Annotated in this window: 48 protein-coding genes and 6 pseudogenes (2 of these 54 only partly in view); 20 read left to right on the forward strand and 34 right to left on the reverse strand. The window is 69.8% G+C overall.

What is annotated here, in order from left to right:
- The 5 genes in view from AQJ46_RS44270 to AQJ46_RS44290 are tightly spaced (at most 37 nt apart) and all read right to left on the reverse strand, a layout consistent with a single transcriptional unit that may run on beyond the window.
- Positions 1-903, reverse strand: the 5' portion of a protein-coding gene (locus AQJ46_RS44270; protein ID WP_225887579.1) for an alpha/beta hydrolase. Its footprint begins 111 nt before the window's first position; 903 of the gene's 1,014 nt are visible here — the first part of the coding sequence; its start codon is at positions 901-903; the stop codon falls past the left edge of the window.
- Positions 893-1,291 (reverse strand): metal-sulfur cluster assembly factor, encoded by a 399-nt coding sequence (locus AQJ46_RS44275; RefSeq protein WP_059211025.1) that lies wholly within the window; start codon positions 1,289-1,291, stop codon positions 893-895. Before AQJ46_RS44275 ends, AQJ46_RS44270 begins: the two co-directional genes overlap by 11 nt.
- A complete protein-coding gene (locus tag AQJ46_RS44280; RefSeq protein WP_059211026.1) occupies positions 1,288-2,364 on the reverse strand; it encodes an amidohydrolase family protein in 1,077 nt (358 codons plus the stop codon). Before AQJ46_RS44280 ends, AQJ46_RS44275 begins: the two co-directional genes overlap by 4 nt.
- Positions 2,365-2,401: 37 nt before the next feature.
- Positions 2,402-2,824 (reverse strand): GlcG/HbpS family heme-binding protein, encoded by a 423-nt coding sequence (locus tag AQJ46_RS44285; RefSeq protein ID WP_059211027.1) that lies wholly within the window; start codon positions 2,822-2,824, stop codon positions 2,402-2,404.
- Complete coding sequence (locus AQJ46_RS44290; RefSeq protein WP_059211028.1) at positions 2,821-4,482, reverse strand: GMC family oxidoreductase; 1,662 nt, start codon at positions 4,480-4,482, stop codon at positions 2,821-2,823. The genes AQJ46_RS44285 and AQJ46_RS44290 overlap by 4 nt, the downstream gene beginning before the upstream one ends.
- A gap of 466 nt (positions 4,483-4,948) precedes the next feature.
- On the opposite strand from AQJ46_RS44290, the gene AQJ46_RS44295 reads away from it, so the two are divergent.
- The 3 genes from AQJ46_RS44295 to AQJ46_RS44305 are packed head-to-tail and all read left to right on the forward strand — an operon-like array spanning position 4,949 to position 7,660.
- Positions 4,949-6,247 (forward strand): aromatic ring-hydroxylating dioxygenase subunit alpha, encoded by a 1,299-nt coding sequence (locus AQJ46_RS44295; RefSeq protein ID WP_059211029.1) that lies wholly within the window; start codon positions 4,949-4,951, stop codon positions 6,245-6,247.
- A 7-nt stretch (positions 6,248-6,254) separates the two neighbouring features.
- Positions 6,255-7,220, forward strand: a complete 966-nt coding sequence (locus AQJ46_RS44300) for a PDR/VanB family oxidoreductase (protein WP_059211030.1) — start codon at positions 6,255-6,257, stop codon at positions 7,218-7,220.
- Positions 7,217-7,660, forward strand: a complete 444-nt coding sequence (locus AQJ46_RS44305; RefSeq protein ID WP_059211031.1) for a nuclear transport factor 2 family protein — start codon at positions 7,217-7,219, stop codon at positions 7,658-7,660. Before AQJ46_RS44300 ends, AQJ46_RS44305 begins: the two co-directional genes overlap by 4 nt.
- Positions 7,661-7,700: 40 nt before the next feature.
- Here AQJ46_RS44305 and AQJ46_RS44310 read toward each other — a convergent pair whose 3' ends face one another.
- Complete coding sequence (locus AQJ46_RS44310) at positions 7,701-8,324, reverse strand: TetR/AcrR family transcriptional regulator (RefSeq protein ID WP_059211032.1); 624 nt, start codon at positions 8,322-8,324, stop codon at positions 7,701-7,703.
- A gap of 286 nt (positions 8,325-8,610) precedes the next feature.
- Here AQJ46_RS44310 and AQJ46_RS44315 point away from each other — a divergent pair, with 286 nt between their 5' ends.
- A complete protein-coding gene (locus AQJ46_RS44315; RefSeq protein WP_059211033.1) occupies positions 8,611-9,189 on the forward strand; it encodes an NADPH-dependent FMN reductase in 579 nt (192 codons plus the stop codon).
- A 339-nt stretch (positions 9,190-9,528) separates the two neighbouring features.
- Here the strand turns inward: AQJ46_RS44315 and AQJ46_RS44320 are convergent, their stop codons facing one another.
- The 3 genes from AQJ46_RS44320 to AQJ46_RS44330 form a co-directional block, all read right to left on the reverse strand.
- On the reverse strand, positions 9,529-10,398 hold the full coding sequence (locus AQJ46_RS44320; protein ID WP_063803929.1) for an aldolase/citrate lyase family protein: 870 nt from the start codon (positions 10,396-10,398) through the stop codon (positions 9,529-9,531).
- A complete protein-coding gene (locus AQJ46_RS44325) occupies positions 10,395-11,093 on the reverse strand; it encodes a fumarylacetoacetate hydrolase family protein (RefSeq protein WP_225887580.1) in 699 nt (232 codons plus the stop codon). The genes AQJ46_RS44320 and AQJ46_RS44325 overlap by 4 nt, the downstream gene beginning before the upstream one ends.
- Positions 11,094-11,264: 171 nt before the next feature.
- Complete coding sequence (locus tag AQJ46_RS44330) at positions 11,265-12,185, reverse strand: dioxygenase family protein (RefSeq protein WP_059211036.1); 921 nt, start codon at positions 12,183-12,185, stop codon at positions 11,265-11,267.
- Positions 12,186-12,416: 231 nt separating this feature from the next.
- Here AQJ46_RS44330 and AQJ46_RS44335 point away from each other — a divergent pair, with 231 nt between their 5' ends.
- Positions 12,417-16,094: a family 78 glycoside hydrolase catalytic domain gene (locus AQJ46_RS44335; RefSeq protein ID WP_225887581.1), complete on the forward strand. Its 3,678-nt coding sequence runs from the start codon at positions 12,417-12,419 to the stop codon at positions 16,092-16,094.
- A gap of 103 nt (positions 16,095-16,197) precedes the next feature.
- On the opposite strand, the gene AQJ46_RS44340 is transcribed toward AQJ46_RS44335, so the two are convergent.
- Entirely contained in the window at positions 16,198-17,406 is a 1,209-nt protein-coding gene (locus AQJ46_RS44340; RefSeq protein ID WP_059211037.1) for an MFS transporter, read from the reverse strand.
- 98 nt (positions 17,407-17,504) lie between these two features.
- Between AQJ46_RS44340 and AQJ46_RS44345 the strand changes: the two genes are divergently transcribed.
- The 3 genes from AQJ46_RS44345 to AQJ46_RS44355 all read left to right on the forward strand — a co-directional run bounded on the left by AQJ46_RS44345 (position 17,505) and on the right by AQJ46_RS44355 (position 20,071).
- On the forward strand, positions 17,505-18,086 hold the full coding sequence (locus AQJ46_RS44345; RefSeq protein WP_059211038.1) for a TetR family transcriptional regulator: 582 nt from the start codon (positions 17,505-17,507) through the stop codon (positions 18,084-18,086).
- A 192-nt stretch (positions 18,087-18,278) separates the two neighbouring features.
- On the forward strand, positions 18,279-18,935 hold the full coding sequence (locus AQJ46_RS44350) for a hypothetical protein (RefSeq protein ID WP_225887582.1): 657 nt from the start codon (positions 18,279-18,281) through the stop codon (positions 18,933-18,935).
- A 629-nt stretch (positions 18,936-19,564) separates the two neighbouring features.
- Entirely contained in the window at positions 19,565-20,071 is a 507-nt protein-coding gene (locus AQJ46_RS44355) for a GNAT family N-acetyltransferase (RefSeq protein ID WP_059211040.1), read from the forward strand.
- 71 nt (positions 20,072-20,142) lie between these two features.
- Here AQJ46_RS44355 and AQJ46_RS53275 read toward each other — a convergent pair.
- From AQJ46_RS53275 to AQJ46_RS44380, 5 genes and pseudogenes are all read right to left on the reverse strand, one after another.
- Positions 20,143-20,499, reverse strand: a pseudogene (locus AQJ46_RS53275) (GNAT family N-acetyltransferase); the annotation flags it as partial.
- Positions 20,500-20,648: 149 nt separating this feature from the next.
- Positions 20,649-21,224: a hypothetical protein gene (locus AQJ46_RS44365; RefSeq protein WP_059211042.1), complete on the reverse strand. Its 576-nt coding sequence runs from the start codon at positions 21,222-21,224 to the stop codon at positions 20,649-20,651.
- The gene (locus AQJ46_RS44370; RefSeq protein ID WP_059211043.1) at positions 21,221-22,234 is read right to left on the reverse strand and encodes a DUF4232 domain-containing protein; all 1,014 of its coding nucleotides are present in this window, start codon (positions 22,232-22,234) and stop codon (positions 21,221-21,223) included. The genes AQJ46_RS44365 and AQJ46_RS44370 overlap by 4 nt, the downstream gene beginning before the upstream one ends.
- Positions 22,235-22,302: 68 nt before the next feature.
- Positions 22,303-22,533 (reverse strand): hypothetical protein, encoded by a 231-nt coding sequence (locus AQJ46_RS44375; protein WP_159064170.1) that lies wholly within the window; start codon positions 22,531-22,533, stop codon positions 22,303-22,305.
- Positions 22,534-22,604: 71 nt separating this feature from the next.
- A complete protein-coding gene (locus AQJ46_RS44380) occupies positions 22,605-24,359 on the reverse strand; it encodes an NlpC/P60 family protein (protein ID WP_059211045.1) in 1,755 nt (584 codons plus the stop codon).
- Between the two features lie 172 nt (positions 24,360-24,531).
- Here AQJ46_RS44380 and AQJ46_RS44385 point away from each other — a divergent pair, with 172 nt between their 5' ends.
- The gene (locus AQJ46_RS44385; RefSeq protein WP_059211046.1) at positions 24,532-24,927 is read left to right on the forward strand and encodes a hypothetical protein; all 396 of its coding nucleotides are present in this window, start codon (positions 24,532-24,534) and stop codon (positions 24,925-24,927) included.
- A gap of 231 nt (positions 24,928-25,158) precedes the next feature.
- On the opposite strand, the pseudogene AQJ46_RS44390 reads toward AQJ46_RS44385, so the two are convergent.
- The 7 genes and pseudogenes from AQJ46_RS44390 to AQJ46_RS44420 form a co-directional block, all read right to left on the reverse strand.
- A pseudogene (locus AQJ46_RS44390) lies at positions 25,159-25,698 on the reverse strand (peroxiredoxin-like family protein); the annotation flags it as partial.
- Entirely contained in the window at positions 25,581-26,297 is a 717-nt protein-coding gene (locus AQJ46_RS44395) for a YrhB domain-containing protein (protein WP_318656740.1), read from the reverse strand. The pseudogene AQJ46_RS44390 and the gene AQJ46_RS44395, both read right to left, overlap by 118 nt.
- A 149-nt stretch (positions 26,298-26,446) precedes the next feature.
- Complete coding sequence (locus tag AQJ46_RS44400; RefSeq protein WP_059211047.1) at positions 26,447-27,541, reverse strand: ABC transporter permease; 1,095 nt, start codon at positions 27,539-27,541, stop codon at positions 26,447-26,449.
- Positions 27,538-29,064, reverse strand: coding sequence for a sugar ABC transporter ATP-binding protein (locus AQJ46_RS44405; RefSeq protein ID WP_059211120.1), 1,527 nt, complete (start codon positions 29,062-29,064; stop codon positions 27,538-27,540). The genes AQJ46_RS44400 and AQJ46_RS44405 overlap by 4 nt, the downstream gene beginning before the upstream one ends.
- 5 nt (positions 29,065-29,069) lie before the next feature.
- The gene (locus AQJ46_RS44410; protein ID WP_059211048.1) at positions 29,070-30,722 is read right to left on the reverse strand and encodes a GMC family oxidoreductase; all 1,653 of its coding nucleotides are present in this window, start codon (positions 30,720-30,722) and stop codon (positions 29,070-29,072) included.
- Positions 30,723-30,922: 200 nt separating this feature from the next.
- Positions 30,923-32,071: a substrate-binding domain-containing protein gene (locus AQJ46_RS44415; protein ID WP_059211049.1), complete on the reverse strand. Its 1,149-nt coding sequence runs from the start codon at positions 32,069-32,071 to the stop codon at positions 30,923-30,925.
- A gap of 171 nt (positions 32,072-32,242) precedes the next feature.
- Positions 32,243-33,283: an NAD(P)-dependent alcohol dehydrogenase gene (locus AQJ46_RS44420; RefSeq protein ID WP_059211050.1), complete on the reverse strand. Its 1,041-nt coding sequence runs from the start codon at positions 33,281-33,283 to the stop codon at positions 32,243-32,245.
- 111 nt (positions 33,284-33,394) lie between these two features.
- Here AQJ46_RS44420 and AQJ46_RS44425 point away from each other — a divergent pair, with 111 nt between their 5' ends.
- The 7 genes from AQJ46_RS44425 to AQJ46_RS44455 all read left to right on the forward strand — a co-directional run bounded on the left by AQJ46_RS44425 (position 33,395) and on the right by AQJ46_RS44455 (position 44,014).
- Positions 33,395-34,195 carry an SDR family NAD(P)-dependent oxidoreductase gene (locus AQJ46_RS44425; RefSeq protein WP_059211051.1) on the forward strand — a complete coding sequence of 267 codons (801 nt, stop codon included), beginning with the start codon at positions 33,395-33,397 and terminating at the stop codon, positions 34,193-34,195.
- A 227-nt stretch (positions 34,196-34,422) separates the two neighbouring features.
- Positions 34,423-35,292 carry a branched-chain amino acid ABC transporter permease gene (locus tag AQJ46_RS44430; protein ID WP_059211052.1) on the forward strand — a complete coding sequence of 290 codons (870 nt, stop codon included), beginning with the start codon at positions 34,423-34,425 and terminating at the stop codon, positions 35,290-35,292.
- An 11-nt stretch (positions 35,293-35,303) separates the two neighbouring features.
- A complete protein-coding gene (locus AQJ46_RS44435; protein ID WP_059211053.1) occupies positions 35,304-37,853 on the forward strand; it encodes an ATP-binding cassette domain-containing protein in 2,550 nt (849 codons plus the stop codon).
- A gap of 51 nt (positions 37,854-37,904) precedes the next feature.
- Positions 37,905-39,245 (forward strand): FAD-dependent oxidoreductase, encoded by a 1,341-nt coding sequence (locus AQJ46_RS44440; protein ID WP_107117450.1) that lies wholly within the window; start codon positions 37,905-37,907, stop codon positions 39,243-39,245.
- A 42-nt stretch (positions 39,246-39,287) separates the two neighbouring features.
- Entirely contained in the window at positions 39,288-40,856 is a 1,569-nt protein-coding gene (locus AQJ46_RS44445; RefSeq protein WP_059211054.1) for an aldehyde dehydrogenase, read from the forward strand.
- 59 nt (positions 40,857-40,915) lie between these two features.
- Positions 40,916-42,049: an acyl-CoA dehydrogenase family protein gene (locus AQJ46_RS44450; RefSeq protein WP_059211055.1), complete on the forward strand. Its 1,134-nt coding sequence runs from the start codon at positions 40,916-40,918 to the stop codon at positions 42,047-42,049.
- 18 nt (positions 42,050-42,067) lie between these two features.
- The gene (locus AQJ46_RS44455) at positions 42,068-44,014 is read left to right on the forward strand and encodes an oxidoreductase (protein WP_059211056.1); all 1,947 of its coding nucleotides are present in this window, start codon (positions 42,068-42,070) and stop codon (positions 44,012-44,014) included.
- Positions 44,015-44,083: 69 nt separating this feature from the next.
- On the opposite strand, the pseudogene AQJ46_RS59200 reads toward AQJ46_RS44455, so the two are convergent.
- Together AQJ46_RS59200 and AQJ46_RS54835 are read right to left on the reverse strand one after the other, a co-directional pair.
- A pseudogene (locus tag AQJ46_RS59200) lies at positions 44,084-44,423 on the reverse strand (3-hydroxyacyl-CoA dehydrogenase family protein); the annotation flags it as partial.
- A 137-nt stretch (positions 44,424-44,560) separates the two neighbouring features.
- Positions 44,561-44,704: pseudogene (locus tag AQJ46_RS54835) on the reverse strand (sugar ABC transporter permease); the annotation flags it as partial.
- Between the two features lie 17 nt (positions 44,705-44,721).
- On the opposite strand from AQJ46_RS54835, the gene AQJ46_RS44465 reads away from it, so the two are divergent.
- The gene (locus AQJ46_RS44465) at positions 44,722-45,048 is read left to right on the forward strand and encodes an MBL fold metallo-hydrolase (RefSeq protein ID WP_159064171.1); all 327 of its coding nucleotides are present in this window, start codon (positions 44,722-44,724) and stop codon (positions 45,046-45,048) included.
- A gap of 84 nt (positions 45,049-45,132) precedes the next feature.
- On the opposite strand, the gene AQJ46_RS44470 is transcribed toward AQJ46_RS44465, so the two are convergent.
- From AQJ46_RS44470 to AQJ46_RS44490, 5 genes and pseudogenes are all read right to left on the reverse strand, one after another.
- Complete coding sequence (locus AQJ46_RS44470) at positions 45,133-45,558, reverse strand: ester cyclase (RefSeq protein ID WP_059211058.1); 426 nt, start codon at positions 45,556-45,558, stop codon at positions 45,133-45,135.
- A 226-nt stretch (positions 45,559-45,784) separates the two neighbouring features.
- Positions 45,785-46,633 (reverse strand): alpha/beta fold hydrolase, encoded by an 849-nt coding sequence (locus AQJ46_RS44475; RefSeq protein ID WP_059211059.1) that lies wholly within the window; start codon positions 46,631-46,633, stop codon positions 45,785-45,787.
- Between the two features lie 265 nt (positions 46,634-46,898).
- Positions 46,899-47,512: pseudogene (locus AQJ46_RS44480) on the reverse strand (SDR family NAD(P)-dependent oxidoreductase); the annotation flags it as partial.
- A gap of 128 nt (positions 47,513-47,640) precedes the next feature.
- A complete protein-coding gene (locus AQJ46_RS44485) occupies positions 47,641-48,561 on the reverse strand; it encodes an alpha/beta hydrolase (protein WP_059211122.1) in 921 nt (306 codons plus the stop codon).
- 8 nt (positions 48,562-48,569) lie between these two features.
- A complete protein-coding gene (locus AQJ46_RS44490) occupies positions 48,570-49,547 on the reverse strand; it encodes an enoyl-CoA hydratase/isomerase family protein (protein WP_059211060.1) in 978 nt (325 codons plus the stop codon).
- A gap of 315 nt (positions 49,548-49,862) precedes the next feature.
- Here AQJ46_RS44490 and AQJ46_RS44495 point away from each other — a divergent pair, with 315 nt between their 5' ends.
- Positions 49,863-50,294 carry a winged helix-turn-helix transcriptional regulator gene (locus AQJ46_RS44495; protein WP_208617091.1) on the forward strand — a complete coding sequence of 144 codons (432 nt, stop codon included), beginning with the start codon at positions 49,863-49,865 and terminating at the stop codon, positions 50,292-50,294.
- Positions 50,295-50,886: 592 nt separating this feature from the next.
- Here the strand turns inward: AQJ46_RS44495 and AQJ46_RS44500 are convergent.
- The 5 genes and pseudogenes from AQJ46_RS44500 to AQJ46_RS44520 all read right to left on the reverse strand — a co-directional run bounded on the left by AQJ46_RS44500 (position 50,887) and on the right by AQJ46_RS44520 (position 56,258).
- On the reverse strand, positions 50,887-52,449 hold the full coding sequence (locus tag AQJ46_RS44500; RefSeq protein ID WP_059211062.1) for a long-chain-fatty-acid--CoA ligase: 1,563 nt from the start codon (positions 52,447-52,449) through the stop codon (positions 50,887-50,889).
- 58 nt (positions 52,450-52,507) lie between these two features.
- Positions 52,508-53,362: an SDR family NAD(P)-dependent oxidoreductase gene (locus AQJ46_RS44505; RefSeq protein ID WP_059211063.1), complete on the reverse strand. Its 855-nt coding sequence runs from the start codon at positions 53,360-53,362 to the stop codon at positions 52,508-52,510.
- Positions 53,355-54,185, reverse strand: coding sequence for an alpha/beta fold hydrolase (locus AQJ46_RS44510; protein ID WP_225887583.1), 831 nt, complete (start codon positions 54,183-54,185; stop codon positions 53,355-53,357). Before AQJ46_RS44510 ends, AQJ46_RS44505 begins: the two co-directional genes overlap by 8 nt.
- Positions 54,186-54,560: 375 nt before the next feature.
- Positions 54,561-54,985, reverse strand: a pseudogene (locus AQJ46_RS57860) (IS5/IS1182 family transposase); the annotation flags it as partial.
- Positions 54,986-55,118: 133 nt separating this feature from the next.
- Positions 55,119-56,258 (reverse strand): ABC transporter substrate-binding protein, encoded by a 1,140-nt coding sequence (locus AQJ46_RS44520; RefSeq protein WP_059211066.1) that lies wholly within the window; start codon positions 56,256-56,258, stop codon positions 55,119-55,121.
- Between the two features lie 91 nt (positions 56,259-56,349).
- Here AQJ46_RS44520 and AQJ46_RS44525 point away from each other — a divergent pair, with 91 nt between their 5' ends.
- Both AQJ46_RS44525 and AQJ46_RS53280 read left to right on the forward strand, forming a co-directional pair.
- Complete coding sequence (locus tag AQJ46_RS44525; RefSeq protein WP_059211067.1) at positions 56,350-56,808, forward strand: MarR family winged helix-turn-helix transcriptional regulator; 459 nt, start codon at positions 56,350-56,352, stop codon at positions 56,806-56,808.
- Positions 56,805-56,846, forward strand: the 5' end (the start) of a protein-coding gene (locus tag AQJ46_RS53280; RefSeq protein WP_318656742.1) for a LysR family transcriptional regulator. It continues 159 nt past the right edge of the window; 42 of the gene's 201 nt are visible here — the first part of the coding sequence; its start codon is at positions 56,805-56,807; its stop codon lies off the right edge, out of view. The genes AQJ46_RS44525 and AQJ46_RS53280 overlap by 4 nt, the downstream gene beginning before the upstream one ends.

A 56,846-nucleotide genomic window follows, 5' to 3' on the forward strand; every position in this document is an offset into this window, starting at 1 on the left:
GGCCGTCCTGGGGTTCAGTTCCCAGGCGCCGGTGTTGAGGAGGCCGTGGTCGGCGCCGTGCACCAGCAGCAGATGGGACTCGGCGCCCGCGGCGACCAGGGTGTCGTGGAGGCGGCGGCTCTGGGCGGGGCCGATGAGCAGGTCGGCGTCGCCGTGCAGGAGGAGCACGGGCGGTACCCGCGGGTGGGCCTGCCGGGCCGGGCTGGCCTCGACTGCGGCGGCGGCATGGTTCGACGGCGGGCCGCCCAGCAGACCCCACGCCGGATCGGAGCGATCCACGCCCAGCATTCCACCGGGCAGCGCGTCCTCATCGAGCCGGAGCAGGTCGGTCGGGGGATAGCCCGCCACCACCGCGCGTACGCCGGGTGCCGCGGGGGAGCCTTCGGCGTCGGTGGCGAAGGCCGTGAGCAGGGCGAGGTGTGCGCCGGACGAGCTGCCCCACAGGCCGATCGACGCCGGGTCCAGGCCGTGGGTGTCCGCGAGGTCGTGCAGGTGGTTCAACGCGGCCTGGACGTCGTGCAGTTGCGCGGGCCAGACGGCGACCTCGGAGGAGCGGTACTCGATGTCCGCCATGGCGTATCCGCGTTCGGCGAAGAGCCGGGGCAAGTGGGGTCCGTAGCCCCGGCGTTGATGCCGCCAGCCGCCACCCGGCAGCCATACGATCACGGGGGTGGGGGCCGTCGAGGACGTCGTGGGCAGGTACAGATCCATCCGCAGGTCCGCGCCCGGTGCCGCGCCGTACGCGACGTCGCGCACCACCCGGACGGGAGTCGGGTCGACCTTCTCGGGCGGTAGCGGTGCCTGGCTGAGCCCTTCCATGAAGCGGCCCATGACGGCGGCGTTGTTCCCCGCCACGTCCGTCAGGTCCACGGTGTGCGGCTGCTGTGGGGATTCACTGGTCACCTGCTGGTCCTGTCCTGGTCATGGCGAGAAGGGGGAGGGCACGACGCTTGTGTTCACGGTGTTCGTCGAGCCGTTGCCGGTAGTGCGGTGCGAGCCTGTCCGGAGTCCAGTCGAAGTCGTCCGCCAGCCGCACGTCCACCGCGGACACTCCGGTCAGAGCCGTGAGCCGGACCTGGGCCTCGGTCGCGAACGAGCCGATGAGCACGCAGCTTGGCTCGGTCACGCCGACGGTGACCGCGATGCGCTGACCGCCGGCGCCGTCGTCCTGTACACGAACGTCACCGACGAGTCCCATGTCGTCGAGTCCGGCGGGGACTCCCGCGGTGATGCTGCACGGATCGACGATCTCGTTGAGCGTCGCGCGGACCTGGGCTTCCGTGACCGTCATCGGGCACCCGCCAGTACCTCGTCGACCGGGGCGACCCGTCCGCCCCACGGCTCCTGGAGTTCGGTGGTGTCGAACTCGTCGCCGCGGATGCGTGCGCGGAGGTCCTTCTCGTCGATGCCGTGCATCCGCAGGAAGTTGCGGCCGAGGATGTCGGCCCTGATCTCCTTGGTGAGCTCGGGCATCCCGTACTCCTCGATCAGGTCACGGGGCATCTCGAAGTTCCAGAACGCCTCGATCGCCGGCCGGGGGTGGACGGCGTCGCAGCCGGTCGCCCAGATGATCCGCTCGGCGGCACCGGCCTGCAGGAAGGCACCCATCGCCTGGGCGAAGCGGCGGGGCGCGTAGACCGCCATGAACGACGTGGCCTCCAGGTTGACCCATATGTTGCGGAAGGACTCCAGCTGAAGGGCCGTCTCCTCGACGAAGGCCATGCCGCCGTGGACGACTTCGAAGGTGAGGTCGGGGAAGGCCAGCGCGGCGGCTTCCACGTCGCTCATCCCGAGGGCGGAGGTCGGACCGGGCCCGACCGGGAGGGCCTTGTGGATGGCCACGACCTTCAGACCGTGCTGCCGGGCCCGCTCCAGCAGCGGGAAGCAGACCTCCGGGTCACCCATGTCCAGCGCGGTCACCCGGCCCTCGACGACGTCGATCGGATAGAGCTTGAGGGCGTTGACGCGGTGCTTCTCCACCAGCTCGTCCACCCGGTCCAGGGCGCCGGGGCGCAGCGGGGACACCGCGCCGTAGATGAGCACGCGCTCCGGCCACTTCTCGCGCATCTCCAGGCCGACGCTCAGCGCCGAGCCCCCGTCCCGGAAGTGGCCGTAGATGGGCGTCTCGTGGTAGGCGATCACATCGGTCTGGCTCTCCGCGAGCAGGGCCCGGCCGATGATGTCCGCGCCCGCTCCCTGCATGTAGGTGGAGCGCTCGAGGGTGTACTCGGGGCCGCTGACCCGCTTGTGCAGGCCGTAGAGGTGCTCGGCGATGGCCGCCCCGATGTGCGGGTTGACGCAGTTCTCGGGCCGGAAGTTGTAGTTGTGGGCCACGCCCTCGACGACGAGGAAGTCCTCGATCACGGTCGTTCTCCTTTGATGTCACGGGTGGCAGGGGCGCTCACGCGATCAGGTCCTTCAGGCCTTCCAGGGCGCGGGAGGCGAGTCGTTCGTCGGTCTCGGCGTCGGCTCCGCCGACGCCGACGGCACCGATGACCTCGCCGTCGTCCACGGTGATGGGCACCCCGCCCGGTACGGCGAGGAGGTCTGCGTCGACGAGTTGCACGGGCGCGACCGCCATCGCGGGTGACGCGGCGAAAGCGGCGAACGTCGAGGTCGGCACGCCGGTGACGGCGGCGGTGTAGGCCTTGCGGCGCGCGGTCTCGATCCCGATGGGGCCGACTCCGTCGTCGCTGAGCAGCACCTTGGTGATGCCGCTGCGGTTGACGACCGCCACGCAGATCCGCGCCCCCTCGGCCCGGGCCGCGTCCAGCGCGGCCTCGGCCGCCTTGTGCGCGATGGCGTACGACAGCGGTTCCCTCATCCCGCGGTCCTCTCATGGAGCGGGGCGCCGGAGGCTGCCGGGATCCCGCGGATCAGGTCCGAGGCCTTCTCCGCCACGGCGATGACGGTGGCGTTGATGTTCGCGCCGGGCACGGTCGGCAGCACCGACGCGTCGACGACACGCAGCCCGTCGATGCCGCGCACCCGCAGCTCGGGGTCGACGACCGCGGCCTCGGAGGTGCCGATGGCGCAGGTGCCGCAGGCGTGGTTGGCGGAGTAACCGGTCTCGCGCAGATAGCGCTCGAAGTCGGCGTCGGTGCGCACGTCGGGGCCCGGTGCGAGCTCGGCCCGGATCATCGGGGAGACCTCGGGGCTGCGCAGGAGGGCCAGCGTGGTGCGTACGGTCTCCCGCAGCGCGGCGACGTCCTCCGGCTCGGTGAGCAGGTTGAACGTGATCCGCGGCGGGGCGGCAGGGTCGGCGGAGCCCAGCCTGACCTCGCCGCGGCTGCGGGGGGTCGCGACGGCGTTGAGGGCGACGCAGTGCCGGTTCTTCAGCGGCCGGATGCCGGGGAACCACGGCCGGGCGTCGAAACCGCCGCCCAGGATGCCGAGGAACCCGTCGGGGCGGTCCAGGTCGGGGCGGGTGCGAATGTACGCGGAGAGGAACTCGGGCATCCCGGCCAGCGGACCGTTCCCCGTGAGCAACCAGCGGAGCGCGCCCACCGCCGCGCGGTCGACGCGCAGGTGCTCGTGGAAGGTCACCGGATCCTTGACGTCGAACAGCACGGGAGCCGCCGGGTGGTCCTGGAGGTTGGCGCCGACGCCGGCCAGGTCCGCCACCGGTTCGATGCCGTGCCCGCGCAGGTGATCCGCCGGTCCGATGCCCGAACGCATCAGCAGCTGCGGCGAGTTGTAGACACCCGCGCAGACCACGACTTCGCGCGCCGCGCGGATCACCCGGCTCTGTCCGCCCTTCACGACGCGGACGCCCGTCACGTGTCCCCGGTCGAGCACGAGCGTGTCCACCAGCACCCCGGTGAGCAGCGCGAGGCCGGAGCGTCGCCGTAGCGCGGGGCGCAGGTACGCTGCGGCGGTGCTGTGCCGTCGTCCGCGGTGGATGGCGTTCTCGACCTGGCCTGCTCCGGTGGGGTCCCCGCTCTGGGTGTCGTCGGGGAACTCGATGCCCAGCGATCGGGCGGCGCGGTCCAGACGGCGGCCGAAGGGACCTCGCCGGACCGTGGTCGACACGGTGACGGGTCCGTACCCGCCGTGGTGCTCGGTGTCCCCGCGCCAGCTGCTCTCCGAGCGGCGGAAGTACGGCAGCAGGTCATCCCAACCCCAGCCTGCCGCACCGGACTTGACCCAGTCGTCGTAGTCGAGGCGGTGCGCGCGGACATGGGTCGAGCCGTTGATCGATCCGGTGCCGCCGACCAGCCGGCCACGCGGGACCGGGATACGCCTGCCGTTCAGGCCCGGCTCGGGCTCCGACTCGTAACCCCAGCCGATGTCCTCGCGTCCCGACAACAGTCCGACCCCGAGGGGGAGTTGAACGAGCAGGCCGCGGTCCGCGGGCGGGCCGGCCTCGATCAGCAGCACCCGTGTCCCGGTGTCCGCGGACAGGCGCGCGGCGAGGACGCAGCCGGCCGTACCCGCGCCGACGACGACGTAGTCGTACTCGGTGCCGTGCCCGGCGCTCATACGGAGGGTCCTGCGGTGGGTCCGGACATCTCGTCTCCTTCGGCTCTGGAGCGAACGCGCGCTGGAGGAGCTACGGAAATTCGCGGGGAGGCGGTCGCCGGCTCGGCACGTTCTCAGGTGTTGTCGCGAGGTGTGGCGGAGTCCGTGAGCGGGTCGTCACCTCGGTGCCGGGTCACCGTAACAAGGGCGTCCGGCGATCCGACAGGGGTCTGCAAGTAATTCATCAAACCAGGTCGGAGCCATTGACAGTTTTTCATCAGGGCCGTACAACGGCATGAACGCCGCAGGGGTGCACACCGCTCGCCGTGCCTGTCCGTCCCTGTCCGAGCGTGCCGGAGAGCCGCCGCACGCTCGTGCCATAACGCCTCGCGACAGCGCGAAGCAACCTCGACCGCGGGCCGTCCGACCCCTCGAACGGCCCTCGTCCAAGCGTCCCCACTGCCTCAACGCCGAGGAGATGGTCCACATGACCGACACGACCGTGCCCGACACGGGAACCGGCTACGGCCGTAAGCCCTCCTCCCACGACGCCCGCCTGACCGAGGTCGGCCCCGGCACCCCGATGGGCGAGGCGCTGCGCCGCCACTGGCAGCCGATCGCCAGCTCCACCGCCCTGACCAGCAACGTTCCGCACCGCGTGCGCCTGCTGGGCGAGAACCTGATCGTCTTCCGGGACGGCCGGGGCCGCCCCGGCGTCGTCTTCGAGCGGTGCGCGCACCGCGGCAGCAGCCTCTTCTACGGCCGCATCGAGGAGGATGGCATCCGCTGCTGCTACCACGGCTGGAAGTTCGACGTGCAGGGCCACTGCTTGGACCAGGCCTGCGAAATCGACGGCGGCAAGCGCCGCAATCTCGCACGTCAGCCGTGGTATCCGGTGGAGGAGGCCTACGGCCTGGTCTTCGTCTACATGGGCCCGCCCGAGCTCAGGCCCCTGCTGCCGCGCTACGACAGCCTCGAACCCCTGGGCGAGGGTGAGAGCTACCACACCAGCTGGATGGTGCCCGGCGCCGAGGTCATCGGCCTGGAGCAGGACTACAACTGGCTCCAGCTGTTCGAGAACGCCGTCGACCCCGTGCACGCGGCGTGGCTGCACTCCAACCACAGCGGGTTCCAGTTCCAGGGCACCGGCACGACCGGCTTCCCCGAGCACTACTACGACCACCGCACCGCAGCCGAGCGCACCACCTACCACCGCACCGACAACGGCGTGAAGTACATCTGGCGCTACCAGGACGCCAAGGGCGAGGGTGGCGCGCCCGTCGACCTGGAGTGGTCGGTGGAGTGCATGCTGCCCAACATCATCGCGCTGCCCGACTTCATCCGCTCGACCCCCGACGTCCGCAACGACATGCTGATCTGGGTCGTCCCCGCCGACGACACCCACCACCGGCTGGTCTTCTCCATCCGCTCCGCCGACCCCGAGCGGGCCACGTCCTTCATGTTCGGCATCAAGCAGAACGGCAAGGACGGCTGGCAGCTCAGCGAGGAGGAGAAGCAGCGCTTCCCCGGCGACTACGAGGCCCAGTGGTCACAGGGCCCCATCACCCAGCACTCCGAGGAGACCCTGGCGCCGTCCGACAAGGGCGTCGTCATGCTCCGGCGCATGCTGCGCACGATGCTGGACGATGTCGAGGCCGGACGCACCCCGCTCGGCGCCGCCACCCCCGGCGAGCCGGTCCGCCGCGTGGAAGCAGGCCTCTCCATCCGGCCGGAGGCGCCCACAGGAACGGACCGGGCGGCAGCGCCCACGGCGGCAGGGGCGTGACCGAAGCGTGAGCACCACCTGGACGGACGCGGTCGTCGTGGCCCGCTACGACGCCACGCCGAGAATCGCGGTCTTCGACCTCGCCCGGGCCGACGGCGACGAGCTCTGGGAGCACGAGCCCGGCGCCCACATCGACGTACAGGTCGGTACGGCGGGACTGATCCGGCAGTACTCCCTGTGCGGGCCACCGGGCATCCGCAAGCAGTACCGGCTCGCGGTCCTCGACGAGCCCGCCTCGCGCGGCGGTTCACGCGCCATGCACGCCCTCGCCGAGGGCGACACTCTGCGCATCGCCGCACCGCGCAACCGCTTCGGCCTGACGTCCGCGCGCCGGCACGTGCTTCTCGCGGGCGGCATCGGCATCACCCCCCTGCTGTCGATGGCCCAGAGCCTCGACGCCACCGGGGGCGACTACCACCTGCACTACTGCGCACGCAGCCGGAGCGAGGCAGCCTTCCTCGCCGACCTGGAGAACCACCCGCGGGTCACCCTCCACTTCGACGACGAGCCCCCGGAGCAACGCCTGGACCTGGGAAGTGACTTGGGGGACCCCGCTCCCGGGACCGCGGTCTACGTCTGCGGTCCCGGCGGGTTCATGGACTACGCGCTGGGGTGGGCGGCCGAGCTCGGATGGCCCGCGTCCGCCCTGCACAAGGAGCGCTTCAGCGCCTCGTCGACGGCCGCGGCCGAGCGCGGCGGGGGAGGGGAGGGCGGATTCACCGTGCGCGTGTCCTCCACGGGAGCGGAGTACCTCGTCCCCGGGGACCAGAGCGTCCTGGACGTCCTGCTGGCGAACGGTGTCGAGGCGCCCAACTCGTGCGGACAGGGCATCTGCGGCGAATGCATCGTGCGGGTGCGCGCCGGTGAGCCCGACCACCGGGACGACGTCCTGACCGACGAGGAGCGCGGGGAGGGTCTGTTCACCCCGTGCTCGTCCCGGTCGAAGTCCCCGATCCTGGAGCTGGAGCTTTGACCACCTCATCGACCGTGGCGAAAGACCTCGCCGTCTCCGCCCCCGTCCCCGCCTCCGCTCCCGCCACGGTCGAGGAGGCCGAGGCCGCCTGGCTCGCCGCACAGACCCTCCCGGACCCGGAACCGGCGCTCCGCGCTCTGATGCATCCCGACTGCGTGATCGTGCACTCTGCGGTGGGCCACATCCACGGCGTGGACGACTGGCTGCGGTACGCGGCACGCCTGGGCCGTACCAGTCAGGTGGACACCCTTGACGTGACCGTCCAGCGCTTCGGCACCACGGCCGTGGTCAGCTGTCTCCAGGAGATGCGGGTCGCCTTCGTGCCCGAGCTGGCCCCGTTCGTCATCCAGGCCGCCGTCACCCGGGTCTGGGTGCGCTCCCCGTCGGGCGGCTGGCAGCTGGCGCACCTCCAGATGGCCCGGCGGCTGCCGCCCGGCTGAGCGGCGTACGGATTCCCGGAACCTTGGGGTCCGGTGGTCGTCAGTCCTGGGGCTCGCCGTCCACCGGCGAGCCCTCGTCCTGTGCCTCCTGTGCCTCTTGCGTCGCCGTTGTCGCTTCGGCGAGCGCGGAGACGATCCGGCCCACCTGCTCCGCGTAGTGGTCGATGAACTCCGGTGATTCTGGGTCCTGTTGGCAGAGTTCACTGGCGATCCACGGGATGGCCACCGGAGCGATCGAGGCGGCGAAGAAGACGAGGGCCACGGCCCCCACGTCGAGGTCGCTCCGGAATTCACCGCGCGCCTGCCGCTCGCGCAGTTCCTCGACGTGCTTGAACAGCTCGGCGGCCCGCTCGTCTTCGGCGGGCGGGCGCGTGCCGGGCTCTTCGCGCGTGAGCGTGTGCACCCACCGCGGGTCCTCGTGCGCCCAGTGGACGTAGCGCCGCGCGGCATCCGCGAAGGTGCGGGCCTGGCTGACGCGCATGGACTCCTCGAGCCACTGATCGCTCAGCGCCTCGTACAGTCCTCGTTTGCCCCCGAAGTAGTAGGTGATCAGCTGATGGCTGACGCCGGCCGACTCCGCGATCCGTACGACCCGGGCCCCGTCGAAACCATGGGTGCCGAACTCCGTTGCGGCGGCGGACAGGATGGCCCGCCGGGTGCCCACCGGGTCACGTTGACGACCGCGATCATCGGGGTGCCTCCGGCGCTGCTGCCTGCCGGACGCCGCTCCCGACTTTCCTGATGTCGTCTCTTCCCCTGTCACAGGGACGACCTTACCGGCGGCCTTGTTGGACAGGCCAACTACTGGCGGCGTCCGTTGTGCCCACCGCCTCGGCAGCGGTCATGGGCCGGCGGGGCAGCACCTGTTTGCTTGCAGTCGAAGGGCACCCGGCTCCACATGCCGTCGATGACCCGGCCCCCGATGTCGGCGTGCCGGCGGGCTGCTGCCCATGACCAAGCTGAAGATCATCATCGCGAGCACCCGGCCGGGCCGGATCGGCCTGACCATCGGTGAGTGGTTCGAGAGCCACGCCAAGGAACACGGCGGATTCGACGACATCGAGCTGGTGGACCTGGCCGAGGTCGACCTGCCGTTCATGGGCGAGCCGCACCACCCGCGCCTGGGTACGTACACTCACCAGCACACCCGTGACTGGAGCGCCAAGGTCGCGGAGGCGGACGCCTTCGTGTTCGTGATGCCGGAGTACAACTTCGGCTACAACGCCGAGTTGAAGAACGCTATCGACTTCCTGCACCGAGAGTGGCAGTACAAGCCGGTCGGCCTGGTCAGCTACGGCGGTGTCTCGGCCGGCACCCGGGCCGCGCAGATGATCAAGCAGGTCGTTACCACCTTGAAAATGACACCGGCCGTCGAGTCGGTGTCGGTTCCCTTCGCGCACCAACTCATCGACGAGGAAAGGGGCTTGGTTGCGAACGATGTCATGAGCGGATCCGCGACAGCGATGCTTGACGAACTCGTGCGCGTCGACGAGGCCTTGCGCGCACCGCGCTCGACCACGACGGCGTGATCTGCGTCAGTCGCGCGGTCGGCCGGGACGTTCTCGCCAGGCTGGCAGCCGCCCCGGGGCACGCTCGCTGAGGCGAGCCCCTGCCGCTCGGCGTCCCGCTGAGCGGCAGGGGCCCCGCCTGCTGGGCCCGCCGGCGAAGTCACCGGGCTGCGAGTCATCCGCGTGACTTACGTCAGGCAGGGTCGCGGAGAGACGCCTGAGAAGGCCTACGGCGGCAGCGGAGCTGTGGCCAGGCCAGGCGCGATCCGCTGCGGGACGGTGTCGGCCACGGCGTGGCGAAGCCTACGTCTTTTCGTGGTGAACTCCGGACCCGTGATGGCAGGCCCTACGACTCCACCCTCATAGGGTCTCCGAGGACCCGCGCGCGGTGCCGGGCGGGGCTGCCGCCGCGGCGTGTTGCCAGAAAGCCTGGGCGAGGGCGTCGGCCCCGCGTGCCAGCAGGCCTACGTCCACGCCGACGGCGGTGAACGTGGTCCCGAGATCGATGCACCGTCGCGCGAACGTGGGGTTGGTCGTCAGGACGCCGGCCGGTTTGCCCGCCGCAAGCACGCGTCCGATTGCCTTCTCCACCGCCTCGATGACGCCGGGCGCGTTCGGGTCTCCGGGGTGACCGAGGCTGGCGGCCAGGTCGCTGGGGCCGATGAAGATCCCGTCCACGCCGTCGACGGACGCGATCTGCCCGATCTGCTCAAGGGCGTGCCGCGATTCGACCTGGATGAGCACGCACAGTTCGGTGTGCGCAAGTTCGGCATAGTCCTTGACCCGACCGAACCGGGTCGCTCTGGTCAGTGCCGCCACGCCGCGGACGCCCGTGGGGGCGTAACGGGTGGCGGCGACGGCGGCGCGCGCTTCTTCGGCCGACTCGACCTGCGGAATCAGCAGTGACTGCGCGCCGACATCCAGGAGCCGCTTGACCACGACGGGATCGTTGACCGGGGGACGCACCACCGGCGAGCAGGGGTAGGGGGCGACCGCCTGGAGCTGTGAGAGCACGGTCGCGACATCGGCGTGCGAGTGTTCGGTGTCGAGAAGCAGCCAGTCGAAGCCGGCGCCGGCGACGATCTCGGCGGGATACGGATCTGCCAACGAGCACCACATGCCGATCATCTGCTCGCCTCGGGCAAGCGCCGCTTTGAACGCGTTCGGCGGCAGGGGCCACTGGCCCGGTGAGGGCCGCGATGCGCCGGCCGGCGCGTGGTGCACGGTCACCGGAACGCCACCCCTATCGAGCCCAACGGGCCGAAGTCGGCGTGGATGACGGTGTTCGATTCGACCGAGACGGGTCGGGTGAACGAGCCCGACAGCAGCAGCTGGCCGGCTTCAAGATGCCGACCGACCGCGGCGAGCTTGTTCCCGAGCCAGGCGATGCCCGCCGCCGGGTGTCCCATGACGGCGGCCGAGACCCCGGACTCCTCGATCACCCCGTCCTTCGCCAATGTCGCGGCCACCCACCGGACGTCGAGGTCCATCGGGCGCACGACCCGCCCACCGACGACCATCGCCGCGGCGGCGGCGTTGTCCGCGATGGTGTCGGTGATCGCGCGCGGTACCTCGGTGCGGTAGTCGATGACCTCGAGCGCGGGGACGATGTACTCCGTCGCCCGCAGGACGTCGTGGACGCGCAGGTTCGGCCCGTACAGGTCCGCGCCGAGCACGAACGCGAGCTCGACCTCCAGTCTGGGCTTCGTGTAGCGGCTCACGTCGAGACAGGCGCCGTCGTTGACGACCATGTCGTCGGTGAGGAAACCGTAGTCGGGTTCCGTCATCTGCGAGGCCATCTGCATGGCACGAGACGTCAGACCGATCTTGTGCCCGACGAGCCGGGCTCCGGCCGCCACCCGCTCCGCAGCCCACAGTTGCTGGATGGCATAGGCATCGACGATCTCGAGATCGGGATAGGTCAAGCTGAGCTGGGTGATCGGTTGACGATCATGGTCGGCCTGCATGAGGGCAGCCGCGGCTGCGCGACGTTCTGCTTCGGTGATCACCGGTTTCCTCTCGGGAGGTGCGGGGTGGCGTCGCGCGGCGTTCGGGTGAAGCAGGGCAGGCCCCTGCCGGGCGATGGCATGGTCACGTCACATGCGGTCCGGCGTCGTGTCGCGCTTGGCCGACACGGGCGGCGTCGGCAGCCAGGCCTCGCCCGGCTCGACGACGAAGGTGAACTCCAGGCTGTACCAGGGTTCGGTTACGTCCGTGTCCGGCGCCGGCTCGTTCTCGTGGCGCACATATGTGCCGATGAGGCGCTGTACGACACCGAACTGCGCGTCGGACTCCAGAATGGGGTCGTCGTGGCTGTAGAGCTGGGACGCGATCGTCTTGTATCCCGGTGTGTAGATCAGCGCATGCAGATGCGCCGGCCGGAAGGGGTGGCGCTTGAGCGCGGTCAGGAGATCGCCCACCGGCCCGTCTGCCGGTATCGGGTAGCCGGAAGGCTTGATGCTGCGGAAGGCGAACACACCTTCCTCGTCGCTGAAGAAATTGCCGCGCAGATTCCACTCGGCCTGCTCGGGGTCCTGGTTTTCGTACAGGCCGGCCGGTGATGCGTGCCAGATGTCGACTGCCGCGCCTGCGACCGCGTTTCCCTTGGTGTCGACGATTCGGCCGGTGAAGAACAGTGGTGGTCCCCCGGTGGGCGAGCGGACGATCGATTCGCCGTTGTTCATGGTCGGACTGCCCTGGCGCCAGAACGGGCCGAGCAGGTTCGCCGAGGTGGGCTTGTCCTCGGTGCCGTTGTTCATCAGGGACACCAGCGTCGACAGGCCCAGCGAGCCCGCCATCAGCCTGACCTCGTTGTGGCTGGGCGTCGTGAGCCGGCCGAGCCGGGTCACGATGGTGATGGCGGTGTCGAACTCCTCCTCGGTCAGCCGTACTTCGCGGGCGAAATCGTGCAGATGGCGCACCAGCGCCTGGATGACTTCCTTGACACGCGGGTCGCCGGCCCGTTCCGTCTCGGCAAGCACGGCCGCGGTGAGTTGGGCTTCGTCCTGGATGATCACGTCGGTGTCCCCTCGCGACGGTCGGCTGCCGATCGCGGCAGGCGGTCACACGCGAGTATCCGAAGGCCGTCCTGCCCGCACAACGCCGCTGTCCGTCCAGTGAACATGGGGGCGCCGCGACCGGTGCCACCCTGAACGCAACCATTGTGCTTCGCCCGTGCCATTCGTAAGCTTTCCACTTGGAAGGTATTGAATCGTTTCAATTCCTTCTGCTCACGAAAGGAACGATCCGTGGACGAGGACAACAGAAGTGCTCTGAGCCGCCGGCACATGATCGGCATCATGACCGCGGCGGCCGGAGCTTCCCTCCCGCTCGCCGCCGCGCCGTATGCCCGGGCGGCGGGCGGACACGTTGCCGCACCGGCCGGGCTGCAGGTGAACTCCCGCACCGAGCCGCTGGGCACCGAGACCGAGCCGACCTTCAGCTGGGTGCCCCCGGTCGCCAGGCAGAGCGCGTACGAGATCCGGGTCGGCACCGCCCCTGGCACCGAGGACGTCTGGCGCAGCGGCAAGGTGGCGAGCTCCGACAGCACCGGAGTCGCCTACGGCGGCGGGGCTCTGACTGCGGAGCGGGCGTACTTCTGGAGAGTGCGGACCTGGGACGAGAAGGGCACCCCCGGACCGTGGAGTGAGCCCGCGAGCTGGGAGACCGGGCTGGCGAAGGGCGACAAGGGCTGGTCGGGTGCGCAGTGGATCGGGGGGCGTCAGCCCCAGGACCACGATTGGCGTGACCTCACCGGGACGGTCGTCTTCCGCGGCGGCGCGGACCCCACCGCCGGCCTGTCCCTGCTGTTGCGCGCCGAACCCATCGGCAAGACCTGGGGCGAGGGCCTGAACTGGACTGTCACGCAGAGCGGCGACGCCATGCGGCTAGTCATGGCGACCCGTCACTACGCCGGCAACACCTGGATCGACGACGGCACCTCCGAGCCCGACTGGGGCGTGAACCACTACGACCCCCAGAGCGAGACCAACCCCACCACCGCGGGCACCCGCACCGTCCCCGTGGCGACAGTCACGATCCCCGCCTCGACCGGCCTGACCAAGAACACCTGGGCCACCCGCGACCACACCGTCCAGGTCAAGGCCGTGGGCCTCACCGTCACCACCACGGTCAACGGCGTCGAGGTCGACAGCCGCACCCTCACCGGCGACCAGATCCGCCGCCACGGCAGCTTCGGCTTCGCCGGCGGCACCAGCGCCACCATCCGCAACGTCAAGGTGACCGGCACCGGCGCCCCCGACTTCGCCGTCGACCTCACCACCGGCGCCAATCCCTTCGAGGCCGGCATCGGCACGCTCTCGGGCCTGACCTTCGCGCCGAAGAACCCGTTCATCCCCGCCAAGAACGCGATTCTCCCCATCGCCAACCCGGCACCCCTGCTGCGCCGCGCCTTCACCCTGCCCCGCGGCCGCCGCGTCTCCAGGGCCCGCCTGCATCTGAGCGCCGCCGGGAACGTCACCTTCACCGTCAACGGCGACCTCATCACCGTCGACGGCAAGCGGGCGACCCGCGACCACACCAACGTGCCCCGCCTCCTGACCGACCAGAGCACCTACGACCGCACGGTCCTGTACGACACCTTTGACGTCACCGGGCTGCTCCGGGATGGCCGCGAGAACGTCGTCGCCGCCGAACTGGGCCGTGGCTGGTACGGGGTGACGACTCCTCAGGAGTGGTACTGGCAACTCGCCCCGTACAGCGGCGCGCCCCGCCTGCGCGCAAAGCTCGTCGTGACGTACACCGACGGCTCCGCCACCACCCTCGTCACCGACAAGGACTGGCTCACCACGGACGGGCCCACGACCTTCGACTCGGTCTACTCGGGCGAGAAGTACGATGCCCGCCGCGCCGACGAGTTGGGGGAGTGGCGCTCAACAGGCCACCGCACGGGCCGTGACTGGCGCCCGGCCACCGTGCTGATCCCGCCGGGCAGTTGCTCGGGACCGTCGCCCGAGTACCACGGCGCACTCCCCGCCACGACGATCCCCGACGGCTTCCGACCGGCGGCTGTTCGCGCCCACGAGGCGGAACCGGTGCTGGTCAACCAGACCCTGCGCCCGATATCACTCACCGAGACGGCACTCGGTTCGGGCGTCTGGGTCCTGGACTACGGCCAGATCATGACCGGCCTCGTACGGCTGTCCCTCACCGGTATCCACTCCGACAGGGAGGGCCTCACCCTCCGTATCCGGGGTGGCAACCGCATCAGCGGCGGCGACGGCACGGCCTCCTCCCCGTTCTCCGTGGAGGAGGAGAACTTCCAGCACGACGCCAATCTCCAAACGCACTACTACACGCTGGGCCGCCGGCCGACGCAGACCTGGGAACAGCAGTTCAGCCACTTCGGCTTCCGCTACCTGGAGGTCATGAACCTCGAGGCCGTTCTCGGCCGGACCCCCGACCTCACCCGGGACGCCGACGTCCTGACCGTCGGCGTCGCCCGCTCCGGCTTCGCCCGCACCGGCACCTTCACCACCGACAACGCCCTGCTCAACCGCCTCCACCGCAACCTGGAGTGGGCCGAACAGAACAACCTCGTACAGAAGCCCACCGACACGCCGTCCCGCGAGAAGAACGGCTGGACCGGCGACGCCATGGCCAGTTCCGAGTCCGAATCCCTCACCTGGGACGTCAACGCCGTCCTCACCAACTACCTGCGCCACTTCCCCGACACACAGATCTCCACCGGCCAGCTGCCCATGTTCGTACCGATCGCCAAGGGCGGATACGGCTACGACCACACCCCCGGCTGGAACGCCACATGGAAGGCGGTCCCGGCCTGGGACTCGGCGTACTTCGTCATCCCGAGGGAGCTGCACACGTACTACGGCAACAGCAGTCTCTTCGCCGAGCTGTACGACCACCAGGACACCCTCCTGAAGTACTACGAGACGCTGTTCACCGCCGAGAACGGCTACAAGTACGAGGCCTCGCTCGGGGCCTACTCCGGTGCCGAGGCCCCCGGCAGCAACGCCGTCATCAGCCTCGCGTGCTACATCCACTTCTGCGACTACATGGACGAGGTCGGCCGCAGGCTGGGCCGTACCGAACGGGCCGCCCACTACGCCCAGTTGGCACGCACCCTGCGCAGAGCGTTCATCGGCGACTACTGGGACGCCTCACAGGGGTACTTCACCCAGGGCAGCATCTCCAGCGAGAACGCCATGGCCATTGCCTTCGACCTGGTCCCCGGCTCCGACCTCGACCCCGGCGATCCCCGATACCTGCCAGGCACCAAGCCGCTCGCCGAGAACAAGAAGGCCCTCGCCAAGCTGCTCGCCGACCGCATCACGTCCGCCGGACAGCACCTCCAGAACGACATGTACGGCTCGCGCTACGAGTTCAACATCCTCAGCGAGTACGGCTACACGGACACCGCGCTGAAGGCCGTCACCCAGACCGGCGTGCCCGGCTACGTGTACCAGATCGCCAAGGGCGCCACCTCGCTGTGGGAGCAGTGGACCGACCGGCTCTCCGTCGACCACCACTACCGCTCCAACGTGGCCACCTGGTTCTACCAGAGCCTGGCCGGCATCAGGCCGACGTCAACCGCCTACGAGACGCTGCGCATCCGCCCGTACATCCCCGCGGCCGCCGTCAACAGCCGGGTCCCGGAGAACACCGAGGACACCGACCTGTCGCCTGCGCTCCTGAACCATGTCAGCGCCTCGATCGACACCGTGCGCGGCAAGGTGTCCTCGCAATGGCGGCGCCGCCAGGACGGCCGGATCGACCTCGCGGTGACCATCCCGTACAACACGGCGGCCGAGATCTGGGTCCCCACCCAGGACAAGCCCGTCACCGCGCCCCGGGGTGCCACCCACGTACGTGACGACACCTCGGGCGGCGCGCCGTACAAGGTCTACCGGGTCTTTGCAGGGTCCCACCGCTTCAACGGCGGCTGACCCCCGACCGCACCGACCGCCGCACCGTGCCGAGTCGGCGCTCTCGGCACGGTGCGGCCTCGCGCGACCAGGCGGTGTACCGCCTCGGTGCCTGGCGGGGACCTCACCGCGGCAGATCGGCCAACCGCGGCGGGGTCTCCTGGCTGCTGCGCTGCCCGCGGCGAACGGTCATGTACGCGGCGAGGGCGAGGACCGCGGCAAGGGCGATGAGGGTGCAGACGGCACCCCATCCCAGCTGGACGTAGGCGCGGGTGCCGAGCCATGACCCTGCGCTGCCGCCGAGGAACGCGCAGGTCATGTAGCCGGTGTTCAGACGGCTGCGGGCCTCGGGGCGCAGTGCGAAGATGCGGGCCTGGTTGGCGACTTGACCGCACTGCACCGCCACGTCCAGAAGGAGCAGTCCGAATGCGAGCGCCACCAGCCCCACGGCTCCACCCAGCGCGCCCGCGCTGAGCACCGCCGCCGCGGCGAGGGCGGCCAGGATGCACCACAGGTTCACCCGGTCGGCGCCGAGCCGGTCGACCCAGCGGCCGGCCGCCGGGGCGCAGAACATGCTGCCCGCCCCGATCAGGGCCAGCAGCCCCACGGCCTGGGTGCCCATGCCGTAGCGCGGTCCGGTGACGAGCAGGGCCAGCGCGGTCCAGGCCGCGCTGAACCCGCCGAAGAGGGTGACCTGGAAGAGCACGGAGCGCCTTAGCTCCCGCTCGTCGCGCAGCATCCGCAGGGTGTCGGCGAGCAGGGTTGGGTAGCGGTCGTGCACGGCCGGTGCGTTGCCCGGCAGGGCGAGGCCGAGGACGACGGCCAGCAGCCCGGTGAGCACGGCGGCGACAAGGTACGGGGCGCGCCAGCCCAGGTGCTCGCCCAGTACGCCGCCGAAGGTGCGGGCCAGCAGGATGCCGCCGATCAGGCCCGCCTGGAGGGTGCCGATCACACTGCCGCGCCGGTCGGACTCGACCAGACCCGCGGCCATGGGCAGCAGGAGCTGCGGAACCACGGTCGCCACGCCCACCACGGCACCTGCCGCCAGGAGGAGGCCGGTGGCCGGGGCGAGACCGGCGACGAGGAGGGCTGCCCCGGTCGTCGCGAGCAGGCCGGTGATCAGCGGGCGGCGGGGGAGGCGGTCGCCGAGGGGCACCAGCAGAAAGATTCCGACGGCGTAACCGAGTTGGGTCACCGTCGCCACGATCGCCGCCGTGGCCGGCGTGACGCCGAGACCGTCGGCGATGAGGGGGGTGAGGGCCTGGGGGAAGTAGACGTTCGCCACGCCGACGCCACAGGCCAGTGCCATCAGGAGAGGCAGCTTGCGGGACATCACTCAGCTCCAACCGAACGAACTGGATGGTTCGGTCATCGAGCGTGGCACGCACCATTGAAATTCGTCAAACGAACCAGTTCGTTACCATCGGTTGCATGGCATACGACTCCACGGCGACCAAAGAACGCATCCTCGCGGCGGCGACCACGGAGTTCGCCGCGCACGGCGTCGCCGGCGCCCGGGTGGACCGTATCGCCGCCGCGGCCAAGGCCAACAAGCGTGCGATCTACGACTACTTCGGCGACAAGAACAAGCTATTCGCCGTCGTCGTCGAACGCACCCTGGCCGACCTCGCCGAGGCCGTCCCACCCAGCGACGACCTGCCCGGCTACGCCGAGCGCCTCTTCGACTACCACCGCGCCCACCCCGAGGCCCTGCGGCTGGTGATGTGGGAGGCCCTGGAGATCGGCGAGGAGCCCGTCCCGGCGGAAGAAGCCCGCACCCGTCACTACCAGGACAAGATCGACGCCGCCGAATCCGACGGGCCGGACGGCGACGCGCGGACCCGCGTGTTCTTCACCCTCGCCCTGGCCGGCTGGAGCATCGCCATGCCCCAGCTGCGGCGCATGGTCCTCGGCCCCGACCACAGCCTCGACGACCTCCGCGACGAGGTCGCCCGGTCCGTACGAGCGCTGCCGGCAGGGGGAGGGGCGCCCGGGCGGAACCGGCAACGGTGACGCAGCCGCAGCGGGGAGCCGAGCACCACCAACGCACGCTCCGGCAAGTGGCTCCAAGAGCCGCCGCCGACCTCACCCGAGGGCGCGGCGACGTGTCGGACGACGAAGCCGGACCCCGCGCGGCGGCAGGACAGCGGCATGGAGGAGCATCTGCTCAGCCACTGTGCCACCGTCTGCCTGTGAGGGACCATCATGCGTTCTGCCCGCCGTACCGTGCCGCCCATCCTGCTCACCAGTCTGCTGCTGGCGGGCTGTTCACCCGTCTCCCTCGGCACGTCGACGTCGTCCGGGACGCAGAGTCCGGTGACGGGAGCGCCGACCGGCTCGGCGCGGGCGATCGCGGTGGGGGCGGGACCGCAGAAGCACTACACGGTGCAAAAGCAGCCGGCCGCGGGCTCCTGCCACTACCGGTACCTCAAGGGGGAACCGCTGGAGGATCCGGCCTGCACGCCGGGCGCGATATCCCCGGCGGTCACTCAGGCGAACCTGGCCTCGACGATCTGCCGCAAGGGCGGCTACACCTCCGGGGTGCGCCCCTCCACGTACGTGACGGGCAAAGAGAAGAAGCTCAACGCCGCCTCCTACGGCTTCACCGGACGCATGGGGGATGCCGAGTACGACCACCTGATCAGCCTGCAGTTGGGCGGGGACCCCAACGACTACCGCAACCTGTGGGTCGAGCCGGCCGACCCCGGCCACAAGAAGGGCTCCGGGGTCAACAACGCGAAGGACCCGGTGGAGACGAAGCTGCACACCGCGGTCTGCAAGGGCACAGTCACCCTCGCCGCCGCACAGCAGGCGATCGTCACCGACTGGACCACGGCCCTGAGCACGCTTCACCTCGCCTGAAAGGCGGCCAGGGAAGGGGCGAGATCGGGGTCGCGCGGACTGTCGGCGCACGAAAGCCCCGGCTGGACGGGGGAGACCAGCCGGGGCCGTGTGCGGTGGCGTGCGGAGGGCGGTCGCCTCTCGGCGAAAGGCTCCATGGGGCTTCAGCCGAACGATCGTCCCCATGGGCTATAGGTGAGGCCCGGGGACACTGTCCCCCCCCACCAGCCACATACGGATGAACGGCCAACCAGCTCCGGTTGTTCCCCGCCCCCGTCCCACAGCCGCTGTGAGCTGCGGCACGCCGCACGCCCAGCACGGCGGGCAGCCGAGGAACTCGTCGCTGAGGGCGGCGAATTCGTCTGGTCGCGGCTGAGTGCTGCCAGGCCTGCTCGTTCCAGCATGTGCGCGACAGGAGTACTGGCTTGTGCTGCAGCTGAGCTCGGGTGCGGGTGCGGGTGCGGTGCGGGGGCGGGAATCGAGAACCGCGGCTATGACGGTCCAAGCCTTGGCAGGGTCGGCGGGCGGGCTTGCCCCGGATCGCTTGCTCCCGCTCCGCCGCCCCGTAGACGGAGAACATCACCAGTGACGCGGAATCCCACGCCGTAGACCGTGGGGGCTCGGTGGCGGCGAGAATTATCCTCGGACCCATGATCGAGACTGAGCGGCTGCTCCTGCGGCCTCTGCGTGTGTCCGACGTAGACGTTTTCGTCGAGCTTCATGCCGACCCGCAGGTCAACCGCTTCGTCGGGTCCTTCTCGCGTCAGCAAGCACTCGAACGCCTCACTGCGATCGAGCGGCAGTGGGCTGAGCGAGGCCATGGTCTGTGCGCGATCGAGCTGAAGTCGAGCGGGGAGTTCATCGGTCGAAGCGGCCTGCAGTACTGGGAGCAGTTCGATGAGGTGGAACTGGGGTGGACGCTTCGAGCGGATCACTGGGGGCACGGGTTTGCGACCGAGGCCGCTCTAGCGTGTCTGGACTGGGGGTTCGCCGAGCTTGACGACGACTACTTCACGGCTCTCATCCGGGCGGGCAATGACGCCTCGGTGCGGGTGGCCGCGCGCCTGGGGTTCGCGCCGCGTCGAGAGGACCATCTGCAGGGCCGCCCCGTCACGGTGTATGCCCTGGACCGCCCGGCCGAACTGCGCGCTTGTTGAGTCGCTTGAGCATCTTGAAAGCCACGTGGCCTTTGACGAGGCCCCTTGCCGCCGGGCCGGGTGACCGTGCGTCACATAGAGAGCGAGAAGAGCCGTAATGGCACTGAGGGCCAGTGGGCACCGTCGCGCAGAGGCGTCACCATGGTCCGCAGCGGCATGGTCACCAGGCGGTTTTCGGGTTGTTCGACCAGTACGTCCGTATCGAGCGGGTGCCATCCGAGGCGACGGTAGAGCGGCACGAGGGGAGGCCGGCAGAACAGGAGTGCATGCTGAGGACCCATCGTGCGGGTGTGCTCCAGTGCAGCTGTGACGACGAGCCGAGCCAGGCTCCGACCTTGCATACCGGGGGCGACGGCCACCCCGCCGACTCCCACCACCTCTGTCTCGGCATCACCGATAGCGACAGGCAGTCGCCGCAGGCCGGTGTGTCCGCCTTCGTGTACTGGGGGAGCCGCACCACATACGGTGCCGCAGCTGATCGGTTGTCAGACATGCCCCCACCATGATCACCCTGCCGGGCGGTGGCCAAGTCCACTCATCCGGCGATACCTACGTCAATCGGCGGCCGTGGCGCAGCTCATGGGGTTCCTGTAGTGGACTGACTCACCCCGGAGCGGAACTGCCGCACGAGCGTTCTCGGGTCCCGTACCGCCTGCCACAGGCCCATCGACAGCAGCGCCAGGCTGATGGCGAAGCAGACCCAGAACACGAACTGGGTGCCGGTCGCGAGGTGGTGGGTGCTGCCGTCCTCGTAGCGGCAGTACGCCTGTGGGGGAAACGCCTTCGAGACACCGACGCCCCCGTAGTACATGGAGCACGGGTCCTCGCCGGGGTCCTTGAGCGTGTCGTCCGCCGTGACCACCAGCAGCCAGGCCAGCGCCGCCACCGGAACCGTGCCGAACACGATCATCTTCGCCCAGATCGGCAGGCGAGGGTGGCCGAGGAGCCCAAGCAGCGCGATCAGGACGACCACGAACACCGCGGCGACGGCCACTGCGGTGAACAGCCTCTTGTACACCTCCTCAAGAAGCCAGATGACTCCTGCCACCGGGGGCGCGGTGAGGAGGACGACCTTGATCCCGGATGCCGTACGCGGGTGCGCGAGAAGGTACACGACGAGCGCGCACGCGATCAGGGCGAGGAGCGCGATCACGGACGTGCGGTGGTGCCGGCCGGTTCCCGGTGCGTTTCGTCCTTGCGCCACGCACCGACGCCGAGCTCTCCGGTCGTCCCGAGGTCGAGTTCCGGTGTCACCGTCACGGGATCGGCCGCGGGCGTGGCCCATACACGGGCGTAGGGCGCGTTCACCGGTTCGCCGGCCTGGGTGGTGTTCCGCCAGGCCAGTTCGGCCAGCGCAGCCTCACCCGGACGCAGGACGACCGGCTGCGGTCTGCCGTCCCCACCAAGGCCGGTACTGATCTGATCGGTCCCCTGGAGGATTTGTACGCCATCCACGGTGTGGTGGTCCTCGTCCTGGATCGTGAGCTTCGGGTAGCCCTTGAGCCGTAGGGGCCCGGTACCGCAGTTGACCAGGTGCAGGCCGACGACGCGCAGCCCCATGGCCGCGTCCCCCTGGTCGGCGTAGAGGCGCATGCCCGACTTCGGGCACGTTCCCGAGGCGGACGGCACCTCGGCTTCTGGAACGCTACGTGTCTTGATCACCTCAATGCCCGTCACCTCGGGTGCGTTCCCGACCGGTTCCCCCATGACGACGGTGCCCTTGACGGTCCGCCCCGGCCCGACCGCCTCGACGGTGTGTTCCACGTTGTCGACCGCGCCTCCGGAGCCCGAGAGGAACCCGAAGGTCAGCGTGTACGTGGCGGTCTCCGCCTGCCGGTTGGTCAGTTCGAAGACCGCGCTGTAGGCGACTCCCGCGCAGCCGCCGTCCGGGCCCCAGGCGTACAGCGCGGTGATCTTGACGCCGTCCTCGGCCGTACCTCCGACGGAGGGCAGGGGGAGCGCGGTCGGCGTGCCGGAGGGACGAACGGACGGTTCTGAGGACGGCGGACTGCCGTACCGGGAGAGGCCCGACGGGCACAGTGCCTCGGTCCGGACCGGGCCGCCGCCGGCACCTCCGCCCGGCGAGACGCTCTGGGACCCGCAGGCGGCGAGCAGCAGGGCGGCGGCGAGGACGGCGGGAGCGGTGCGGGAGGCGGTGGACATCCGCCCACCACACCAGGGGGACGCCCTCGTGGGCTGTGGCGGAGCCCACACCTCCGGTCACAGCGCTGTCACAGATCACTCTGGAACAGCGCCTGCGCACGGGCTTCTTCCTCCAGGCCGGTCGCGTGATCGCCCAGCGCGGCCAGGGCAGTTGCGGCGACGGCGCGGGCCGAGACCTCGTAGAGCGGTTTCCCGCGTCGCCGAAGCCGCCGCCGCTGCGTACGCAACTGCCCGCGCCGCCCCTGGTCGTGCTGGGCCAGGGCGAACTCCACCTGGCCCAGCAGGACATGAGAGTGCACGGCCCCGCGGAGGCCAGGGAGGGAGCCCACACCCACCGGTTCGTGTGGGGCGTGGTGGCTCCCGGCCGGGCTCAGATACGGCGCACGGTGTGGAGTGTCTTGGCGTAGGTCCCTGAGTCGTCGAGCAGGGACGCACCGCCCAGGTCGGACATGGTGGGCCCGTTGGCCGTCTTGCGGCTGGAGAGGAAGCGGCGTCCGCCGGCGTCGTCGAGACCCACGTAGATGCCGACGTGGTCGAGGGTCGGGCTGACCCCGTCGTCACCGGAGTCGGCGTTGAACAGCACCAGGTCGCCGGGCTGGAGCAGGGCCGCGGCCTGCGGGGTGGCCCCGGTGGCACGGTCGACGACCACGCCCGGCGCGTAGTCGGCGATGTGCCGGGACTTGCGCGGGATCCGCGTGCCCGAGGTGTCCTCCTCCGCGGCCAGGGGCAAGCCCAGGTGGTAGCCGTAGACCATGCGCGTGTAGCCCGAGCAGTCGAGGTTGCCGACCTGCTTGCTGGACGGCCCCTTGTACGTGCCGTCCGGGAAGGTCCAGCCGACCTTCATGTACTCGTGGAAGTCGGCGCCCTCGAGCCGGTAGCCCTGCGGGTCGAGATAGCCGTACCCGGCCTCGCCCAGCACTTGCTTGCCCTGGGCCGGTCCGGCGCCGGCCGTGACCGTCGCAGCGCCGCCGAGGAACATCGCGGCGTACGCGAGGACGTCCGGGACGGTGGATCCGGCCCAGCCGCGGATCGTCTGCTCCAGCTCGGCCGTCCAGGTACCGTCGAACGGCTCCGGCAGCAGACGCACCCAGTCACCGTGGGCGACGGTCAGCAGGACCGCCCAGTTCGCGGCGTCCACCTCGAGGCGGCTCACGGACAGGCGGACCGGCAGGTTGGTGCAGCCCTCGTTGGCCAAGGCGCGCAGACCCACCCGGCCCTTGGTCAACGAGGGCGTGGAGTCGTTGAGGTCGAAGGCCCACGAAGATGGTTCGGCCGACGCGGACGGCCAGGCCTTCGCCTGGATCCGGGCACTCTCCCGCCGCACCCGGATCGTCCAGTCGGATCCTGCCTGCACACCCGTGGCCTGTGTGACCGCCGTTCCCAGCGCGGTCACGTCGTTGTCGACCTCCTTCTCCAACCGCATCTCGACCGCACCGGAGGTGAGGAAGGACAGCCGCGCCCGGTAGTGATTCTGGGTGCTGACGTAGCCGAAGGTCAGCGCGAACGAACAGGCCTGTCCGGTCGGGACCTTGTCGAACCTGGCCGTGCAGCGCACGTCGACGTCGGTGATGTGCTCGTCGAGCAGGCTGGCGTGCCGGCTGTACCCGGCGGTCGTGAGGTCGATGATCCCGGTGCCCGGCACGACCGAGAAGTCGGTCTTGAAGGTGTCGGACGTGATCCACCTGCCGCCGCCGGGAGAGGTGCCCCAGTACACCCGCTCCTCCTTGTCCAGCGCGAGATCCGGCAGTGTCCGCTGGAATTCCTCCGAGAAGGGCCGCTTGTTCTCCGCGAACGTCCGCTGCGGGCCGGGCAGTACGACGGTTCGCGCGCCGTGCGTCAGCAGCGCGACGCGCTTGCCGCCGGAGGTGACCTCGGTGCGGGCCGGGGTGCCGGCGAGCACGGTGGTGGTGAGCGGGGTCGTGAGGGCCACCGGGGTGAAGTACGTGGCGTCCAAGGGCGCCATGCGCACCCACGAACGGGCCGAGGACAGGCCATCCGGCCCCGGGAAGGCCGGCACGTCCGTGACCGCGGCGGCACGTGCCGGGGCTGCGGCCAGTCCCGTGAGCGGGGCGGCGGCAGAGGCCGCGAAGGCGGCGAGGAGTCTTCGTCGAGATGTGTCAGACATGTGCTTCATGATCCGTTGCCACCCACCGAGTCGTCACGGCGTGGGTATGAATCAGCCAGGGCCACTACCGACACACGGGGGCGGCACAGGCTCGACAGCATCAGAAGCAACCAGAGACTGAGGAAGATCACCCGGGCATGGTTCTGGGAAGGCATGTTCGACGCGGTGGCCGGTGGTGTACTACTGGTCGCGCCCGCTCTCAGGCTGTGCCGTCATCCAACTCGCCTGCCTGGCCTGCCGGGCGGTCACCCTGATCCCGGTCGCGTGGCCGGGACGGGCGGCGACGCCACAGGATGTCGCTGGTTTCTCCGATCTCCATCAGGGTCTGACGGTGGCTACCGTCTGCGGTTCGTGGACCTTCGGTGTGTTCCCGGGCGCGGGCCTGCTCGTCTTCTTCGATGTGGACGTGAACACCCCGCCGTGGGCCGCCGTGTTCTTCTCGGGGACAGCCCTTATGGCGGCCTGTGTCGCGAGCCTGGATGTCGAGCAGCGCCAGGTCGATGTCCGGTTCCGTACCGCTCGACGCGAGGCGGCGGCACCTCATGCGACCGGCTCGCCGCCCATGTGACCTGCTACCGCTGTCTCATCGAATGGGTTCGTTCGCTGCCGGAATGTGCCCCAGGAGTCCTGGGGGCCGAGCTCATCCGGCGAATCCCGGCACGTCTGCGTCCGGTCGGGTCTCCCGAACTCGTACGAAGCGAACCGGGTGCCGGTACCCCACGTTCGTGCCGCTGGGCGGTCCGGCGCCGGGGCAGGCGGAAGTCGGTGCTTCCGCCTGGGGCTGACCGCGCGCGTCGGCTCAGTTCAGTGCGGTGAGGGCGTCGAGGGGGTCGGCCGGTTCGGCGCGGGTTGTGTAGTCGGTGTTGACGAAGGCCCAGCGGAGCACGCCGTCGCGGTTGATGACGTAGGGCACGGGCAGCGGGAGGGTGCGCGGGTGGCCGCCGTTGACGCGCTGGAGGTCGAAGCCGAGCTTGTCGTAGACGGTGGCGAGGTCGTCGGGGAGGTCGAAGGCGAGGCCGTACTGCTTTGCGGTGTCGGAGCCGATGTCGCTGAGGATGTCGAAGGCGAGGTCGTGCTTCTCCGTGAGGGTGAGGGACTCGTCGGGGACCTGCGGGGAGACGGCCACCAGGCGGGCGCCGCGGGCGGTGATGGCCTCGTGGTGCTGCTGGAGGGAGCGCAGGGCGAGGTTGCAGTACGGGCACCAGGCGCCGCGGTAGAAGGTCAGGACGACAGGGCCGTCGGTGAGCAGGTCGTCCAGGGCCAGGCTCTGCCCGGTCGCGGAGGGGAGGGTGAAGCGTGGGGCCTGCGCGCCGACGGTCGGGGCGCGGTCCGGATCACCGCCCCGTTCGAAATGGTTGTCACCGCAAGTACCGGGTTGAGAGGCTCGACGAGTTCCTTGGTGGCGACGGCCACGAGGCGCGCGGGCGCACTACCGGCCAGCAGCGCGCTCACGTACTCGATGGCCTCCGCAGGCGAGAACATTGGCAGCCTCTGGCGCAGTGTCCGCACAGCGTGCATGCGTCCGCGCGCAGCCGCGACTCCACGGAGCGCATCGTGCAGGTCGTCTACTTCGGTGCGCACCGGCAGCCCACGTATCCGGGCCCGGTAGTCGGTCTCCCACTCCCCAGTTTTCGCGGAGACGACGCCGATCTGGTGCAGTCCCCCGTCGACGCGGTCGACCAGGTACGGCCCATTGCCGATCAGCATGTGCCCCCGGTTCCGAGTGCGTACGAACTCCTCGGACTGCCAGAAGAGGATCCACACCAGTTCGTGCTCCACTACACGGACCACAGCCATCCGCAACGCGTCCACACTCACTGCCCGCCACTGCTGATAGTCATGCTCCAGCTGTTCTTCGACAGCCCGAACGGCGGCGTCTCGCTCGATCACACGTGCAGCATCCCGTACCGGCCCTTCTGCCGACCAGCGAATTCGCACGGCCCAGCGCCACGTGCGAGGGGCTGATAGACCTTCCTGCTCAGGAATACGACAGCTGCGGAACAAGTGCGCTGCGCCCGTACCGCTCCGTCCCCGCTACGGAAAGCCGCCCCGCCACACCGGCCGCACCGCCTGATCGCGGCAATGACTCAGACGGCCTCCTTGCGAGGCGCGCGGCGCCGGGTCAGGCGGGTGCGGAGGCCGAGCCGTCCGCCGGTGACGACCAGGGCGACGATCAGGACGAGACCGGTGAACAGGCTGGGGGCCCACTGGGCGGAGGTCGCCAGGCCGAGGCCCACCGTCCCGGTGCCCAGCAGGAGGATTGCGATGACCGTCCCCCAGGAGTTGAAGCGGCCCGCGCGGAGCTGGGTGGCGCCGACGAAGGCGGCGGCGTACGACGACAGCAGATAGGGCGTGCCGGCCTCCGGAGAGCCGGAGCCGATCTGTGAGGCGAAGACGACGCCCGCGCATCCGGCGATCGCCGAGGACGCGACGAGGGTGAGGAAGCGAAGCCGGTCGGTGGGTACGCCCTGCAGGCGTGCGGCGTCCGAGTTGAAGCCCGTCGCGTACAGGCGGCGCCCGCTCGCGGTGTGCTCCAGGACGAACCACAGCGCGACCGCCACCACCAGGAGGTAGAGGACGGGGATGGTGAAGCCGCCCGCGCTCTTCTGCCCGATGCTCGCGAAGGGTTCGCGCAGGAGTTTGACGCCGGTGATCGACGTGCCGTCGGTGAACATCGTGATGAAGGCCTGGATGAGCGACCCGGTCGCCAGTGTCGCGATGAACGAGTCGACCCGCAGCGTCACCACGACGATTCCGTTGATCACGCCGATCACCAGGGCGGTGCCCAGGGCGAGGGCGATCGCGCCCCCGGCGCCGATGTCCGTGGAAATGATCACCTTGGCGGTGATGACTCCGGTCAGCGACATCGTGTAGGCGATCGACAGGTCGAAGACGCGCGCGGCCAGCGGCGGCACCACGCTCAACGCCACCAGGCCGGTCACCGCGTTGCTGTTGAGCACCTGCTGGAACGTCTGCCAGGTGGGAAACGTGTCCGGCGCCCAGAACGAGAACACCACGATGATCACGATCCACACGTAGACCGCGCCGATGTTCGTGAAGGACAGACCCGTCAGCGCACGGCGTCCCAGCGGGGGTCGAGTCGGCGGCGCGGCGGGTGGCGCCTCGGTCGGCTCGCCCACGGACGGGCCGGTGCCGGTGGGGTCGGCGGCGGTGGTGCTCATGCTTCGGTTCCTTCCATGGCATGGACGAGCGTCGGCTCGGTGATGGCGTCACCGGCGATCTCCCGGACGACCTGGCCGTCGCGCAGTACGAGGACCCGGGTGCACAGGGCGAGCAGGTCGCCCACGTCGGACGAGGAGACGATGACGCCGAGTCCTTGGGCCGCCTGCTCCTTGATCAGGTCGTAGAGCTGCAGCCGGGTGGCGATGTCGACACCGGCCGTCGGCTCGCACAGCACCAAAACCTCGGGTTCGAGGGCCAGGCAGCGGGCCATCACGACCTTCTGCTGGTTGCCGCCGCTGAGTGTGGTGATGGGTGCGTGGCGGCCGGCGGTACGGATCCCGACCCGTTCCACCCAGTCGTCGACGACTGCGGCCTCGTGCCGGCCGTCGAGGATGCGCCGCCCCGTACGGAGCCGGGACAGCAGGGGCAGCGTGAGGTTCTCGGCGACGCTGAAATCGGCGATCACACCGTGGGCCGCTCGGTCGCCGGGTACCAGGGGGATGCCGAGGCGTGCGGCGCGGGAGGCGTCGGACCATTCCGGCGACCGGGCGGGACAGCGCAACTGCCCTTGTACGTCACCGGGCCAGGCGCCGGTCACGACGTACGGCAGCACGTCGTGACCGGAACCGGCGAGCCCGGTGACACCGAGCAGTTCACCGCGGGCGAGGGAGAAGCCGAGCCCCCGGAGCGGACCGCCGGTCAACTCCCGCGCCTCCAAGGCGGATTCGCCGGACCGCAATGTCGCCGGGACCTTCGGGCGCTCGGCGGAACGCTCCGTCGCCTCGCCGGCCATGAGGGAGGCGAGGCTCTGCGGCGTCAGCCCCCGCACGGGCCGGGTGGCGATGCGCCGGCCGCCGCGGATGACGGTCACCCGGTCCGCCACCTGGAAGATCTCGTCGAGGCGGTGCGACACGTACAGCACGCTCGCCCCGCCCCGCCGTACCTCCCGCACGATGTCCAGGAGCTTGCCGACCTCGCCCGGCGGGAGTACGGCGGTCGGTTCGTCCAGGACCAGCAGGCCCTGGTCGGCCTCCCAGCCCTGGAGTGCGGCGGCGATGGCCACCACCGTGCGCTGCACGGGTGTGGCGTCCACCAGGGGGCGGCGCACGTCGATGTCCAGGCCGAACCGGTGGACGAGTTCCACCGTGCGCTGCTCCTGCTCGCGCCAGCGGATGTTGCCGAGGCGGCTGCGGGCGAAGCCCCGGCTGAGCGCCAGGTTGTCCATCGCGCTCAACTCGCCCACCAGGCCCAGCTCCTGATGGACGAAGCGCAGCCGGTCGTGGTCCGAGCCGAGGTCGAAGGGCTCACCGTCCAGCCGGGCGTCGGCTCCCGCGTCGGCCTGGTGGTAGCCGGCGAGGATCTTGATGAGGGTCGACTTGCCGGAGCCGTTGGGGCCGACCAGGGCGTGGATCTCGCCCTGCGCGATGTCCAGATCGACGTCCCGCAGCGCCTGGGTCCCGCCGAAGCGCTTGGACAGTCCGGTGATGCTCAGCACCGGGCTTGTCGTCACTGTGTCCGTCATCCCGATCACGACCTGCCTTGTACGGCCAGGCTTTCGACGCCGGTGGCCGGGTTCGTGCGACCTGTCATGAGGTCCGCGAGCCGTTCGGCGGCGGCGATGGTCGGCAGGTTGGTGTTGGCCCGCGGCACCTCGGGGAAGACCGAGGCGTCGGCGACCCACAGGCCTTCGACGCCGAGCACGCGGCCGGCCGGGTCGACCACCGTGCGCGGGTCGTCGGGCGCGCCCATGCGGCAGGTGCCGCAGATGTGGCCGGTGTCACCGATGGTGTGCAGCAGCCACCGGTCGATGGCGGTGTCGTCCGTGAGCGCGTCGGTGCCCGTGCCGGCGAGGTCGACGGCGATGTGCTCGAAGGCGGTGTCGAACGCACCGGACCGGATCAGCTCCAGGCAGCGGTGGACGCCGTTCCGCATCCGTGTCAGGTCGCCGGGGTCGTTCAGCAGGTTCTGTTCGATGACGGGGTGGACGTCCGGGTCGGGTGAGGCCAGGCGCAGGGTGCCGCGGGAGAACTCCTGGTTGGCCCACAGGCACAGCAGCCCGGGGCCGCCCGAGGCGTGGCCGCCGCCCGCACCGCCCCAGGTGCCGCGGGCTCCGTCGGCCACCAGGTGCGAGTCGTTCATGTCGGGAAGGGCGAGGGTCTGGTTGATCGACACGATCATCATGTCGTTCTCGCTCGCGCCCGCCAGATCGGACGAGTAGCGCACACAGCAGTTGGTCTGCCGTTCGTCCAGGCCGGGCCGTGCCTCGGGGCGCTGGTGGAGCCAGAACAGCGCCAGCGGGTGCTCCTGCATGCCCTCACCGACCGGCAGCGACGCCACCCGGCCGCCCGGTCCGATGCCGGAACGCAGCAGGATCGAGGGGGAGTTCACGGCCCCGGCGCAGAGCACGACCCGCGCGGCGCGGACCTGCGTCCAGGTGCCGTCGACGCGCACCCGCACACCCACCGCGCGACCGCCCTCGACGATCACCTGATCGACCGTGGCGTCCCCCACGATCCGCAGGTTCGGCCGCTGCCGGGCGGGCTCCAGGTAGCCGTCGTTGGCGGTGACCCGAGCGCCGTCGCGGGAGTTGATGCCGTAGGGCGAAACGCCGGTGCCCGTGGGCCCGTTGTGGTCGTCGCACCACGGGTGGCCGATGTTCAGGGCGGCTTCGGCGAGTGCATGGTCGGCGGGGCCCCACGCCTCCCGCCCGAGCCGCTGCACCGGGATCGGCCCGTCGGCGCCGTGGTGGGGCCGGTCGCCGAAGTCCGCGTCGCTCTCCATGCGCCGCAGGTACGGCAGCATCTCCTCGTACGACCAGCCGGGACAGCCGTAGGACGCCCAGCGGTCGTAGTCGTCCGGCAGCGCACGGATGGCGATCATCCCGTTCACCGACGACGAACCGCCCAGACCCCGCCCGCGCACATGCGGGCGGCGCTCTTGAGCGGTGCTGCGCCGCGATTCCAGACCGGGCCACTGGAACGGAGCGCACGCCGTCTCGTCCAGTGCCCGCCAGCCGTTCATGCTGCGCATCTCGGGCGGGGCGTCGGCGGACCGCCAGTCCGGGCCGGCCTCCAGGAGCACGACCTCCTGGGCGGGGTCCTCGCTCAGCCGGGCGGCCAGCACGCATCCCGCGCTGCCACCGCCGACGACCACCCAGTCGGCCTCGATCACGTTGCCCATCACGCGCCCACCTCCACTCGCGGGCTCTCGGGGACGGTCAGGTCCTTCTCCAGTGGGCGGGAACGTATGAGATGGAGCAGCTGTGTGGACATGCGGTGACTCCCATATGCGCCGTGTCGCGCGATCGGGTCGTGAGCCAAGCTGAAGTAGCTTCAGTGCTGCGAAGCGTCAGTGCGGTGGCGGGACGTCGGGAAGGGACGTCAGCTCTTGCCCCACAGCTTCTTGAACTGTGCCTGGTAGTCCTCGACGAGCGGGAACTGCGTCTTCGTCGAGATCAGGTTGTCCTTGTCGATGAGCATGAACGGCAGCTGGGCGTCCTGTGTCACCTTCATCGACTGGCCGGTGAAGTGCCGTGCCAGCCCGTCGGCCTGCGCCCACGCGTTCTCGATGTTGTTGAACGCGACGGCGGCCTGCGTCTGACCCGACTCGATGTACTGGTAGTTGGTGGACTCGCCGACGTTGACGATCGTGTGGACCTTGTTCTGCAGTCCGGCGGCCCGCAGCGCGGCCGGCACGCCCACGTTGAGCAGGGCGAGCGAGAAGACGATGTGGGTGACCTTGGGGTGTGCGCGGACGTAGGAGACCACGCGGTCCGGCATGTCCTTGCCGATGGCGGTGATCGGCACGTCGACCTTGTCGTAGCCGCAGCCCGCGCACCACTTCTCGTAGTCGCTGCGGAAGGTGTCGGCGACCGGCTTGAGGATGCCGTACGTCGGCATGTCGAAGTAGACGGTGTCGGCGTCGCCTCCGCTGTCGGAGGTCACCCAGGAGGCCATGATCTTGCCCTCGACGTCCACGACGTCGGGCCCGTCGATGAGCATGCTGATGCCGTCGCCCGCGGTGTCGTCCGTGGAGGACTCGACGACGGGGATGTCCAGGTCCTTGAGCTGCTTCAACTGCTTGGCGAACACGCTGCGCGGGAATCCGGAGGCGATGACCGCGTCGGGCTTGTCGCGCACGGCCTGCGTCCAGGCGGCCTGGACCGACTGCGGGGTGCCCTGGGTGGGGATCTTGTTGACGCTCCAGCCGAGCACCTTGGCGGCCTCGGTGAAGTAGTTCGCCAGGTCCTGGCAGGACTGCACGCCGCACAGGATGAAGTCGATCTTCTTGCCGGTCGGGACCGGCTTGCCCACCGGCTGCGTGATGCCGATGCTCGTCGGTCGCTTCGAGTACTGGGCGAGGACTTCCTCGGCCGCCTTGACGCCGGCGGAGTTGCCGTCGGCTGCCTTGGCCGAGGTCCCGGCGTCGGCGTTGCCGCCGCACGCCGCCAGGGCGAGGAGCGCGGCGGTGGTGAACAGGGCCGTTGTGACGCGGGTGCGGCCCTTGGAGCTGGTTCTGCGACGACTCATGGCACTTCTCCTGTCGACCGGGCTACGACTCACGCCGTGCCTCCATGCCGTGCAACCTGAGTTCAGTTCAGGTGAATGTAAGCGTGTCGGGTCCGGCAGGCAACAGTCGTGCACACGATTGATCGCGTCTCTTCAACCAGCGTCGATCGGCGGGGAGCCAGGAGGCGCGTGTCAGTCGGGCAGCAGAACCGCCCGGCCGCGCACCCGCCCCCGGCGCAGGAGGCCGAACGCCTCGGGGGCCGCGGACAACGGGAATTGCTCCGTCTCGACATGGAGTGAACCCGCCCGTGCCAGGGCGATGACCTCGGCGAGTTCGGGGCGGGTGCCCCAGAACGGCAGAGAGAGCCGAAAGCCCGCGGGAAGGAATCCCGGCTTGCGTACCGTCAGCCGGCCGCCGCCGCTGCCGACCACGGCCAGTTCCCCGCCGGGGCGCAGCAGTTGGACGGCGAGGGCGAACGTGGCCTCGTTGCCGACGAAGTCGAGTACGGCGTCGACCCCCACACCGCCGGTCTCCGCCCTGAGTACCTTGGCCGTGTCCGCCCCCATCGGGACGCCGAGATGCGCACCGGACCGCAGGGCGAGCTCCACCGCCTCCTTGCGGATGTCGACCGCCAGCACCCGGCTCGGAGTGGTCGCACGCACCATCTGGACCGCCAGGTGCCCCAGTCCGCCGACGCCGATGACCAGCGCGACGCTGCCTTGGCCGAGCGCGTGCCGCACTCCGGCGAGAGCGTGATACGACGTCAGGCCCGCATCGGAGAGCGGCGCCGCCTGCGCGGCGGGCAGGTCGCCGATCGGCACCAGATGGCGGGCGGAGGGCACGAGGAGGTACTCCGCCATCCCGCCGTCCCGGCCGAGCCCGACCCCGTGCCAGTTGAGGGCGCTCCGGCGGTCGCAGTAGTTGTCCCGACCGGCGGCACAGCGGGTGCAGTTCCCGCAGCCCCAAGGGCCGTAGACCACCACACGTTCACCCGTCGCCGTTCCTTCGGCGTCGGGGCCGACCGCCGCCACATGGCCGGCGACCTCGTGGCCGAGGGTGAACGGCGGCCGGTAGGGGAGTGCTCCCTCGGCCGCGTCGATGACATGGACGTCGGACTGGCAGAGCCCCGCGGCTTCCACTCGCACCAGTACCTCGGTCCCGCGTGGGATGGGGCGCTCCAGCGCGGCGAGCGCCGGTTCCCGTCCCCATTCAGTCAGCCGCACCGCTTGCATGGACACCGTCCCGGGTCTTGTCAGTTGGCCGATGGCGACGGTAACAGAGATGAAGTCAGTTCAGTAACGATTGGGTCGGCGCCGCAATGCGGCCGAGAGGGAGTGCGCGGGATGGACGGGAACGAGCGAGGGGCCCGGTTCGAGGGCAGTGTCGCACTGGTGACGGGTGCCGCCTCCGGAATGGGGGCAGCGGTCGCCAGGCAGCTGGCCGCCGAGGGGGCGCGGGCCGTGGTCGTCGCGGACGTGAACGGTGAGGGGGCCGAGGTCGTCGCCAAGGAGCTGGCGGCCGGCCGTGCGGTGCCGCTCGACGTGGCGGACGCCGCCGCGGTCGACGCGGTCGTCGACGACGTAGTGCGCGAACACGGGCGGCTGGACGTCGTCGTGCACGCCGCGGGCGTCGACGACCCGCAGGCCAAGCAGCTCATTGCGGACGCCCTTGTCGAGGGGCGGCCCATCGAGGTGACCGACCGGCTCGACGACGCGGCCTGGCGGCGCGTCACACGCGTCAACCTGGACGGCGCCTTCCATCTACTGCGAGCCGCGGTACGGGCGATGCGGCCGTTGGGAGCGGGTGCGATCGTCGTCATCGGCTCCTCCTCGGCCTTCGACACCCCGGTCGGATATCCCCACTACGCGGCCTCCAAAGCGGGGGTGCACGCCTTGAGTCAGGCGGTGGCCAAGGAGGTCATCGCTTCCGGGATCCGGGTGAACGTGGTCGCGCCCGGCCCCACGGAGACCGGCATGGCGGCACGCACGCCCGAGATCCTGCGCAGCGGTTTCGCCGACCCCCGGGTGCGCCCTTACGCGACGCCCGAGGAGATCGCAGACATCGCCCTGTTCCTCGCGAGCGAGGCCTCGGCAAATCTGGTCGGCGCCGTGCTGCTGGCCAACGGCGGCCGTTTCACGACCTGACCGGGGCGGGGCGGGCGGACGCGCGCGCAGGGATCCATACCGTCGGTCCCGGCGGGGTCGTCGGCCCCGGCTCGCCATGGTCGACGGCGGTCGAATCAACTCGTGCACGGGTATTGCCCCTCCCCGGCCCGTTGCTTACGGTTCATGAATTGAGTTCAGTTTGTCATGCGCGCAGGCGACGCTGAGTGCGCCGGGCGCGCGGGTCTGGGTGCGAGGAGACGGTCGACGTGGATCAGTTCCTGCTCATCCTGGTGAGCGGTCTCGCCAGCGGTGCGGTGTACGGCCTGATGGGCCTCGGGCTGGTGATCATTTACAGGGCGACCGACGTGGTCAACTTCGCCCTCGCCAGCCTGGCGACCGTCGGGCTGTACGCGGCACTGGCGCTGAGCGAACGCGGTCTGCCCCTGCTGTTGGCCGCCGTGGCCGCGATCGTCACGACCGCCGCGGTCGGCCTGGTCGCCCGGGAAGCGGTCATCAGGCCGCTCGCACAGGGCGAACTCCTCTCGGCGCTCGTCATGACCATGGGCGTCTCGCTCATCGCGGAGAGCACCATCAGCACGATCTGGGACGACCAGCCACGGCTTTTCCCGAGCCTGGTGGAAGGGTCCGTCTCCCTCGGAAGCGCCGCCGTGCCGGCACAGAGCCTGCTCACCATCGCGGTGGCCGCCGTCGCCATGGCCCTGGTGGCGTATCTCTTCGGTCGCACCAGCATCGGTACCGCGATGCGCGCCGTCGCCGAGTCCGCCGACACCGCACGGATCCTCGGCCTCGGTTCCCAGCGCATCGCCCGGATCGCCTGGGCCCTCGGGCTCGGCCTCGCGGCGCTCGCCGCCTTCCTGTACGCCCCCCGGGCCGGACTGGTGCCGACCGTGCTCAGCGCACCGCTGTTCCGCGCCTTCGCCGGGATCTTCCTCGGCGGACTGACCAGCATGTACGGGGCCGTCATCGGCGGACTGACGGTCGGTGTCCTGGACAACCTGGCCGCAGGTTATGTCTCGGCCGGCTACCGCGACACGTTCGTCTTCTCGTTCACCATCCTCGTGCTGCTGATCCGCCCGCAGGGGCTGTTCGGCGTACGCACCTTCCAGCGGGTCTGAGGGAGCGGTACATGTCCTTCGTCAGTCGTTCCGGCAACTCCCTCGTCAGCCGTTCCATCCTCTCGCTCGTCAGTCGTTCCACCGTCGCCAAGGCGGCGCTCGGGCCACTCGCCGCGACAGTGCTCCTCATCGTGCTGAATACCGGGGCCATTCCGCCCTACCAGGCGTATTCCGTGGGTCTCGCGGCCGTCTACACGATCCTCGTCCTCTCGGTGAATCTCCTCGCCGGATGGGCCGGCATCTGGTCGATCGCCCACCCCGCATTCTTCGCCCTGGGCGCCTACTTCGCGGCGTACGGCAGCACACACGGCTGGTCACTGGAGCTCGTGCTGCTCGGCGCGACCGTGTGCGCCGCGGGTTTCGGGGCCTTCCTGGGGGCCGCGGGGGCCCGCTTCTCGATGCTGTACGTCGCGCTGCTCACCCTCGCGTTCACCATGGTGTCGCTGGAGGTCATGGGCCAGTGGACCGCAGTGACCGGCGGCGACCAGGGCATTCCGATGGAGAAACTGCACAGCGCGCTGGGCCTGGGCACGCTGGCCAGCGCCGGCACCCAGGCGCAGTACCTCGCGGTAGGTGCGGCCGGGATCGCGCTCGCCGTGGCCGCGGTGGCCCGGCCCAGCGCCCTGCGGATGCGACTGGTCGCCGCCAAGTCCCATCCGATGGCCGCCCGTTCGATCGGAATCGCACCCGAGGCCCAGTCCGCGCTCGCCTTCGCGGTCAGTGCCGTGTTCACCGCACTGGCGGGTGTGCTGCTCGCCCTGGTCGTCGGATTCGTCAGCCCCGACCCCTTCTCCTTGGCACTCGCGATCGCGCTCATCTCCGCGTGCGTGCTCGGCGGCGCGGGCACGCTGCTGGGCGCGGTCGTCGGCGGGGCGTATCTGACCTGGGCCCCTACGGTGGCCGAAAGCGCGGGAGTGGCACAGCCGATCCTTCAGGGGGTCGTCCTCATCGCCGCGTTGCTCTTCCTGCCGGGCGGAGTGGTGCTCTTCCTCGGACGGACCGCGCGCCGACTGCTGCGACGTCCGTCCGCGCGCCCCGCGCCACCGGTGGAGCCGCCCGAAGAGTCCCCGCAGCGCGTACCGGCACCGTCGGCAACCGCGGACGAAGTGCTGCGCCTTGAGGACATCGCGGTCACCTTCGGCGGGCTCAAGGCGCTCGAGGGCGCCTCCTTGTCCGTGCGGGCCGGCGAGACCCTCGCCGTCATCGGGCCCAACGGCGCCGGAAAGACGACCCTGTTGAACGTCCTGTCCGGACTCGTCGGGGGCGGACGGGTGGCGGGCAGCGCCCACTACGCGGGCAAGCCCCTGCTGAAGAGCCGTGCCACCACCCGCCGCCGGCTCGGCATCGGGCGCACCTTCCAGCACGCCGAGACGTTCCCCGAGCTCACCGTCCTGGAGAACGTGCTCTGCACCCGCCGCCGTATCACCGCGCACGACCGGGACAGGGCCACCGAACTCCTGGACCGCTTCGGTCTCGCGCACGTCGCGGACCGCTACCCGGCCGAGCTGCCGTTCGGCCTGCACAAGCGCCTCGACCTCGCCCGGGCACTCGCCGAGGAACCCGGCCTGCTCATCCTGGACGAGCCGTTCGGCGGCCTCGACGCCACCGAACGCACGCTGCTGACACGGCAGATCGTGCGGCAACAGGAACACGGCACAGCCGTCGTGATCATCGACCACGTCCTCGACGACCTGTTCGCCGTCGCCCACCGGGTGGTCGCCTTCGACTTCGGCCGGCCCATCGGCGAGGGCGACCCCGGCGACATCCTGGACGACCCCCGAGTGCGCTCCTCCTACCTCGGCGAGGGCGGCACACGGGACGAACTCCCCGCCCGCGACGGCACCGAGAACCCCGCCGTGCACCTCGACGCAGTGGACCACGCCTACGGCGGGGTCACCGCGCTGCGCGAGGTCGGCCTCACCGTCCCCCGGGGCAGCGTGCTCGGAGTCGTCGGCGCCAACGGCGCGGGCAAGAGCACCCTGGGCCGGATCCTGCACGGGACCCTCCCGCCCACCCGGGGCCGACGCAAGGCCGCGGGCGAGCTGCGCACCGCGCTGGTGCCCGAGGGCCGCGCCCTGTTCAAGACACTGTCCCTGCGCGAGAACCTGGAGGTCGCCGCCTACGCCGCCGGCATCCGGGGGGCCGAGCTGCGAGCGCGGCTCGCGGAGACCACGCAGTGGCTGCCGCCGCGACTGCGCGAGCGCATGGGGATGCCGGCCGCCGGGCTCTCCGGGGGCGAGCAGCAGGTCCTGGCGATCGCCCGGGCCCTGATGGCACGGCCGGACCTGCTGATCGTCGACGAACCGGCGCTCGGCCTGTCTCCCGCGATGGTCGACGAGGTGTACGCCCGCATCGGCCGACTCACCCACGAGGGCATGACGATCGTCCTGCTGGAGCAGTCCCTCGGCCGCGCCGCGTCCGCCTGCCACGAGGTTGTCGTGCTGCACGAGGGAGGCATCGCGGTCCGTGGCGAACCCGCCGACCCGAGCTTCCTCGCCCGCGCCGAACAGGCCTACTTCGACGGGGAGGACGATGCCGCCGTACCCGTCCCACAACGCTGAGACGGCCCACATCCCGTAGCGAGGTTTCCTTTTGCCCCTGAGGAGAGTGGCGTGCGCACAGAAGACGTGGATCTGCTGATCATCGGCGCGGGAATGGCGGGACTGACCGCCGGCGCCCGCGCCGTCCGAAGCGGCCTGTCCGTCGCGATCGTCGAGATCGGCGCGGACGTCGGCGGCTCGGCACGCTTCGCCGGCTACGCCTGGACCGCCCCGAACCACGAGGTCATGGACCAGCACAATCCCCGCGGAGACCGCGAGCTGAAGCGCGCGCTGGTGGACCGCTTCGCCGACGGCATCTCCTGGATCCGCTCCCTCGGAGTGGAGGCCAAGGACGCACAACGCGTCCTCAGCTTCGGCCGCGGGCACCAGTTCGACACCAACCACTACATCGACACCTGCCGACGACTGATCGTCGAAGGCGGTGGCCGACTCCTGCTGGAGACCGACACCGAACAGCTGGTGGTGGAGCGGGGAGCCGTGGTCGGAGCGCACCTGAGAGCGGCCGACGGTACCCGCAGCCATGTGCGCGCCCGCACCACACTCCTCGCGACCGGCGGTTACCAGGGCGACCCCGCCCTCCGCACCGCGCACGTGCACCCCCACGCCGACCGGATGCAGCTCCGTTCCAACCCGCACAGCCGCGGCGGCGGTTACCGGCTGGCCACCCAGGCCGGCGCGGCGACCGGTCACGACGACGCCGGTTTCTACGGCCACCTCATTCCCAGCGGCATCCCCTTCGCGGGTCCGGCCGACTTCGTCGACATGTCGCTTTACTACAGCGAGCACGCCCTTCTCCTCAATCTGCGGGGCGAGCGGTTCGTCGACGAGACGCTGGGCGACCACCTCACGGCCATGGCACTGCTCGACCAGCCCGAAAGCCGCGGCCTCCTGATCGCCGACGCCCGCGTCTTCCGCGACTGGATCACCGGCTCGTACGTCGAGGGTGCCGTCGCCGTCGACAAGTTCGCCCTCGCGAGCAAGCGCGGAGGCCGGGTCGGACTCGCCGAGGACCTCGACGAACTGGCCTACCTGCCCGAGGAATGGGGCTATCACGGCGAGACCGTCCGCAACGCCGTCAAGCTGTTCAACGAGCAGGCCTCGTCAGGATCGGCGCCCTCGCCGGGCCGGGAGCTTGATTACCTGCCGCTGGACGAACCGCCGTACTACGTCATCGAGACGGCGCCCGCCATCACCTTCCCGTTCCACGGCGTACGCATCGACGACCAGGCCCGCGTGCTCGGCCAAGACGGACGGCCGATCCCGGGCCTCCTCGCCGCCGGATCGGACACCGGCGGCCTGTGGCACCGCGCGTACGCGGGCGGCCTCGCCTCCGCCCTGGTCTTCGGCCTCACGGCCGCGGACACCGCCACCGAACCGACTCACCGTCCTTGACCATGCCGGTCGACGACCTCACCACCCTTGCAGGAGTCAAAGATGACAACGATCGATCACAAGGCCTTCTTCATCGACGGGGCGTGGAGAGCGGCCTCAGGCACGGACCGCTTCGACGTGATCTCACCGAGGTCGGAGCGGCGCATCGGGAGTGTCCCGGCCGCCTCGAAGGAGGACATCGACGCCGCGGTCGCCGCGGCGCGGCGCGCGTTCGACGAAGGGGAGTGGCCCCGGCTCACCCCCGCGGAGCGAGCCGGCTACCTCTCGCGTCTGGCCGACGGGATCGAGAGGCGGCAGACCGAGCTCGCCGAGCTGATCACCGAAGAACTCGGCTGCACGTTGTTCCTGTCGCAGGTCTACCAGGCGGTGTCGCCTGTCATGAGCTTCAACTACGCCGCTGAGATCGGCCGAAGCCTGCAGACCGCCGAGGTGCGCATCAGCGACCTCTCCTCGCTCGCCGGCAAGTCGGCAGGCGGCAGCATCATCCCCATGGCGGGTGCCAGCCTGGTCGTCAAGGAGCCCGTGGGCGTGGTCGCCAGCTTCCCGGCGTACAACTTCGCGCTCCCGGCGATCGGCCAGAAGGCCGGTCCGGCGATGGTCGCGGGCTGCACCGTCATCGTCAAGGTCACCGAACCCAACCCGCTGGCGATCTTCGTCATCGGTGAGATCTGTGAGGAGATCGGCTTGCCGCCCGGTGTCCTGAACATCGTCGCGGCGCGCGCTCCGGAGTCCGAGTACCTGGTGCGCCACCCCGGTGTGGACATGGTCAGCTTCACCGGCTCGGCCGAGGTCGGCGCCAAGATCGCGGCGGCCTGCGGAGAACTCGTCCGACCGTGCGTGCTGGAGCTCGGTGGCAAGTCCGCGGCCATCGTCCTCGAGGACGCGAAGCTCGAGGACGTGCTGCCCACCCTCGTCGGGGCCACCGCCGGCACCAACGCGGGCCAGAGCTGCGTCGCCCTGTCGCGGCTCCTGGTCCCGGAGTCCCAGTACCGCGCCTATGCGGAGGCCCTGGCCGACGGCTTCGCGTCGCTCAAGGTCGGCGACCCCATGGAAGCCGACACCGTGGTCGGACCGCTGGTCACTTCCCGCCAACGGGAACGCGTCGAGTACTACGTCGATGTGGCCCGCAAGGAGGGCGCGACGATCGCCTACGGTGGCCGCCGCCCGTCGCACATGGAGCGCGGCTGGTACTACGAGCCGACACTCGTCACCGACGCCCACAACGACATGAGGGTCTCCAGGGAGGAGATCTTCGGACCCGTCGCCTCGCTCATCCCGCACCGGGGTGAGGACGACGCCATCCGCATCGCCAACGACAGTGACCTGGGGCTGGCGGGCTCCGTGTTCACGGCGGACGCGGCACACGGCTTCGAGGTCGCCCGACGCGTGCGCACCGGCACGTTCTCGGTCAACACGTTCGCAGCCGACCTGGGCTCGCCGTTCGGCGGGTTCAAGAAGTCGGGGATCGGCCGCGAGCACGGTCCCTACGCCGTGGAGGAGTACCTGCAGACGAAGACGATCTCGATCGACCCGAGCCAACAGCTTCCGGAGTCGGTCACCAGGAACGTTCCCTACGGCACCGGACCTGGGACGCGCGGCTCCTCCAACTGACTTCAGCCATCGACCAGTTGCCCACTCCCGCTCCGCCACCCGAGCACGATGGAGACTCCATGTACCACCGTCACCCCGACATCGACCCCCAGCTGCTGTCCGAGACCGAGGAACAGCGGGAACTGCGCACGGTCCTGCGGGACTTCTTCACCGAGGAGAGCGGCCCGGAGGATGTCCGTAAGCACCTGGCCACCCCGCGCGGACACGACGAGAAGCTGTGGGCGCGGCTCGCGGGCGAGATCGGGGTGCATGGGCTGGCGATTCCGGAGGAGTTCGGCGGGTCCGGCTTCACCTTCGCCGAACTGGCCGTGGCGCTGGAGGAATCAGGGCGTGCGCTGTACTGCGCGCCGCTGCTCCCCACGGTGGTCCTCGCCGCGCACGCCTTGCTGAACAGCGGGGACCAGCAGGCGTGCGAGCGCTATCTGCCGCGGATCGCGGACGGCACGCTCACCGCGACGGTGGCCGGGTTCGACGAGGCCGAGCCCGGCGTCGTCGCCGAGCGGAGCGGGCAAGGGTGGGTGCTGCGCGGGGCGGCCGACTTCGTACTGGACGGAGCCGGCGCGGATCTGATCGTGGTCCGGGCCCAAACCCCGGAGGGCGCCCGGCTGTTCGCCTGCGAGCCAGCCGCGGACACCTGCCCGCGGACACCTCGCCGTGTCCTGGACGAGACGCGCCGCCAGGCGCTGGTGGAGTTCCGTGGCGCACCGGCCACACCCGTGGGCGAGTCGGGTGAGGTGACGGCGGCACTCGACGCCGGGCGGGCCGCGCTCGCCGCCGAGCAGGTCGGCGGCAGCGGCCACGCGCTGGACGCCACTGTTCAATTCGTCGCCCAGCGCGAGCAGTTCGGGCGCCCCATCGGCTCCTTCCAGGCGGTCAAGCACCGGCTGTCCGACCTGCTGGTCGCACTGGAGGCGGCACGCTCGGCATCCGCGTACGCGACCGCCTGCGTGGCCCTCGCGTCACCGCAACTGCCGGTGGCCGCGAGCGCCGCTGCCGCGGTCTGCTCCGAGACCTACCGTCTGGCCACGGCCGAATACGTCCAGCTGCACGGCGGGATCGGCTTCACCTGGGAGCACCCGGCACACCTCTACGTGCGCAGGGCACGCAGCAGCGAGGTGCTGTTCGGCACAGCGGACCAGCACCGCACCCGGCTCGCCGAACTCGTCGGCCTCACCACGCGACCCGCGGCCTGAGCAGGCACGGAGTTTTCCATGACGCCCAGCACCGACCTCACCCTCGCCACGCCGTTCACCCTCGGTGATCTCACCCTCCGCAACCGCTTGGTCGCCACCGCCCACGCCATCGCCGCCGTCGCCGACGGCGCCCCCACCGACACCGACGCGGCCTACTGGCGGCGCCTCGCGCGGGGCGGCGCCGGGATGGTGATCACCGGAGGCACGGCCGTGGCGCCCGAGTCGACCCTGCCGCAGCGCTACCTGACGGAGGCATGGCGCCCCGAGATCAAGGACGCCGTACGCCGCCGGGCCGAGGCCATCACCGAAGGCGGCGCCATCGCCGTCGCGCAGCTTGTCCACCTCGGCCGCGAGACCCTCGGCGCGGGCACCTACTACCCACCAGTCTCCGCCTCCGCCGTTCGTTCCCCTCGTGAGGCGACCGCGCCCCACCCGCTGAGTACGGAGGAGGTACGCCGAGTCGTCGACGCCTTCCGCGTCTCGGCGGCGAACAGTGTGCAGGCCGGCTTCCACGGCGTCGAACTGCACGCGGGCCACGGCTACTTGCTCGCCCAGTTCCTGTCCCGCGTGAACAACACCCGCGACGACGAGTACGGCGACCGTATCGCCCTGCTCGCCCAGGTGATCGACGCCATCCGCACCGAGATCGGCCGACTCCCCATCGGCGTACGGGTGTCGGTGGAGCCCGGTGACAACTCCGGGCTCGGCCTGGACGACCTGACCGAGCTGCTTCCGCGCCTGTATGACGCATCGCCCTTCGCCTACGCCAACGTCACCACCGGCGTCCGCAACACCTACGTCCCCGGCATGGCCAGCACCCGCCCGCCCCTGCTGGAGTCGGTGGCACGGCTGCGTACGGCGATCGCGGTGCCGTTGCTGATCAGCCAGGGGTTCCGGTCGGTGGCCGACATCGAGCGGGCGCTGGACTCGGGGGCCGACCTGGTGGGCATGGCACGGCCCTTCATGGCGGACCCGGACTTCGCCCGCAAGGTGATCGCGGGCGACGAGCGCTCCGTACGCCCCTGCACGGGCTGCAACGAGGGCTGCCGGACCTTCGAGCCCACCGGATCGTGCTCGGTGAACCCGGAGCTCGGCCCGCCGGGAGCCAGGTCCCGCCCGGCCGTACCGCTGTTGCTGACCCGGCGCGCATCCCGCACCGGACCCGTCGCCGTTCTCGGCGCGGGCCCCGCGGGCATGGAGTGCGCCATGGCCCTCGCCCGTACCGGCGCCGAGGTCGGCGTCTTCGACAGCGCCCGCCAGACCGGCGGCCAGGCCCGCCTCGCCGCACTCGCCGCGCACCGCTCCGGCTGGCAGAAGCTCGTCGCCTACCAGCGCGACCAGCTCGCCGACCTCGGTGTGCGCGTGCGGCTCGGCACGTCCGTGACCTCCGCCGAACTGGCCGAGTACGCCCAGCTCGTGCTCGCCACCGGCGCAGAGGAGACGGACGTCCCCGTCCCGGGCGAGCTGCGCACGCTCACCAGCACGGACTTCCTCGACCAGTACGCCGACCTCGTGCCGGGTGCGCCCAGGGTGGCCGTCCTGGACGACGGCTTCGGCTGGTGGCAGGGCATCGGCGCCGTGGAGAGCGCGCTGGCGGCGGGTGCTCGCGAGGTCACGGTCATCACCCCCGGCGCCGGGTTCGCGATGGGCCTGTCACCGGAGAACCGCACTCAGTTGATGAACCGTCTGTCCGGCGCGCCGCTCCGTATCGCCGTGCTGAACACCGTGACGGCCACGACGGCCGGCGAACTGCGCCTGCGCAACGTCATGGACGGTCACGAGACCCGCCTCGCCGCCGACATCCTGGTGACCGTCGGCGAACGCCGCCCGCGACGCCCGGACTTCACGGCGGCCGACGGTCAGACCGTCCGCGCGATCGGCGACTGCGTCGTGCCACGCCGCATCGCGCACGCCCTCGCGGAGGGGCGTGCGGCTGCGGAGGCGGTCGCGTCGGGGGCACCGTGAGCAAGCGATCGTGTGTGAGCCGGCCACTGGACTGCCAGCGGTCGGCTCACACAAAGGAATGGCGTCTGTTCAGGCCTCGTAACCGTAGACCCCACGGCCGCTCTTGCGGCCCAGGTGGCTGGCGACGACCATCCGGGCGGGCTCAGCGGGGGAGCGCGTACAAGGGCTCCTTGAACTCGTCGTAGATCGAGTCCGCGACGGCCTGCGCCGTGTTCAGGCCGATCAGGTCGAGCAGCCGCAGCGGGCCCATCGGGTGGGCGCAGCCCAGCTCCAAGCCGCTGTCGATGTCCTCGGGCCGGGCGGCCCCGGACTCGACCATGCGGATCGCGGCGAGCAGATACGGCACCAGGAGCGCGTTGACCGGGAACCCGGACCGGTCGGGCGCCTGGATGACCTCCTTGCCGAGTTGCCCGCCGTCTCGTTCGTGGCCAGTACCAGGATCCGCTCCCGAGGGAACCCCAGATGTTCGAACAGCTCCCGGCTCCCGGCGAAATCATCGAACGGAGCGTCGAGGATGCACACGTCGGTGCACACCACCGGTGATCACATGTTCAGCAGGTTCAGACCGTCCGTCTGGATGGACTGGATCACCAGCATGCCGAGCAGCGCCGACCACACCGAGCCACGCCCACCGAACAGCGACGTACCACCGATGACGGCCGCCGCGATGGCGAGCATCAGCGTGGTGCCGGGTCACGCGCGCGGTCATGTCTGCGTCGCCCGTGGACGTCGGCGCCCGCTGGATCCTGCACGCGGGCGACGCCTTCTTCCACCACGGCACGCTCGACGGCCGCTCCCCGGTCCCCGCGTCCCTGCGCGCCATGGAGCGGATGGTCGCGTACGACATCAAGCGCGTCCGCGCCAACCACGCCCGCCTCGCCGAGCTGTACCGGCGGGGCGAACCCGACCTCGTGATCGTGAATTCCCACGACGGGCACTTCTGGAGAAGACGCGCGCAGGACACACTGCGTGAGCCGGACGGAACGCCCACCGGGCGAGGCCGGGGCGCCGAACGGCCGTGGGCCGTGCGGTGAAGTCCAGGATGGATCATGCTCAGCCGGCGTCTGGCCCGTACCTACGAGCCCCAGGTCGACATCGCTAAAATCAAAGTGCCCTTCTCAGGACTGCAGTTGGGTGAAGAGGGTCGGCAGGTCGATGAGGCCCCAGTGGTCTGTGAGCTTCCCGTCGGCCACCTTGAACATGCGGACCTCCAGCACCTTGATCGATCGGCCGGTGGCGGGAGTGCCGTTGAAGGGCCCGGTGTTCGTGCCGGTGAGGACGAAGGTGATCGCGAACCAATCGTCCTCGGCGACGACACGGACCGGCGTGGCGGCGAAGTCGGGGACCGCGTCGAGGAACGACGCCAGCACCGTGCGGGTCTCCTCGACGCCTGTGGTGGTGCCGTCGGCGGCGTGGTTGCGGAAGTCCGGCGCGTACAGGGTGAACAGGGCGTCGAGGTCACGCAGGTTGACGCGCCTGACGTACTCATCGGCAAGTCGGTGCGTGTCGGCGGTGGACGTTCGGGTCTCGTTCGAGGAAGGCATGTGCTTCTCCAATGTGGGTGGACGGACGGCACCGCCCTGGTGATGGACAGCGGAATCGGGTCGAGTCGTGAGGTGCCTCGGTCACCGTCGGCTCCGGGCCAGGGGGCGCTCGGCGGTGATGATCGGCAGTCGGAGCGGGCGGCACTTCGCACGGTCAGCAGGTGTCTCTGATCCGATGTCTGCGGTCTGCGGCCCGAGTCGCATGCCGACGTTTCGGTCGGCGTGGTCAGCCGGCGAGGAAGTTGGCCACCTCGGTGGTGAAGGCCTTGACGTGCTGGAACAGGAAGGCGTGCCCGGCGTCGCTGTAAAGGACCAGGGTGGCCGAGGCGAGGTGCTGGACGGCGACGTAGGAGGCAAGGGCGGGGGCTATCACGTCGTGGACGCCGTTGGCGTACAGGACGGGCTGCTTGATGGCCTCCAGGTTCGCCCGTACCTGCTCGAAGGGAACCGCCATGTACTTGGCGATGGCCTCGCGTTGGCGCGCAGCCGCTGTATCGGACACCGCAGGCCCCCCGGCAGCCAGTCGTGTCGAGACCTTGGTGAGGTGCTCGACCCCGGCCGCGTGGCCCGCGTCGGTCTCGGGGAAGAACAGGAAGAGCAGGTCGTCCGCGCCGGCGTCGGGCTTGGCCATGATGCCCTGCACCTTCTCCGGCAAGGGCGACGCCCCGGGCACGCGGCCCGGACTGCTGCCCGCCACGACCAGTTTGCGGACGAGGCCGGGCCGCCTCAGCGTCACGTGCTGGGCCACGAAGCCGCCCATGGACCATCCGAGCAGATCGATCTGCGCCAGGCCGAGGGCCTCGATGAATTCGATGGCGCCGTCGGCGAATCCTTCGACGGTGTCGCGCGGTTCGCCGGTCGTGTAGCCGATCCCGACGTTGTCGAAGAGGATCACGTCGTGGTCGGCGGCCAGGAGATCCAGGAACTCCGGGTCCCAAGAGTCGATGGTGCCGCGGAAGCCGCTCACCAGGACCAGGGGGACGCCGCCCGGTGGCCCCATCCGCCGGTAGGTGAACGTCGCGGAAGGGCCTTCCACGGACAGGTCCTCGGCCTTGTCCGCCAGATAGGTACTCATGAGTGTGCTTCTCCCTTTTGCCGGTGTGCCTGAGAGATGTGGTCTGTTGGGGAGGGCGTGAGCCGGCCGCTTTGTCGGCTTGCGGATCTCTTGGCGGTCACGGCCGGGGGTCGGTGGTTACCGCGACGATTGCCCTGGCGACGGTTGCGTGTCCCTCGCCGTCCTGTGGCGCCGCTGCCCACACGTCGATGGCGCGACGGCGCGGGAGTGGGACACCGGACATCGGCAGCCACTCAGCTCGATGCTGATTCCTGGGCGGCCGCTCTCAGGGGAGCTGCGGGTAGAGCACGGAGACGCCTCCGGCCAGTGCGGCCTGCGCCTGGCGCGAGGCCTCGTCCGCGACGATCTCGTAGGCGCCGTTGGCGACGCCGTCGACGGCGATCCGGGCGATGTCGGTGGGGTCGGACTTGGGCGCGTCGACGGCTCGGACCATGTCGGTGTCCATGTAGCCGACGTGCAGACCGGCCACACGGATTCCCCGGTCGGCGAGTTGCACGCGCAGGGCGTTGGTCAGCGACCGCTCCGCGGCCTTGGCGGCGCTGTAGGCACCGGACTGCGGGAAGCGGAACCAGGACAGGACGGACAGGATGGTCAGAATTGCGCCGCGGCCGTTCGCCGTGCCCCAGGCGGATTTCTCCAGGTCCGCGGTCAGTAGGTCGGCGCCGGTGGGGGAGCCCGCGTTGTTGACAAGGACGGTCACGTCGCCGGTGGCCTCGGCGGCCGCCGCGACGGAGGCGGGGTCGGTGATGTCGAGCGAGATCGGCTTGGCGCCGGGCAGGTCGACCTGGTCGGGGTGCGGGCGCCGGCGTAGACGGTGGCGCCGCGGCTGAGCAGTTCGGCGGCGAGTGCCCGGCCGAGGCCCCGGTTGGCTCCGGTGACAAACCGGCAGTCGTATCAGGCGGCACTTCGCACGGTCAGTCGATGCCTCAACTCTGCTCGCGGCTCGCGTGCCAGCCGTCCGTCGGCGCTACGGACATCGGCCACCCCTTCGCTACGGCCGGCCCGGCTCAGCCGCTTGTGACCTGCGCGGGTTTCAGGTGGCTGACCAGGAACTCGGTCTGATCGGCGACCAGTTGCTCGAATGCCTTTCCGAAGTAGAAGTCGAAATGCCCGGCATCATAGTGACGAACGTCGCCGCGCGGTGCCTGACGTACGTAGCTTTCGGTCCGCGCGGGTGGGGCGACCGAATCGGTTGTGCTGATGCAGACGAGGATCGGCGCGGCGATACGCTTGGCCGCTCGGCCTGGCCGATACCGGATGATGTTGATCAAGCTGCGGGCCGCGGCGCGGTTGACCCACTGGTAGCCGTCGGGCACCAACGCCAGCATTCCGGGCAGCGCGTCGGGTGCGGTCATCAGACCCAGTTGACCGGGAGCTGCCGCGACCGGAACGGTGACCGGCTCCTTCCCGCGCGCCGCTGCGAGGAAGTCGCGGGCCAGGACGCCCGCCAGGACCAGGGTCTCTCGTATTCCGAGCGCGCCGGCCGAAGCCGGCCCGTCGGTGAAGGGGCACTGGGCGACCGCGGCACACAGTTCCGGATGCCGGGCGGCGACGGCGATGGCGTGGCCCCCGCCCAGCGAACTGCCCCACACCGCCACCCGTTTCCGGTCGACTTCGGGGAGACCGGCCGCGTACTCGAGGGCGGCATCCCAGTCGGCCAGTTGCCCGGTCATGGACAACACCTGGCGCGGTCCGCCGCCGCTGTCCCCGAGATTGCGGTAGGTGAATACCAACACCGCCAACCCGGTGGCGGCGAATCGTTCGGCGTAGGGCGCCAGCCCCATCTCCCGGGTGGCGCCGAGGCCGTGCCCCATCACGACGACCGGCACGGGCGCGGGGGAGGCGGTGTCCGGCACGTACAGCCAGGCCGAGCAGTACGCGTCATCCGAGGCGAACTGGACGGTGCGCCGGCTGAACTTCGTGGACACCTCTTGTGTCATGCCGTCACTTCCTCTTTGTCGCCTGTGGCGGTTCCGCGCTGGAGGGCGGCGGCATAGCCGCCGGGCTGGTACAGCGGCAGCTCACCGTTCTCCACCGTGTCGCGCACGTAACCCTTCATGAGTTCCTGCGCCTTCGGCTGCGGCAGGGAGGCGAGGAACTCGGAGCGTTCGAGGTGCAGCCCGTCGGCCATCGACAACGAGCCGCCCACGTTCACCGCCCGCTTGACGGCCGCGATCGCCTCAGTCGGCCGCGCCGCGAGATGAGCGGCTCGTTCGACGGCCCGGGACATGAGCTGATCGGCCGGCACGATCTCGTCGATGGCCCCGACGGCGAGTGCCTCCTCCGCGGGGAACGGCCGACCTTCCAGGATCGCCACCAGCCCACGGTGGAGACCGATGAGCCGAGGCATACGCTGGGTGCCACCGGAGCCGGGCGGAATGCCCATCAGGATCTCCGGATGGCCGATGAAATGATCGCCCTCAGCCATCAGACGCAGGTCGCAGGCCCACGAGATCTCGGCGCCTATACCCAGCGCAGACCCGTTGAGGGCCGCTACAAAGATCGTGGAACTGGTGGCCATGCGGAGATACGCCGTGTGCAGGTCATCGAGCTGGATGCCCCCCATCAACGGCGTTTTGCCCGCCGCCCACCGGGTGAGCCGGTATCGGGCCGCCCAATGGGCGATCTTCGCCACCGCGCTCGTGATCCGTGTGCTCACGGGGGGAATCGCCGATCCGTCCTCCTGTAGCCAGCTGATTTCGGCATGGCTGATGAAACGGCTGGGATGCGACCCGGTGAACACCACGGCGCGAATGGCCGGATCGCGGTCGGCGCGCCGGACGAGCTCGATGAACTCAGGAGCGTCATCGCGCCCGAAGAGGCCCAGCGCATCAGGGGCGAGCCGGGCGATGATCACCCCGCCCTCGTGCTCCTCGATCTTGATGCGTGGCTGCGCAGCGGCTTGCTGAGACATGAGCGTCGACTCCTTCTGAGCCCCGTCACGGGGCAGAGGGGCACTGCGCACGGTGCGCATGATCCTCATGGCCAAGCGCAGGAGCCCACGTCTTGTGCCGTGGACGCTCGCTCGACTCGCCTCCTACCGTAACTCAATAAATCATAGTGACCAACTATTTTTTTCATAGCTTCTCGTTCGATTTCTGCGATGATGGGAACGGAACGAGTTCACGAGGAGGACATGGGTATGAGCGGCTGGTCGGAGATCACGAGCACGGAGTGCCCCATCGCGCGGTCGAGCGCGGTGATCGGGGACCGCTGGACGCTCGTGATCATGCGCGAGCTGACCATGGGCAACCGCCGCTTCGACTCGCTGCAGGTCCAGACCCTGGCTTCGCCGCAGATGCTGACCAACCGCCTCAAGCGGCTGGAGGCCGACGGCATGCTCGAGCGCCGCGCCTACAGCGTGAAACCCCGCCGCTACGAGTACCACCTGACCGCCAAGGGCGAGGCCTTCGCCTCGGTGCTGCTCGCCCTGCGGGCATGGGGCGAGACATGGTGCAAGGAGCCCGGGGAAGGGATTGCCGTCCATCACCTCCACAAGACATGCGGGCGCGAGGTGGGCCTGAGCGGCACCGTGTGTGAAGGGTGCGGCGAGCCCTTCACCATGGACGACGTGACAGGTGAACTCAGCGCCGCCTTCGCCCAGGAACGCGAGGCCAGGAGCACAGCCGCCAGGCAGGATGCCGAGACCCGCCCAACCTGACGTCGCGCCTTCCTGACCTGGTCCGATGAGCCTTGCTGAGGGTTTGTCAGGCGGTGTCGGTGGGGTAGCCGGTGCAGCCGGGCCTCGCCGCCGCCGTAGAAGGTGGTGGTGCCGGGGGTGTTCAGTTGCGCACCAGTGCGGATGCGCTCGACCAGCAACAGCTTGCGGAGGGTGTGCAGGGGTTCGTCGCCGTGGACGATGTGCAGGTAGGCGAGGTCGAGCCGGGCGAGGGCGGAGTACAGCCCGTGGGCGTTGCTCTCGGCAATGCCCTCTGGCGGAGTTCGACACGACTCACGCCGCTCACGCCACCTGGCGCGGAGCCTTCGTCGACCTCTACCTGTCGTGCGAGCACCGTGACCAGCTCGGCACCGGTTGGTCCGCCGCGATATGCCCGGGCCACTGCGGGCACGGAACTGTCTGAGAAGATCCTGCAATCGACCCACAGAGGCGAGGTCGAGGCCAGGCCCCCCGGCAGCGGATCAGCACTGAGCCCGTCCTCGTATCCCTGGACCGGCGACCGACGCGACTGGGTGACAGCCGCAAGGCGCGCGCAGTACGCAGGAACCCGTGGCGCCGGAGACGGCCCTGCCTTCTAGGACAGTTCGCGTTTGAGGATCTTCCCGGTGGCGGTCATGGGCAAGGCGTCGACGAACTCCACGATGCGCGGGTACTTGTAACCGGCGAATTGCTCTCTTCCCCAGGCTGTCAGCTCGGCCTCAGTCGTACGGTCGCCGGCCTTCTTGACGACGACGGCCTTGATCTCTTCCCCGTGACTCAGGTGCGGAACTCCGATCACAGCGACCAAGGAGACCGCGGGGTGCTCCATGAGCACCTCCTCGAGCTCGCGCGGGTAGACGTTGAACCCGCCGCGAATGATCATGTCCTTGGACCGGTCGACGACGAAGTAGAAGCCGTCCGCGTCCTTGCGAGCCAGATCTCCGGTGCGGAACCATCCCTGGTTGATGGCCTCCGTGGTGGCCTCGGCGCGCTTGTAATAGCCCTTCATGATGTTGTAGCCCTTGATCGCGATCTCCCCGACCGCCCCGGGGTCGTCCTCCACCTCCGACCAGTCATCGTTGATGAGCTTCATCTGGACCCCGGCGATGGGCCGGCCGATCGATCCGACACGGGGCTCCTCGCCGTACGTGGCGAATGACGCGATGGCCACCGTCTCCGAGAGCCCGTAGCCCTCGAGGATCGTCACGCCGAAGCGCTCCTTGAACTCTTGGTGGATCTTCGCGGGAAGCGCGGAACCACCGGACACGGCGATGCGCAGGTTGGCGGCCAGTCGGGCGACGTCGACGCTGTCGTCGAGTGCCTCCAGCAGGCCCCAGTACATGGTCGGTACGCCGCCGAAGAACGTCACGTCATGATCGCGCATGAGCTCCAGCGCCTGGCGGGCGGAGAACCTCGGTTGCAGGACGAGTGTGCCGCCGAACCCGATGGCGCCGTTCTGGATGACCATCTGGCCGAAGGCATGGAAGAGCGGAAGGACGCACAGGTAGACGTCGGGTGTCGCGGGGTCCGACGCGAAGAGCTGGACGCCGGCTCGGGCGATGTCGTACACGTTCCGGTGTCTGAGTTCCGCACCCTTGGGCTGCCCGGTGGTCCCGGACGTGTAGAGGATGACCGCAGTGTCGTCGTCGGTACGCCCGACCGTCTCGAACGTCTCTGGCTGCCCGGCGACAGCGGCAGCATAGAGCTGGTCCGGGGCGACGCCGTCCACAGATGCGCCGCTGCCGATGAGGAAGAAGTGCGCGGCCCGATCGGCGGCCTGGAAGGCGGACCATGCCTCGCGCCCGATCGGGAGCTCTGGACTGCCTTCGACAGCGAAGTACACCGTCGCGTCGGAGTCGTTGAGGTGGTAGGCGATCTCGCGCGCCTTGAGGAGCACGTTCAACGGCACGACCACCGCGCCGGCCTTGAGGATCCCGAAGTAGATCGTCGTGAACTGCGGGATGTTCGTGCAGGACACGGCGACCTTCTCGCCGGGGCGAACGCCGCGCTCGATCAGCAGGTTCGCCACCCGGTTCGACGCCGTGTCGAGTTCGGCGTAGGAGATCCGATCGCCACCGAAGACGATCGCCGTGCGCGCCGGGTATCCCGACGCGGTGCGGGTCAGTAGGCCGGACACGTTCCGGGTCGAGCTCGTCATCGATGGCTCCTGGTCTTTGCTTGCTTTGCTTGGTCGGGGCACCGCGCTGGTCCTGAGGTCAGGTGGTCAGGAAGTCCTCGCCTTCACGCGCGTCGAGGCGTCCGAGGATGCTCTGGACGGTGCGATCACGCGCCAGGCCGGCGTCCAGCCCGGGTGCGATGAGGCCGCGGACCTTCGAGACCACGGTCCATCTGCGCGGACGAAACACCTGCACATCCCGGCGACGCAGGCCCTCGACGATGGCTCGCGCCGCTTGTTCGGGGCTGATGCGCTTGCGCAGGAACCTCGGTTGGGTGTCGAGCAGTTCCTGGGCCACTGGATCCTCGTCGAGGCCCTGCCGGGTCATGTCCGTGTTGATCACCGCGAAGTACGCGGTCGTGACGCTGACGTCATGAGCGGCGAGTTCGACCCGCAGTCCACGGCCGAGCTGCTCGACCGCTGCCTTGCTCATCGCGTACGGGATGGCGCCGGCCCCGTTGACGAAGGCGAACACCGATGAGACGAGTACGAGCCGACCACGGTTCTCGATGAGGCCCGGAAGGGCGGCACGGACCGTGTTGAGCGCACCCCCGACGTTCACGTCGAAGAGTCGATCGACCAGCGAAGGCGAAGACGCCCGGAGGGTCGCGCCCCGCCCGAGTACACCTGCGTTCGCGATCACGATGTCCAGGCGGCCGGTGTCCCTGACGACGGTCTCGGCCGCTCGGGTCATGTCCGCGAGGTCGGTCACATCGCCGGTCAGGTAGGTGACCCGTTCGTCGATCGCCTCGCCCGCAGCCGGGAGGTGCAGATCGATCACGAAGACCCGAGCACCGGCCGCGGTCAGCGCCCGCGCGGTCGCCGCGCCCAGGCCCCGGCCGCCGCCGGTGACGAGGGCTACTTTTCCTGCGATCGACCTGTCGGGCCTAGTCATCGAGGAACTCGAGAACCTCGGGGACGAACTCCCGGTGGTACTGGAAGACGCCGCCGTGACCGGCGTTCGGGTAGATCTTCAGGCGGGCGTTCGGGATCCGGCGGGCCATGTCGGCCGAGTTGCTGCTCGCGACCATGAGGTCGTGATCACCGTTGGCGACGAAGACCGGCTGGGTGATCACCGAGAGGTCGTCGGGTGCGTGCAGTCCGGCCGAGCGGATGGCCTTCAGCTGCGCGCGTCGAGCCTGCAGGGAGATTTTGTCGTCGCGGTTCTGGGTGCGTTCCTTGAGCCGGGCGAGGTAGTCCTTCGCGGCCCGCTTGCCCTCGGCGTCGCGCGGGAAGAACAGGAATGTCCTGGCGTCTTTCAGGGTGAGCGCGGACTTGACGTACGCCCCGGCCGCGACCTTGTTGATCTCCTTGATGCCGCCGCCTCCGCGAGGGCCAGTGCCGGCCAGGATGATCCGGCGCACGAGCTCGGGTGCCTGCAGGGCCACCATCTGTGCGACTCCGCCGCCGAGCGAGAACCCGAGGAGGTCGACCTTCTCGAGTCCCATCGCCCGGATGAAGGCAACGGCGTCGCGGCCCATGTCCGCGATGTCGGTCGGCACGGACCCCCCGGACGCGCCGACCCCGCGGTTGTCGAACGTGATCACCCGGCGACGGGCAGCGATGCCGTCGATGATCCTCGGGTCCCAGTCGTCAAGGACAGCCATCAGGTGGTGCAGGAACACCACCGGAACACCACCGGTCGGACCGAGCTCTCGGTAGGCGAACGGCACGCCGCCGACGTCGATGGTGCGGTTGGGTACGTCGATCCACTTCATGCTCTTCGTCACCTTCATCTGACCTCACCGGATACGGCGCGAGGACCGCGGCTCCGTGCAGTTGTATTACGATCGGTCTTCTTACGGTTGTAATAGATACACGTCGGAATGGGGCGGCGGCAAGGGCTCTGCACCCACTGAGTGGGAGTTGTCACCGAAGCTCCGGTCCGGCCAACCGTCGCGAAGGCGTTTCGACCCTGCGCGCTCTTCGTGTGCCAGTCGCCGGCGGCGCGCGGTGATACTCGCCCAAGTCGTGACCGGGCAGACGAGCTCACCCGGCGCGAGTCAGCGCCATCTCGAGGGGACCTATGCAGGAGACGCCGGCGGTAGGTGCGCCTGGCGCTCCGAGATCTCTGCCGAACCCGGGGCGATTCAGTTCTTCATGATCCGCGAGTCGGGGTCGGTGAAGCTGACTTGGCTTGGGCTGCGCCTGGGCGGCGGCTTTCCCGTCGGAAGTGGTGACGGCCTGCTCGTCGCTGTTGCCGGCGCGGGCATGCCTGCAATCGTTGCCGGGGGCCTCGAACTCGATTCTTGCGCGGGCGGCCTTCAGTCTGGCGAGACACTTTTCGCGGCGGTCGAGCTCGGCGGGCAGGTCCACCTGCTTGCGGTCGGGGCCGACGGCCTGGTCCTCGGCCTCGTCGGTGGCTTCCGCGTCGGCAGTCAGGGCCTGTTCCGCCGGAGCGGCGATCTCGGCTTAAGGACCTGCTCTTACTCGCTGATCAGGCGGCCGTAGCAATCACCATGTGGTTGGAGGCGTTCGCTTCGACATCGGTGCCGTCCAGGGCGGCTACGGCAAGGCGCTTCGGGGCGGCACCGCGGCGCCGCGTCCGCACGCCGATCACCTCCCAACGGCCTGACCCGCCGCCTACCGAATCTTGGGGAGCCCGCGCACCAACAGGATCGGTCTGGTGCGCGGGCTTGGGTGGCGTGGTGTCAGAATCGGCCGGGGGTGCGGCCGAGGGTGTTCTGGGGGTCGGCGGGGTTGGGGCCTTGTACTGCTCCGACGTACAGCTCGACCTGGGACTTGAACCGATCGACAGCGGCGCGGTCGCTCATGAACTTCGGAAAGTCGAGGGGGTTGGTGGTGGGGTAGTCGGCGAGGGGCTTCAGCCCCATGGGCGGGGCGACATCGGCGCGTACCGACCAGGTGAAGCTCGCGATGATGTTCTGCTGAGTCTGTTGGGAGAGCAGCCAGCTCATGAACAGTTTGGCGGTGGCCTTGTGCGGGGACCGTCGGAAGATGGCGGCGCGCTGCGCCCAGGACGGGAACCGGTCGTGGCGGGGCAGCACCTGAACGCTGTTGGGGCTCGTGCCCCCTGCTCCGGCCGGGCTGGCAAGGTAGGTGCCGTCAATCACGCCGCTGATTGATCCCAGCAGGCCGCGGACGTATGTGGGCCGCTGCGCGGCGAACTTGTCCAGCCAGTCCCAGCCGTACTGGTCGATGAACAGCTTGTACTGGAAGAGCACCGCGTCGTCGTCGTTGGGCCAGGTGGAGACGATCCTGTTGGTGAAGACGGGGCTGAGCAGGTCGGTGGCACGGAAGTCGTTCGGGTCGGCCGGCGCCTGATGGATGCCGACGATCGGGGCGAACACCCCGTAGTAGGCGCTTGCCCAGTGGCCATCGGGGTCCTTGGCGTTGTCGAACACGTTGTCCCAGCCGACGGGGCGGTATCGCAGGAGTTCGCCCATGGCCTTCCAACGGTCGAAGTCGTGTGTGGTCTGCAGGATTGCGACGTCGGCGACCAGCTTGCCGGTGGCGAGTTGATTGTCGATGCGCGCGTCGTGGTACTTGCTCAGGTCGGTGATCGTGTTGACCTGGATGCCGGGGAACTGCGCAAGGAAGGCCTGCGGGATGAAGTCGAAGAATCCGGGGGCGTCGCCGCCCATGTAGAGGGTCACCCGTCCGCCTTCGTCCCTGGCGGTGCGGTACAGGGCCTGGAGCTGTTCCTGTTCGCCGACCGCCGCGTCGCTGGAGGGAGCGGCGGAGGCCGCGTTCGAGGTCATGGTCTGAAGACCGGCCGCGGCCGTGCCGAGCGCCGCGGCCCGGAGGAGCGTCCTCCTGCTGAATCCCATCGTGGGTACCTCTCGCTTCGCCATTGGCTTCAAATTTGAAGTCGATGGCCAAGGTACTCTCGACTTAAAATTTGAACAAGGAGGTTGAGGCGTGGGTTACACGCGATGGTTGACCGGCGAGGAGACGCGGGCCTGGATGGCGTTCTTCAGCGCCGCCGCGCTGCTGAACCGGCGCCTTGACCAGCAGCTGAAGGACGACGCCGATCTGACGCACGTGCAGTACGAAATCCTGTCCAGGCTCTCCGGAGCCGTGGGCCACGAGCTGCGTATGACGGAACTCGCCGAGTCGGTGTACGCCTCCCAGAGCGGTGTGACGTACCAGATCACCCAACTGGAGAAGGCGGGGCTGGTGCGGCGTCGGATCTGTCCGAGCGGCCCCCGTGCCGTGTACGCCGTCCTTACCGACGCCGGTTTGGCCACGATCGAGCGGGCGGCCCCGGGTCATGTGACCGCGGTTCGCGAGTTGCTCATCGACGTCCTGACCCCCGAGCAGCTCACTGCCTTGGCCGACGGTCTGGGCAGGGCCCGCGACCGCATGCTGGGACAGTGAGTCGGCACTTGGCACAGCATCTGGATGGGGAGGTCAGG

Source organism: Streptomyces canus (assembly GCF_001514145.1).
GTDB lineage: Bacteria > Actinomycetota > Actinomycetes > Streptomycetales > Streptomycetaceae > Streptomyces > Streptomyces canus.

Excerpts from the sequence above, each read along its gene's own strand:
- AQJ46_RS44275 (WP_059211025.1), bottom strand. The coding sequence starts at position 1,291 with ATGACGGTCACGGAAGCCCAGGTCCGCGCGACGCTCAACGAGATCGTC.
- AQJ46_RS44285 (WP_059211027.1), bottom strand. The coding sequence starts at position 2,824 with ATGAGGGAACCGCTGTCGTACGCCATCGCGCACAAGGCGGCCGAGGCC.
- AQJ46_RS44290 (WP_059211028.1), bottom strand. The coding sequence starts at position 4,482 with ATGAGCGCCGGGCACGGCACCGAGTACGACTACGTCGTCGTCGGCGCG.
- AQJ46_RS44295 (WP_059211029.1), top strand. The coding sequence starts at position 4,949 with ATGACCGACACGACCGTGCCCGACACGGGAACCGGCTACGGCCGTAAG.
- AQJ46_RS44315 (WP_059211033.1), top strand. The coding sequence starts at position 8,611 with ATGACCAAGCTGAAGATCATCATCGCGAGCACCCGGCCGGGCCGGATC.
- AQJ46_RS44340 (WP_059211037.1), bottom strand. The coding sequence starts at position 17,406 with ATGTCCCGCAAGCTGCCTCTCCTGATGGCACTGGCCTGTGGCGTCGGC.
- AQJ46_RS44345 (WP_059211038.1), top strand. The coding sequence starts at position 17,505 with ATGGCATACGACTCCACGGCGACCAAAGAACGCATCCTCGCGGCGGCG.
- AQJ46_RS44350 (WP_225887582.1), top strand. The coding sequence starts at position 18,279 with ATGCGTTCTGCCCGCCGTACCGTGCCGCCCATCCTGCTCACCAGTCTG.
- AQJ46_RS44355 (WP_059211040.1), top strand. The coding sequence starts at position 19,565 with ATGATCGAGACTGAGCGGCTGCTCCTGCGGCCTCTGCGTGTGTCCGAC.
- AQJ46_RS44370 (WP_059211043.1), bottom strand. The coding sequence starts at position 22,234 with ATGTCCACCGCCTCCCGCACCGCTCCCGCCGTCCTCGCCGCCGCCCTG.
- AQJ46_RS44380 (WP_059211045.1), bottom strand. The coding sequence starts at position 24,359 with ATGTCTGACACATCTCGACGAAGACTCCTCGCCGCCTTCGCGGCCTCT.
- AQJ46_RS44400 (WP_059211047.1), bottom strand. The coding sequence starts at position 27,541 with ATGAGCACCACCGCCGCCGACCCCACCGGCACCGGCCCGTCCGTGGGC.
- AQJ46_RS44405 (WP_059211120.1), bottom strand. The coding sequence starts at position 29,064 with ATGACGGACACAGTGACGACAAGCCCGGTGCTGAGCATCACCGGACTG.
- AQJ46_RS44410 (WP_059211048.1), bottom strand. The coding sequence starts at position 30,722 with ATGGGCAACGTGATCGAGGCCGACTGGGTGGTCGTCGGCGGTGGCAGC.
- AQJ46_RS44415 (WP_059211049.1), bottom strand. The coding sequence starts at position 32,071 with ATGAGTCGTCGCAGAACCAGCTCCAAGGGCCGCACCCGCGTCACAACG.
- AQJ46_RS44420 (WP_059211050.1), bottom strand. The coding sequence starts at position 33,283 with ATGCAAGCGGTGCGGCTGACTGAATGGGGACGGGAACCGGCGCTCGCC.
- AQJ46_RS44425 (WP_059211051.1), top strand. The coding sequence starts at position 33,395 with ATGGACGGGAACGAGCGAGGGGCCCGGTTCGAGGGCAGTGTCGCACTG.
- AQJ46_RS44435 (WP_059211053.1), top strand. The coding sequence starts at position 35,304 with ATGTCCTTCGTCAGTCGTTCCGGCAACTCCCTCGTCAGCCGTTCCATC.
- AQJ46_RS44445 (WP_059211054.1), top strand. The coding sequence starts at position 39,288 with ATGACAACGATCGATCACAAGGCCTTCTTCATCGACGGGGCGTGGAGA.
- AQJ46_RS44450 (WP_059211055.1), top strand. The coding sequence starts at position 40,916 with ATGTACCACCGTCACCCCGACATCGACCCCCAGCTGCTGTCCGAGACC.
- AQJ46_RS44455 (WP_059211056.1), top strand. The coding sequence starts at position 42,068 with ATGACGCCCAGCACCGACCTCACCCTCGCCACGCCGTTCACCCTCGGT.
- AQJ46_RS44465 (WP_159064171.1), top strand. The coding sequence starts at position 44,722 with ATGTCTGCGTCGCCCGTGGACGTCGGCGCCCGCTGGATCCTGCACGCG.
- AQJ46_RS44470 (WP_059211058.1), bottom strand. The coding sequence starts at position 45,558 with ATGCCTTCCTCGAACGAGACCCGAACGTCCACCGCCGACACGCACCGA.
- AQJ46_RS44475 (WP_059211059.1), bottom strand. The coding sequence starts at position 46,633 with ATGAGTACCTATCTGGCGGACAAGGCCGAGGACCTGTCCGTGGAAGGC.
- AQJ46_RS44490 (WP_059211060.1), bottom strand. The coding sequence starts at position 49,547 with ATGTCTCAGCAAGCCGCTGCGCAGCCACGCATCAAGATCGAGGAGCAC.
- AQJ46_RS44495 (WP_208617091.1), top strand. The coding sequence starts at position 49,863 with ATGCGCGAGCTGACCATGGGCAACCGCCGCTTCGACTCGCTGCAGGTC.
- AQJ46_RS44500 (WP_059211062.1), bottom strand. The coding sequence starts at position 52,449 with ATGACGAGCTCGACCCGGAACGTGTCCGGCCTACTGACCCGCACCGCG.
- AQJ46_RS44505 (WP_059211063.1), bottom strand. The coding sequence starts at position 53,362 with ATGACTAGGCCCGACAGGTCGATCGCAGGAAAAGTAGCCCTCGTCACC.
- AQJ46_RS44510 (WP_225887583.1), bottom strand. The coding sequence starts at position 54,185 with ATGAAGTGGATCGACGTACCCAACCGCACCATCGACGTCGGCGGCGTG.
- AQJ46_RS44520 (WP_059211066.1), bottom strand. The coding sequence starts at position 56,258 with ATGGGATTCAGCAGGAGGACGCTCCTCCGGGCCGCGGCGCTCGGCACG.